Here is a 57,671-nt window from a genome sequence, read left to right on the forward strand (position 1 = left end):
ATGGAAAATCGCCGATATGCATACACAGCTGGAAGCGGCACGAATGCTGACATGGAACGCGGCGGAGCTGCGAGATTCTGGGCAGCGCTTTAGTTTGCAATCTGCCACCGCAAAACTATTTGCGGCGGAATGCGCAGGTTTTGTGACGGATGCCGCGCTGCAACTGCATGGGGGGTATGGTTATATTCGCGATCTACCCCTAGAGCGCTATGTACGAGATGCTCGTATTTTGCGTATCTTTGAAGGGACGTCAGAAATTCAAAAAATCATTATTTCGCGCGCCGTTCTCGACGCTTAATTTTGATGAGTTCGACCCGATAGGTAAGACAGGACTTATCGGGGTTTTTCCAGCTATGAGTATCTAAGCAATAACAGGAGCACTACCCTGACAACAGGATCATGGACTTAAAAACACAACAACAATCAGGTTTAAGAATGTATTTCAATTATTAATGACGGGTAGATAAAACAATAACATACCTGCATCACGTCAAATGTCTGTGCTCACAACATAGAGAATTCATTGCTGACGACTAATTGGTCCATTCTTTAAGCCAGCCTTGCTTAAAGAGGAATTACCATGACAGTTTCCAACGATATCATCGGGCAAAAGCAGTCTCGCCAAGATAATGTTCCGCTTATCGAAGCACGTTCCATTGACTATATTCCTGAATCTGAGCGACACGGGACGTTGTCGAGCCAATTCACGCTGTGGTTTGGGGCTAACTTGCAAATCACCGCAATCGTCACCGGTGCCCTAGCGGTTGTGTTGGGGGGGGATGTATTTTGGTCGTTGATTGGCTTGTTTATCGGTCAATTATTGGGGGGCGCGGTTATGGCGCTCCATGCAGTACAAGGTCCGAAACTGGGTCTGCCGCAAATGATCTCCAGCCGCGTGCAATTTGGGGTTTATGGTGCCGTCATCCCGATTTTATTGGTCTGTATGATGTACGTCGGATTTTCTGCCAGTGGGACAGTATTAGCTGGGCAGGCGGTGGGGCAATTACTGAACGTCAGTGATTGGATGGGGATCGTGATTTTCGGGATTGTGATCATCGGTATCACTATCTGCGGTTACCGCATCATCCATATTCTCGGTAAAGTGGCGAGTGTCGTTGGCGTTATCGCCTTCTTCTATCTATTCTTCCGTCTGTTCTATATGAATGATGTTTCGGTGTTATTAGAGAATCGTCATTTCAGCTGGACGAATTTCCTATTAGCTATGTCGCTGTCGGCTTCTTGGCAGATTGCATTTGGTCCTTATGTGGCGGATTACTCCCGTTATTTACCGACCAAAACTCCAACCATCAAAGCATTTTTAGCCGTAGGTTCAGGGACAGTGATTGGGACTCAAGCCTCGATGATCCTAGGGGTGTTTGCGGCAGCGCTTGCTGGCAATCAATTTGCGGGTCATGAAGTTTCCTACATTGTTGGTTTAGGCAGCACGGGCTTAATTGCAGCGCTGCTGTATATCAGTATTTTCTTTGGCAAAGTGACGATTACGGCTCTGAATGCTTACGGTAGCTTTATGTCGATGGCAGCGATTTGGTGTGGTTTCCGTGGTAAGCATCAGATTTCCCGTGGTCAGCGTCTGTTCTTTATTATCCTTATGGTGAGCTTTTCGACGGCGTTAGGTCTGGCAGGGCAACATTCATTCTTAAAACTGTTCTCGGCTTTCTTGCTGTTTTTATTAGCGTTCTTTACGCCATGGAGTGCGATTAACTTAGTGGATTACTACTGGGTGACGAAAGGTCGCTACGATGTCCCGCAATTATCCAATCCGAATGGCCGTTATGGTCGCTGGAACAAAGTGGGGATCATCACCTATGTGGTTGGCGTATTGATCCAAATGCCATTTATTGCCACCGGTTTCTACACCGGACCTCTGGTTGATAGCTTGGGCGGCGTGGATATTTCGTGGATCGTCGGTTTAGTTGCCACCAGTATCATCTACTATGTCGCGGTAAAAATTTGGCCAATGTCAGTGGCGCCAAGCCTGATATTGCCAGAAACCAAATAAGGTTTATTTCTTAGGTAACATCTTAATTTTCCAACGATAAAAATAGTCAGTGATGGCGTCCTAGCAGTGAAAATATTCACTGCTATGGGCTCCCTCAACTCAAAAATAGCCGTAACAAAGTACGCGATAGGAGTAGTTATGAAAATTTTAGTCGCAGTAAAACGGGTGATTGACCATAACGTTAAAGTGCGGGTTAAAGCCGATGGCTCGGGAGTGGAGCTGGCGAATGTCAAAATGGCGATGAACCCCTTTGATGAGATTGCGGTAGAAGAGGCGGTACGTTTAAAAGAAGCGGGCAAAGCCACTGAAGTGGTGGCGGTCTCCATCGGCGAAGCCACGGCGCAAGATACACTGCGCAGTGCGATGGCGATTGGCGCTGATCGAGCCATTTTGATTCAAAAACCCGCTGAGATAGCGCTAGAGCCGTTGGATATTGCCCGCCTTTTACAGCAGGTGGTGAGTCAGGAGCAACCGGATTTAATTTTACTCGGCAAGCAAGCCATTGATGATGATTGCAACCAAACTGGGCAGATGCTTGCGGCACTATTGGGTTGCGCGCAAGCCACCTTTGCTTCGCACATTATAGTCGAGGGGGAGAAGCTGCAAGTCACTCGCGAAATCGATGGTGGCTTAGAAACCTTATCTATGGGATTGCCTGCGATTGTGACCACAGACTTGCGCTTAAATGAGCCTCGCTATGCCACATTACCTAACATCATGAAGGCAAAGAAAAAACCATTAGACATCATCGATATTTCTACACTGAATTTTAGCCCATTAGGGCAAGTAAAAATCGTCAACGTGACTGAGCCGAAAAAGCGTTCTGGGCAGTGCACCATGTTGAATGATGCCGCCACGTTAGTGACTGAACTGCAAGCTAAAGAAGTGATTTAACAGGGAGCCTGAACATGAGCCAATTATCCGTTTTAGTCGTTGTTGAGCACGATAACCAAACCATTAAATCTTCAACCTATAACAGCATAACGGCGGCACGCGAAATCATTGCACAGGGCGGAAGCCTGCATGTGCTGGTGGCGGGAAGCCAAGTGGCTGCGGTAGCACAATCCGCGGCATCCATTCTCGGCGTCGAAAAGGTCATAACCATCGATGCAGAACCGCTCAAAAATGCGCTGGCAGAATCAATGACAAGCGCGGTGGTTGCCGTGGCGCAGGGCTATAGCCACATTATCTTCCCAGCGACCACATTTGGTAAAAATATTGCCCCTCGCGTCGCTGCCACGCTGGGTGTTTCTCAGATATCGGATATTATCCAAGTGGTAGATGCACAAACATTTGTTCGCCCAATTTATGCTGGAAATGCATTGGCAACGGTGCAAAACAATGGCAATCAAGTGGTGATCACCGTACGTAGCTCGGCATTTTCAGGGACGACTGCGACCCAATCACCGGTGGTGATAGAACCCGTTTCTGTTACGCAGTTAACTCAACTTTCGGAGCTGACTAGCCAGTCATTAACCCAGATGAGCCGTGCGGAATTAAGCTCTGCCAAAGTGGTGATTTCGGGGGGACGCGGTTTAAGTTCCGGTGAGAATTTTGCTTTATTGGAAACCATTGCCGACAAATTAGGGGCTGCGGTGGGAGCTTCCCGTGCGGCAGTGGATGCGGGGTATGTGCCAAATGATTACCAAGTAGGACAAACGGGCAAGATCGTCGCGCCAGATCTGTATATTGCGGTTGGGATCTCCGGTGCCATTCAACATATTGCGGGCATGAAAGAGAGCAAAGTGATCGTCGCGATTAATAGCGATCCTGAAGCACCTATTTTCCAAGTGGCTGACTACGGCATTGTGGGGGATCTGTTTGAGATCTTACCTGAATTCGATAAAGCGCTGGCGTAGGAGAGAGCAAAATGACTATCGACAATAGTGCGAATGTTTCGACGTCTTGTGCGCGAGAATCCATGGAGTTTGATGTCCTGATTGTCGGTGGTGGGCCCGCAGGATTATCGGCGGCAATTCGCATTAAACAACTCTCGTTACAAACAGACCGGGAGCTCAGCGTTTGCTTAATTGATAAAGGCGCCGAAGTCGGGGCGCATATTTTATCGGGGGCGGTGATCGACCCCCGAGGACTGAATGAGTTATTACCCGACTGGCAGCAAACCGTTTCTGCTTCGCTCACCTCCGTCAGTGAAGATCGTTTTTTATGGCTCAAAGAAAATAAAACCAGCAAGTTGCCATTATCTTTGTTACCTACTTGCCTGAAAAACCAAGGTAATGTGATTGGTAGCCTTGGGCAAGTCAGCGCAGCACTTGCAGCGGAAGCGGAGCAACTCGGTGTCGATATTTTCCCAGGGTTTGCGGCTACCGAAATCCTTTTTGATGATGCAGGACAGGTTATTGGCGTCACCACTGGCGACATGGGGCTAGACAAACAGGGCAACCCAACGGCTTTGTATCAAGCAGGTATGAATCTGTTAGCCAAAATGACTTTCTTTGCGGAAGGATGCCGAGGGCAACTGGGTAAACAGTTAATTGCCCGCTTCGATTTAGCGGCAAACCGCGGTAAACAGACTTATGGACTGGGTCTCAAAGAAATTTGGCAAATTCCCAAAGAGCAACATCAAGCGGGGCTAGTGGTACATTCAATCGGTTGGCCGCTGGATAACCAAACCTATGGGGGCGGATTTGCTTACCACTATGGAGAAAACTTGGTCGCGGTGGGGCTGGTGGTAGGGCTAAATTATGAGAATCCTTATTTATCCCCATTCGATGAATTCCAGCGCTTGAAAACCCATCCTGCCTTCAGTGCTTTTTTGCAAGGGGGGGAGCGTGTGAGTTATGGGGCGCGTACCATGGTGGCGGGGGGCTTACCCGCATTACCAGAGTTAAGCTTCCCTGGCGGTGCATTAATTGGGGATGATGCGGGCTTTTTGAATGCAGCACGTATTAAAGGCAGCCACTGTGCGGTGAAAAGCGGCATGTTAGCGGCAGAGGCTTTATTTGAATCGTTCGCCGAAGATGTCGTCGATTATGTGGAATTTACCCGTCAATTTCAGCAAAAATTCGAACAAAGCTGGTTGTATGACGAGCTTTATCAGACCCGTAATTTCAAGCCGTATATGAAAAAAGGATTAGTTATGGGGTCGTTGATGTTCGGAGCAGAGCAATGGTTATTAAAGGGGCGTAGCCCTTGGACACTGAAGCTCAAACTGGATGACCACCAAGGGCTTAAACCTGCCAGTGAATTTCAGCCGATCCACTACCCAAAACCGGATGGCAAGTTGTCATTTGATAAACCTTCATCGGTGTTTTTATCCAATACAAACCATGCGGAAGAGCAGCCTTGTCACTTACGTTTAAAAGATAATGAAATTCCTATTCGCGTGAATTTATCCACTTATGCTTCACCGGAAACGCGATATTGCCCTGCGGGGGTGTACGAAATAGTGAGTGAGCAGATGCAGGAGAAACTGCAAATAAATGCACAGAACTGCCTGCATTGCAAAGCGTGTGATATTAAAGATCCTCTGCAAAATATTACGTGGACAGCACCTCAAGGGGGAGAAGGACCTATTTATCAAGGTATGTAGTTTATTGTGACGATATCGTTTGTTGTGATGTTGATGTGTTGATACCTGACGTAATGTCTGTGATGTGGAGATTATCGAACGGTATTTTAGTTGTTTATCAGTCGTTTTGGGGCCAGAGTGCCCCATTTTTTATGCTTGTTATATTTTATGACGGCTTAGCGCTGAAGATTAATTCTCAATGCGGGAATGTAATTTCAATTTATAGCGTGAGCCTGCGCTGATCATATTGACGTAGCTGATCAACGTGTTACCCGTCCATGTGCGGCGACTTAGCTGCAAACAAGGAGCATGTTCTTTGATGGATAAAGCCTGAGCGATAGGCTTATTGGCTAAAATTGCTTCAATGGTGTGCTCCATTTCACTAACAGGGAAATGGCGCTGTAAATAGCCGCTTGGGGTTTCACTATTGCCAAAATGCTGCTGAACAAATTCAGGGGCAATCCCATGATTTACATAGCGTTCTTCTAGCATCAGCGGAATGTCATTTTCAAAATGTAGCATTTTGCAGTAGCCAATATCGCTGCCTTCTGTGACACCAAGTTGTAGGGCAATTTCTGCGGTGGCAGGGATGATTTTTAGCTGTAACTGGTGACCAGCATATTTATTCCCACTAACTGAAATTTCATCAAAAATATCAAAGGCTTTAGTGACGGGAAGCTCATGCTTTTGAGTGGCGACAAAAGTCCCTTTTCCTGCAATCCGATTTAAGATGCCTTTTTGACTGAGTTCAGAAATCGCTTTATTTACCGTCATACGGCTAACATTAAACTGGGCACATAACTCAAGTTCAGTGGGGATCTGAGTTTCAGGTTTGAAAATCCCTAAATCAATACTCCGCAGAATGTAAGATTGAATTTGCTTGTAGGCCGGTTTTGATGTCATCGCGTTTATTCAAATTTGTGGTTAACGGTAGGGATAAAATAACGGTTTCTTGGGATGTAATGTATTCAAAATAACTCATCTGCGCCAGTCTAGCAGTAATTATTTCCTTTACTAGAGCCTGGTTGCATTTTAAGAGTAAAACAGGCATTTATCAGCTTTTAACTGATATAGCTTTGAATCTGTAATTATCTGAATTGTTCTATTATAGGGTAAGTTTAACTAGGGCAATATACCTTTATTTATTATCATAATGTTAAATTAACTATAACAAATAGGCATCATTGATGGGTGTTCAATATTTTCACGTTAAGCTAATTCAGTGCGATTATAAACAGGTTTCACCTGAGGGCATGGTGAGGCTAATAACTTCGGATAAGGTGTTTTTTTTCAATGCTGAAGATTTTGAAAACAGCCAAATATTTTTGGAACGATTGAATAAAGACGATACGTTGATTATTTCTGCTGAACAACTGAATGATGGGAGCTATTGGCTTAATTGGGTGTATCACCCAGAACATGGACGTTTGGAACCCGATAGAAACCTTAAATTCGACAAAGGGTTAGTAAAACAGTACCTGCTATCTTTTGGGCTTGCTGCACTTTTTATTCCCGCGTTTTTTTGCGTGTTTAATGATGAAGAGAGTACATGGTTAATTGTTTTAGGGTCATTATTAGGCATGGCGGCTTTTGTGGGTGCCGTTCTGTTGTCGATGTGTATTTCACAAACCTTCACTATTTTTAGCCGAAAACGAAAAACCATCTTACGCGCATTAGATTTAGTCATAGTGGGCAAGTTTCAGGTAATTTCTGGCGAAAATCTGATTCAGATTGAGGGAATTAAAAACCCGAAACCCAAACCGCTCAAAATAGATTCTCGAAAGCAAAAGCCTATCCCTGAAACCTCATTACAGGTGACAAAAGGCAAAGTAAATATTAAGAGTATCAAGACGATTGAATATTATTATCGCGGGGGAACATACACCCGCAATGAAATAGAGCTTCAAGTGAATAAAAGCCATTTGAACCTCAAGTTAGATGGCTCAAAACCTTTCTTTAATAACCACAGCTTTTTTCTCGCTCAAGGGGATGAGGTAGAAGTCTATCACTCCAAAGTTGAAGATGGTTTTCCCGAGAGCGTCGTATTTGGCCTATATAACCACCAAGATAATTTAGCTTATACGCTGTCTGCTCGAGGTATGGCGCAAGAACGTGGTCTGTATCTGGCGTTGTGGGGGATCACGGGCATTATCTTGGCGCTATTCTTGGCGATTTTTGGCGCGACAGCAATTAGCGATGTTGTCGACAGGGGAAATCACTGGGATTATTGGGATTGGCTGTATTTACTCGATAATGACCTGATATTCATTGGTTTTGCCAGCTCGATAACCCTGGGTATATGTTTCTTAATTGCCCTTGGTATGGCGGCGTATTATCGGTTTTCGAAACGGGGTAATGGCTATTACCAAACCCAAGCTGTCCTGAGCGCATTACGACGCCAACAAGGTAAAGATACTTATGTCATGGAGGTTCGTTAATGAATCCATTTCTAAGTTGGCGTTTTCTGGTGACGGGTGCCGTTTTCTTGGTGTGTTTAGGATCAACACTGATACTGGTATTTGGTGGAAATGATACGTCATGGCAGTGGAAAGAGAACAGCCAAGAGAGCAATGCTTATATTGCGGATTATGATTACGCCAAAACGTATCCTGCGAAAGACGGCACACTGATTATTGCGCAGAAAAATGGTCGTTCATCCTACTATTACAACCGGTCAGATTTGTTCTCGCCTGAACAGGAAGATAGTTATCAGGTGTTATTTGCCAATAAAGATGGCGTGCGTTTTATCACGCAATTTAGCGACAGTTTTTATAACGCGGTGTGTGAAGAGTCTCAGTGCCTTTTAATGGTGCGCGATGGGTATCGAATTGTGAACTTAGCGGGTAATTCGATTACGCCTCTAACGCCTTGGAAAGATGGGTATGGTGAATACATTTATGCGGCAATTACCGGGAAAATGTACCAAAGTGGTCAGGGGGAACCTTATGTCCTGATCGACAACCAAAAGATCTTCACCAGCGCGGATAAAGGGCTTACGTGGCAATATTTAATGGATCCTCGCGAGCTTGTGAAGCGTTTTTATCCTGAAGAAATTGCGGATAATTCGACATTTTCTTATGCGGTTCATGATGGCAATGTGATTGTGTGGTACAGCTACGGTAACGAAATGGGGTCTCTTGAAGTGGTGGTGAACATCGTACAGAAAAACGTGGTGAGCCATCGATGGTTGCCTATACGTATTAATGAGGCGGTTCAGAATCAGAATGGGGATATTTATTTGGCGGCTCAGGAGCCTTCCCGCCGATTGTTTTCCCTTTATCAGTATCAAGGTGGCAATTTTAAGCTGATCAAAGAAGCGGGTTATAACCATCTGCAAGATATGGTTATCTGGGGTGATGGCTTGCTGGTGATGGAATCAGCGAGAAGCGGACAGAAATGTTTGATCCTTGATTTTGCCAGCAATCAATTGCACCGCCGTTCAGAGTTAGAGTGGTATCAAAAATTATATATTCCTGAATTACGTGGATTCATCGAATTATCAAGTAATTACACTGACTCACCAGAGTTAACCGCGGGCGAGAAGGTGCATTATCGTCTCGCGTATTAATTTCAAAGTATTAGTTTCAAAATAGAATAGGGGCGATATGCCCCTATTTGCTAACTACTCGGTTATCTATGGGCGTTTTCGTGGTAGTAAAATCACGGCTGTTGCTGCTATCACTGCCACTACCGAAAAGGCGATAAAGTTCCAGCTGGTCGCTATCCCTAAACTGGCGATATACGCGCCAAACATAGGCCCTGTCATCGCACCAATTCGAGAGAAACTTAATGCCCAGCCGGTCGCTGAAGCGCGGGCTTTTGATGGGTAATAATTGGCGATGTAGCCTGTTAAAATCAGCGCTGCGGAAATACTGCCGACCCCAGCAAATGCTACAAGTAAATAGTTAATATAGATATTTTGTTTGAAAACCATGCAGCCAATGCCTATTGCGCCGAGCAAGAAGAAAAAGGCAACCGAACCGCGAACGCCGCGTTTATCTGCAATTTTTCCTAAAAATAAGCCCCCCAATGCGGATGCTAAGCTAAATACCACAAGGAAAGTTAGGCTGGAACCTAAGTTATAGCCTTCTTTGCGCATAATCGACGGTAGCCACGTATTTAAGCCATACACCAGCAACATGCCGCAAAATAGCGCTATCCAGAAACATGCGGTTGCGCGCAAATGTGTCCACGCAAAAACTACGGAGACTATCTCTTTTAAACGTTGAGGTTGCTGTTTTTGCTGTGCGGGTGGAGCTTGATATTCAACCTCTAATTTCTGCGCCAGAGATTGTGCTTCGGTGTGGCGCCCTTTGTGGGTCAGAAATTCAAGGGATTCAGGCAAGATGCGTGCCATTGGCCAAATTAACAAAAGCGGTAATGCGCCAAAGCCAATCACACTGCGCCATCCAAATTGTTCTAGCAACCACATGGCGACCAGTGCTGCGCTGAGGATCCCCAATGAGTAACCGGAATACATAATGCCATAGTTAAAAGAACGTTTTTCAGCAGGAGAATATTCGATGGTTAACGCAGCTGCGACGGGAATAACACCCCCGAGTCCAATGCCACCAATAAAACGCATTAGCCCAAACATCCAAGGTGTTGGGGCAAGGGCAGCGGCAAGCATCGTCAATGAAAAGAGTGTGACGCAGGCTAAAAGCATACGGCGGCGTCCGTAAAGTTCACTCAGCGTACCGATAATAAATGCCCCAAAAAACATTCCGACTAAAGCGTAGCTACTGAGAGCGCCAAGTTCTAAAGGGGTGAGGTTCCACTGTTTATATTCTGCGAGAGTGGGAAGAACAGCGCCCATCACGCCAACATCATAGCCTTCAAATAGAATGCTCATCCAGCAGATAAATAACACTTTCGAGGTGGTTTTTGTGGTGCCAAAAGATTTAATCGCGACTGTCTCTGTTGTCATACATCACTCTCTTATGGGGTGCTTTGTTGGGTTGAATGCAGAGTTGCAGGTATTTTTATTATTTAAATTGCCGCTTATACACTCATCTTTTCTGCAATAAATAACAATTGAAAGTGTTAATGAAAAGTTAAAATTATGCACTAAGTGGATAGAGTTAGCAGTAAATATGAAATAGTGATGACGCCTGGGAATTTATCCACAAAATAAAACTCTAATGTGGTATTGCAGTTGTGTTATTACTCAAAAAAAGGCGTTATATGAACTTAAAAGCAGTGTGTCTCGTAGGGTTTGCGATCGCAGCATTGCCAATGTTGGCGTCAGCAGAATCAACTTCAGCATTAAAATCCCCAGAAAAGAATGTGTTATGCGATAAATATGTGTGCGTTAGCGCCAAAGAGGGCGTTTCTGTTGCGCTAACGAAAAAATACCTAGGTGATAAACGAGCGAAAGCGATTGAGCAAGGTGGCGATTTTGATAAAACAGCCGTGACGTTTGCCAATGGAATTTTCTGCGATATTAACGAGCAAAAATGCTATGTGGACCGTTACTTTGAAGCGGATGGTAAGCGAAGCGCAGAGTCCAAAGAATACACTCAAAAACTGTTTGGAAAACAATAGTTATATTTAGATTGTTAAAATCCTTACTAAAAGTAAAGCCTTTGTATAAGGCTTTACTTAATTAAAATAAATTCAACTTTAAATGACTTTTTAACGTTAAAAAATTAAGTTTAAGATTACTATCTATTATTTAATTATAAAATAACCTCAATTTATTAACGTTTATTTAATAGTGATTAAAATAAATAATATTGTGACCATAGTCATAGTGCGGAGTAGGATTTAAAGCTTTTTGTGATGCGGATACAAATAATAGACAATTGCTATTGTATTTATCTAAGAATTGTTATATACCATACTCAAGGTTGTACTAATTCCTTGCTAATGGGAGCCATAGTATGTTTCTTCTAAGTGAGTTGTTAATGTCGAGGCGCTTCTTCTATTTGAAGAAATGGTTCAATATTGATATTTCTTTAGCCTTTTTCTTTCCGCACAAATAACCTTTCTTTTTTCTCTCTCTTAAGATCTATTCGCTTATTTTTATAAGTTCGAATTTCTGTTTTTATTATTTAATGAAAAATTAAAGGTATTATCATGGCTAAAAGAATCGTAGAACCGTTCCGTATTAAAATGGTAGAAAATATCCGTATTCCATCAAGAGAAGAACGCGAAGCGGCATTAAAAGAGGCGGGTTATAACCCATTCTTGTTACCGAGTAGTGCTGTATATATTGACCTGTTAACGGACTCTGGTACTAACGCAATGAGCGACCACCAATGGGCAGCGATGATCACAGGTGATGAAGCGTATGCGGGTTCTCGTAACTATTATGATTTAAAAGATAAAGTTAAAGAGATGTTTGACTACGACTATGTTATTCCTGCTCACCAAGGTCGTGGTGCTGAGAACATGTTATTCCCTGTTTTACTGAAAGTGAAACAAGAACAAGGCGGCGCGAAAAAGCCGGTATTTATTTCTAACTTCCACTTTGATACTACTGCTGCTCACGTTGAATTAAATGGCTGTAAAGCGATTAACATTGTTACCGAAAAAGCCTATGACTCAGAAACTTATGATGATTGGAAAGGTAATTTCGATATTCAAAAATTAAAAGATAATATTGCAAAACATGGTGCTGAAAACGTGGTAGCAATTGTTTCTACCATTACCTGTAACAGTGCGGGTGGTCAGCCAGTTGCGATGGATAACTTGAAAGAAGTTTATGAAATCGCAAAACAGCATAATATCTTTGTGGTAATGGACTCTGCACGTTTCTGTGAAAACGCATATTTCATCAAAGAGCGTGATCCAAAATATAAAAATTCCACAATTAAAGAAATCATTCTGGATATGTATAAATATGCTGATGCGCTCACTATGTCAGCGAAAAAAGACCCACTGTTAAACATTGGTGGTCTGGTCTGTATTAAGAATGACGAGAAAATCTTTACGTTGGCAAGACAGCGCTGCGTACCAATGGAAGGCTTCGTGACCTACGGTGGTTTAGCGGGTCGTGATATGGCGGCAATGGTACAAGGCTTAGAAGAAGGGGCTGGGGAAGATTACCTGCATTATCGTATCGGTCAAGTGAAATATCTGGGTGACCGTTTACGTGAAGGCGGTATTCCAATTCAGTATCCTACTGGTGGACACGCTGTATTCGTGGACTGTAAAAAACTGGTTCCACAGATCCCAGGTGACCAATTCCCTGCGCAAGCTGTGATTAACGCGCTGTATTTAGAGTCAGGTGTTCGTGCTGTTGAAATTGGTTCATTCCTATTAGGTCGTGATCCTGAAACGGGCAAACAAAAACATGCTGATATGGAATTCATGCGTTTAACTATCGCACGACGTGTTTATACCAACGACCATATGGATTACATTGCAGATGCTCTGATTGGCTTGAAAGATAAATTCGCAACGCTGAAAGGTTTAGATTTCGAATATGAGCCACCAGTATTAAGACACTTCACTGCAAGATTAAAACCTATCAAATAATAGGTAGTTCTGTAATAGGCAGCTCTGCGGGTTCCCGTGCAATGCGGGAACCTTATCCCTTATTTTTAAGGTGACCAACATGAACAATTCGGCAGCCAAGAAAGAACCCTCCATAATGGTAGGGGGTTTTGTGCTAGGCGGAGCCATGATCGGGGCAGGTATGTTTAGCTTGCCAACAATTATGGCTGGGGCTTGGTTTATTAACTCGATTGTAATATTACTGATTGTTTGTTTCTTTATGTTTCACTCAGGGATCTATATTTTAGAATGTATATCCAAATATGGAGCCGGCACTAACTATTTTTATATCTCTAAAGAATTATTACCTAAATGGGCCTGCTATATTGCCAATGCAGCATTAATATTTGTTTTATATATATTGATATATGCTTATATTTCTGCAGCCGGATCCGTTATCAAAGAAGCGTCGGCAATATATGGATTTGATGTTAACTTAAGAGTGATATTTGTTGTCTTCACTTTACTGTTGGGCGCAAGTATTTGGTGGAGTGGTATTGCTGCAAGTCGATTAACATCATTATTTTTATTTATTAAAATTGTTTTATTTATTCTCGCTTTTTCAGGGTTATTCTTAATTGTAAAAACTGATTTATTATTAACATCTCCAGTGGGAGATAGTCAGTTATCTTTACTACCATTTGTCTTTATTATTATTCCTTATGCCATTACTTCGTTTGGTTATCACGGTAACGTCTGTAGTTTGTATAAGCTGTATCATGAAAATGAACGTAAAGTGGTTAAAAGTTGTGTGATTGGTTGTGTACTGGCTTTAATACTCTATTTCCTTTGGATATTAGGCACCATGGGAAATTTACCTCGAACAGAATTCCTCACCATAATTAATAAAGGCGGAAACCTCGATGCGTTTATTGAGTCACTGTATGCAGTATTAAGTAGCCCACATATTGCGACGTTCTTATTATGGTTCTCGATTAGTGCTGTATTTTGTTCATTCTTAGGGGTTGCGATTGGTTTATTCGACTACATTCTGGCGTCACTAAACTTTAATGATAACTCTTCAGGCAGAATGAAAGCAGCACTGTTATGTTTTATACCTCCTCTAGTTTTATGCATGTTATTCCCAAATGGCTTCTTAATTGCGATTGCTTATGCGGGGATGGCGGCGTGTATCTGGGCAATTATTTGCCCGGCAGTCATGGCATTAAAAGTGAGAGAGCGTTTCCCTAACTCGACCTTTAAAGTGTGGGGAGGCAAAGGGCTAATCTATGCAGTTATAGCCTTTGGTGTTGTTGGTATTATTTGTCAGTTGTTAGCGCAGTTTAATGTATTACCGATATACCGTTAATTTTTCAAATTAAGATGCAGTAATCACTGCCAAAGGTACAGCGAGGGTTTGCTGTACCTTTTTTATGGAAAACTAATAACGAGCAAATACGGATTGGCTACCATCCTTTTTAAAACTCATCACTGAATAGGCTTGTTTAAATCCGCTTGGTTGCTCCATTCCTAAACTGCCTGCAGGCATGCCTCCGACAGCAATACCCGCAACGTCATCGGGTAGTGTATTGATTTTCGCTAAGCTATCGAGAGGAACGTGACCAACAACCAGCTTGCCATTAATTTTGGCGGTATGGCAGCTGCGTAATGAGTTAGGTAAATTGGCTTCTTGATTCATTTTATCGATCTCTTGATAGGTGACATCGTGAATTTTTACGTCATAACCTGCGGCTTTTACTGCTTCACCCCAAAGATGGCAGCAACCGCAACTTTCTTCTTTGTACAGGTCAACAACTTGGCTTGCTGCAACAGAGGAAAATGACGCCGCAAATAGTGCAGTGAATAACAATTTTTTCATATCAGTATTACTCCAAAAATAAGACATTGTTATTTAAATAAAAAATAAGGGTGCGAAATTTAAGCAGGTTTGTATTTCTCTTATTTGAATTCTTATGGAACCCCTGAACCATAAAGCTTCCCGTAGGGGGAAGCTCAAGAGCTAAAACAGATTTTTGCTTATATTTACAGAACCTGATGATGGCGTTTTCTTACAGAAACAGAGCAATACTTTGGGAGGTCAATCACAAACTGGAAGATAGGGTAATTGTATGAAAATAGAACTTACATGGATAAAAAACAGGCATTATGTCTCTAAAATCAATCATTAAGCCAATTTTTAATCGGATTATTTTGAGCTTTTTTTGATGTCTAAAAGTTAGAAAGCAATTGAAAATAATTAAATTTTTCTCTTTTACCGCCGATAAATTAAACAAAGATCATTTTATTTTATCAAAAGAGAAATTCCATGCAGAAACTTCGAAATTATTCAATACGTGCTGTGATGCTCGTACTACTTGGCATTTTATGCCTAAACCTTGGGGGCATAAGCCTGTATAGCGGTTGGTCCTTATCGCGCATTTCTGATGGTATCCATGTTGACCGACAACTGGTGAAACAGATGACGGTACTCAGTCAGGGCAATGACCAATATTTTCGTTTTGTCACTCGCTTAACCCGTGTGATGGAAACCAAAAATGAGGGCAAAGAAGGGGATTACGCCTTAGTCAAAGACGCGCTTGTGAACATGGAGCGTTATCTTGAGGAGATGAAGTCAATTTCCCCAGGCCCGATGGATAAAGCCATTTCCGATCAAGTGATTAATAGCTGGCAAGCGCTGCTAGATGAAGGTGTGAAACCACAATTAGCCATTTCCATGGGGGATGATAAGGCGGCTTATTTGGCACATGCCCATAATGTCACGCCAGCATTGAGCCGCACATTCGGCGCGGCTATCACCCAGTTTAACCAAACTGCGGATGTGATGATTGAGCACACGCGAGAAGCAGTTGATGAACATATGAATATGACGCGGATAGTGATTATTATTGCGACCATTTTTGGTTTGCTGATTTTGATCTTCACTGACCGCTATCTCGCTAAGATGATGCAACGACCGCTGGAGCTGATACGTCAATACTTCGATAAGATTGCGAAAGGGGATTTAAGCCAGCCAATCGAGCCATTTGGTCGTAACTGTGTGGGTAAACTTTTTCCTCTGTTAGAAGAGATGCAGAACAGTTTACGTGATGCGGTGTTGACGATCCGCAATGGTAGCGAAAGTATTTATCGTGGTGCGACAGAAATATCTAACGGCAATAGTGACCTTTCCTCACGAACGGAAGAGCAAGCCGCAGCGTTGGAAGAAACCGCAGCGAGTATGGAGCAAATTACAGCTGCAGTACAACTGAATGTGGAAAATACCCATCAAGCTAACCAATTAGCCGCTGAGGCCTTTGTAGTGGCTAATCAAGGGGATGCGATTGTTGATTCCGTGGTGAGCACGATGGATGAGATCTCCCAGAGCGCCAAAAAAATCTCTGACATCATCAGCATGATGAATGACATCAGCTTCCAGACCAATATTTTGGCACTGAATGCCTCCATTGAAGCGGCGCGAGCAGGGGTTCATGGTCGTGGATTTATGGTGGTTGCTGCCGAAGTTCGTAAGCTTGCTAGCCACAGTGCCGATGCGGCAATGGAAATTGAAAAGCTGATTGCGGAATCAAGTTCGTGTGTGGAAAAAGGCACGCATTTAGTTCATGAAATGGGCTCGACAATGAGCAATATTCTGCAAGGGATCAACGAGGTGACGGCGATTATGAAACAAATCACGACAGCTTCGGAGGAGCAGAGTAAAGGTATCGCACAGGTGGGGGTTGCCATCACTCAAATGGACAGTGTGACACAGCAAAATGCGTCTTTAGTTGAGCAAGTGGCAACAGCAGCAAGTTCATTAGAACATCAAACTGAAGAGCTGCAGGAATCAGTCAGTAAATTTCAGTTAACAAATAATGAGCGTAATTTTACCGAAGTGACGGTTGCCTAATATTGGCAACCATTGCATCGGTTTGAGAAGCCAAAACTCAGTATGAATTTGCGTTTGTACTGGGTTTTTTTATTTATAGAGGAGTTTTACATGATTAAGCCAACTCTCCGCTTTCTTCCCTGCTAAATACCGCTCAGAGGCGGTTGTTATTACGTAACCCAGTCGACTGTAGCTGTCTTTCAAGGTTGTTACATGTATTGGCGTGGGAACAAAATTAAACAGTAGAGGGGCACTTAATTGAGGATTGGCATGAAACCCGATAATTGTTCCTGGTTTCTCTGAGGTTAGAAAACGAATCGACGTATACTGTTTATTGGCGCAGAGTTTCGGGGTGTACACCATGTCTTTGACGTGCAAAGAAAGGTAGCACTCAACTAAATCAAACCCTGTTGATTGATAGCAAAGGGTATCAATCATCCCCCCGGCAACGCGGGGGTTAATTTCAATGAGTTTTATTTCACTGTGACTAAGCTTGAATTCAACGTGAGCAACGGTGTGGGATAAGCCGATTTGAGTGAGCCACGCTATGATCGTTTTCGTGATGTTTTCGATATCAAGAGTGTCATCGGGAAAGTCATGACCAATTTCGACAGCATATTGCCCTGATGTGGTGTATTTTTTGGTGACACCGAGTATTGTCCACTCGTTATCTTTAGAGTCCCAGTAAGCTTCTGCACTGTATTCATCCCCTTCAATGAACTCTTCAACAAGATAATGAGGGGAGAGCTGATATCCTCGACGGTTAACCCGAAATTCAGATAACGCCTGCACAGCAGTGAGTGCATCTTCCTCTGAATAACATATTGTTACTTGGTTGCTACCACTGTCATCGCAGGGTTTTATCACTACAGGGAACTGCATATTGTTCAGGTCAAACTTGTCATGGATATTGCCAACTTTGTAGCGACAATTGGCATTATGTTGGTGTAAATACTGCCGAGTCAGATGCTTGTAACGACAGGCTGTTAGGGCAATTAAACTTGGCGAAGGTAAATTGAAGGCGTGGGATGCTGCGGCAGCATTGATTAATCGATAGTCATCGAAAGCGACGATACCGTACAGGTTATAGTCCAGGGCATGGCTTAAAATCGCTGCCATGGAGTCTGTATTTAGTTCCACAACTTCATCAATATAGAGCATTGGGTTATCAGCCAGTTGAGCATAATAATGACGTTCTTTGGTGAATAAAACCGTGTGATAACCTCTCTCTTTTGCCAATTTGATGGCGCTGACGCCAGTACCGGAGATATTACATTCGAGAAATAGGATGGTTTTCATCAGTGCTCCTTAAATGGATAAAATATTCAGCGGTGAATAGAACAATGAGGATTAAAAGTAGGCTAGTAGGGATATAGGTGTGCATTTGAGTGTGATTAGCAATAATACCAATATAAGCACCAAGGGACTCAGCTAATCCCCAACAGAATATACAAATAGATAACGAGAGTTTTTTACGGGTGAACGGGCATTTTTCAATCGCTAAACTGTTGTTATAGGGACTCCAAATTAATTCGCTAAAGGTAAATAGGATTATCAGCAAATAAAGTGTGATTAATGCGCTGAAGTTTAAAAATAAAAGCAGGCTCGCAATCAGAAGAAGGCTGAATTTGTAGATAATAGATTGATAGGATTTTTTCTGTTTATCAATATATTGGGTCACTTTGATTTGCAAAAAAATGATCATAGAGGCATTCAAAGCGAATAGATAAGAAACCGTAATATAGTCTCTAGCATTTTGATAATTTAGCTCAAATAAGTAAGCCAAATTGCGGAATACAAGCCCCAGCATAAAGAAAGGAATGGCGCTATAACAGAGAAAAATCCCCCATTCTAAAAAGCTGGCAGAGGCTTTCGTTTGTTGGCTTTGTGTTGGTTGAGTATGTTTTGTATTCGTTAAGGTTAATGAGTACAGGGCAGCAATGAACATAATGGCGGCAGGAAGAAAGATCACTCCGGAATAAAAACTATGATAAAACCATTCGCCCACAGCACCACCGACTGCCGACGAAATATTCACAATGACATTTAAGATTGAAAAACTTTTCACTCTTTCTGAGTGATTATTATTTTCAGCAATAAATAAACTGGTACTGACATTCGCAATAGAAAACCCCGCACCAATCAATGCGGCAGATAACAGAATTGGGTAAAAATTTGAAATGAAATAGAGTGAAATAATAGATATTGAGGAAATTAGATAGCTTAAAAATAGCGTTTTTTTATAATTAAGAAAATCAATAATAAAGTGGGTGAAGAGAGAAAAGGCACGGCTAATGAAAAGGAAGACAAAAATAATAATTGCGGTTTCACTCTCACTGATATTTTTATAGTGAATAAGATAGAGGGAGAAAAAAGGTAGAAAACTGTAAAAAGAGGTACCCGATAAAAATCGAGTGGTCATAATTTTATTTATCATATTGTATGCTTTCTATTTTTTTTAATAATAGCTCAAGTTGGTAGAGCATTGTCTCTGAAATATTGCTGCTAGTGACAAAACGCACAATATCAGCTGTCCAAGCGGTGGCTAACACCCCATGGCTTTTTAACTTTTGAACAACGTGCTCAGCATCTGGCACTTTTATCATAACGATATTAGTTTCGACTGGATAAGCGAGTTGAAAATAACGTGAAAGAATAGACGCGAGATGAACTGCATTTTGGTGATCGGTGTGTAACCGAGAGTCATAATGTTCCAGCTTATTTAAGGCAATAGCTGCCAGTAATCCTGATTGATGTAGCGCTCCACCATACCATTTTCGGTATCGTTTAGCGTTTTCTATATGATGCTGACTTCCTACTAACACTGAACCAAATGGCGCTCCAATGCCTTTTGATAGGCAGATATTGAGAAGATCGATATCTTTGGTATATTCTTGCGGAGGAATATTAAGGGAGATGCAGCTATTTAATACTCGGGCACCATCTAAAAACAGAGACATGTTTTTTTCAATACATAGCTGCTTGAGTTTCTTGATTTCTGCTAATGGGAATACGATTCCACCGTAGGTACTGATGCTACTTTCTATCGCAATGATTTTGGGAGTAGAGTATAAATTTGACCAACGAGCTTTATGATTAATTGCTTGAATAACATCTTGTTCAGTTAAAATACCACTTTGTGTTTTAACATTATTAATAATTAAGCCGTTTAATGCTGAGGTTTGGGATGATTCAAAAAAACAAATGTGGTAGCCGACTTCAGTAATGACTTCATCACCTATAGTGGATAAAACTTTTAAACCAATCTGATTGCTCATTGTGCCTGATGGCATAAATAGCGCATTTTCTTTATTAAATAATTCTGAGATATAGGATTCTAGTTTTTTGACATAAATATCTTCATTATAACAATCATCGCTAATATAATTAAAATTGATATTATTTAGGTCCTCTTTATTTATCCTTGTTAGCGTATCACTTCTTAAATCGATAGTTACCATTTAAGTCCTTTTAGTTTTCATTGATGAGAACAAGAAGATTTTTGAATTTATAAACCTAGATAGAAAATGGCAAGATATAAAAATGAGGATTTTATTAATTGTGATAATGCTCATGAATAAAGGCTAGGATTAAAACAAGATGAATTTATTTATAAAATATATGATTTGCGAATTAGAAAGAAGGGTGATTATTAAAAATAGGGGGATCGTGTTCAGATCGACAGGGACAAAAAAAGCCCTTTCTAAAATCAGAAAGGGCTTCTAAAAACACTGCATTAACCGACTAGGATTAGTTCATGCCGTATTTTTTCAGTTTCTTACGCAGAGTTCCGCGGTTGATACCCATCATCAGGGCTGCACGGGTCTGGTTTCCACGGGTATATTGCATAACCATGTCCAACAAAGGCTGTTCTACCTCAGCCAATACCAGCTCATATAAATCGTTAACATCTTGATTATTTAATTGAGCAAAATAGTTCTTCAGTGCTTGCTTAACTGAGTCACGTAACGGTTTTTGAGTTACTTGATCTTGTGAATTTACAGTAGCAACGGTTAGTACGTCAGAATTTACGCGTTGTTCGAACATAGTTCTGTCAGCTCTTATCTTTTATTTACGCAAAAATTTTCAAAAAATGCTTCCAACACCTCCAGCTGTTCGCTGGCATCCTCAATGGCGTTGAAGGAGCGCCGAAACTGGTCATCAGGTGCATGTTCTTGTAAGTACCAAGAAACATGTTTGCGCGCTATACGGGCTCCCTTGCCTTGACCATAAAAGTCGTGCAGTTCCCGTACATGCCCTAACATAATGCTTTTCACGTCAGCCATTGGCATCGGTGGCAATATTTCACCTGTGTCCAGATAATGTTGGATTTCCCGAAAGATCCAAGGTCTTCCCTGAGCTGCTCGTCCTACCATCAAGGCATCCGCCCCTGTGTAGTCTAAAACAGCCCTGGCTTTTAGCGGGTCAGTAATGTCGCCATTGGCAATAACCGGAATGGAAACAGTCTGCTTAACTGCCCGAATGTTGTCATATTCAGCTTCGCCGTTGAACAGACAGGCTCTGGTTCTGCCATGAATGGTCAGGGCTTGAATACCACAATCTTCGGCCAATTGGGCAATCTCTATGCAGTTACGCTCTTCAGGTGACCAGCCTGTGCGGATTTTCAGTGTGACTGGCACATCCACAGCGTTTACAACGGTCTCTAGGATTGATTTTACAATCTCCGGATAACGCAGTAAGGCTGAGCCTGCTAGCTTACGATTCACTTTCTTAGCTGGGCAGCCCATATTGATATCAATGATTTGAGCGCCGCTCTCAACGTTAATTTGAGCTGCAGCAGCCATTTCATCGGGATCATTGCCAGCTATTTGAACGGAACGTACCCCGAGTTCATCGCGGTGAACCATCCTGAGTCTCGATTTATCTGTCTTCCAAACTTGTGGGTTAGAAGAAAGCATCTCCGATACCGTCATTCCAGCACCCATCGCATAACACAGGGACCTAAACGGTTTATCTGTGATGCCTGCCATGGGGGCAGCAATAAGACAGTTTCTCAACTGATATTGTCCGATTCGCATAACTAAATGGGGGTCATACTGTGACTGCAAGGGCGCGTATATTACGCATTTTTTACGAGATATGAAAGGACAAACTTTGAGCAAACGGTTATTTATCACTAACTTTTTTATCTTGCTTTTTATAAAATAATAAAATTAGTGTTATTTAACAAGTTGTTAGGTGTTTTTTAACAACAGGCGCTAAAAATAACGATTACTTTGAATATCCAAGACTCACTTCTCGAGCAGAACAGATTATCATCAGCTATTGAGCAATATTTGAGCTGTAAGATAATCCATTCTGCAATTAATTTCAAAGAAATTATTCTTTGATTTTTACCACAAACCCATTAAAAATGCTTGACACCAGTGATACGGCACCACTCATCTTTCTCTGCAACAGGGTCAATATTGAAGTCGGCACGATAAGCATCAGCAACACTTTCAGCTTGGCTGGCTAATACGCCAGATAAGCCTAAATGGCCACCGGCGCGCGGTAGCACACTGATCATCGGTGCAAGCTCACGTAAAGGGCCTGCAAGGATGTTAGCGACCACAACATCGGCTTGAAGGTCTTGAGGTTGGTCTTTGGGTAAATAGAGCGACAGACGCTCTGAGACGCCATTACGCTCCGCATTATCGCGGCTCGCAAGAATCGCTTGTGGATCGATATCGATCCCGATCGCACGCGCTGCACCGAGCTTTAATGCTGCGATAGCTAAGATCCCTGATCCGCAACCGAAATCGATAACGGTTTTGCCTTCAAGATCCAATCCATCCAGCCATTCAAGGCATAATGACGTCGTCGGGTGGGTTCCCGTACCGAATGCTAAGCCAGGATCCAACATTACGTTAACCGCGGTTGGATCTGGCACATCGCGCCAGCTAGGGCAGATCCATAAACGTTGACCGAAACGCATTGGGTGGAAGTTATCCATCCATTCGCGCTCCCAATCTTTATCTTCAATTTGTTCGATTTTATGAACGAAGCCGGCGCCGAGTAATGGGCTGTTTTCTAACTGAGTGACCACCCATTTCATATCAGTTTCAGCGTCATATAGACCGATAACATCGGTATCGCCCCACAGGCGAGTTTCTCCAGGAAGTGGCTCGAAAACAGGTGTGTCGTGGCTGTCTTGGAAGGTGACGGACACGGAGCCTGTTTCCATGAGTTCATCGCCAAGGGCTTCTGCGTCTTTTGCGTTTGAGTTTAGTCTGATTTGTATCCAAGGCATTGTTTTTTCTCTTTTAAAATGCTCGTCATTCTTCACGCCATGGCGTTGTTGGCTGCGCTCACTAACCCTAGTCACATACTTGTGTATGCTCCTAGGGATTAGCTCGTTTGCCGTCTAGCTATGACGCGAATTATTTAGCGCATTGCATTTGTTCATTTACATTAGGTAAAGTCAAAATCAATGAGTGCTAGTTACCTGTTCATTTGGTGCCGATTGTACTGGATTTTTGCCAAAAAGATTACCAATCAAAAAGGCAATCAGGCTCAGGAACAGTGATGGCACAATGGCGTGGAAGCCCATAATTTCAATCTTAAATGAGGCGAAAATAGCGTAGCAAACACCGCCAACAATCATGCCGCTCAGGGCGCCAGTGCCGTTGGCTTTTTCCCAATATAATCCGAGAACCAATGGCCACAGGAATACCGCTTCTAATCCACCAAAAGCTAATAAATTCAGCCAGATAATCATTTGTGGTGGATTCCACGCAGCAATCAATAATAGCGCCCCTAAAATTAACGTTGAGAAGCTGGAAATGCGCGCCAGTTTTTTCTCATTTTTAATTTGCTCAGGTGCGGCGTTAAGGTAGATATCTTTCACGATCGTCGCTGAAGATTGCAGTAACTGGGCGTTAATGGTGGACATAATTGCGGCCATTGGTGCTGCCAGGAAAATCCCCGCGGCAAATGGTGGAAGAACCTGAACCATCAAGGTCGGGATCACTTGGTCTGGAATGGTTAAATCCGGTAGTATGGCACGCCCCAAGGCACCCGCGAAGTGCATACCAAACATCAAGATGGCCATCACGATGGTGCCCAGAATAATACCTTTATGAACGGCTTTGCTGTCTTTGTAGGAGATACAGCGCACCGCAGTGTGCGGTAATCCGATAACCCCAAAACAGACTAGCACCCAGAATGAGGCCATAAATGGTCCGCTGAGGATATCGTTGGCTCCTTCTGGGGAGACCAGTTTCGGGTCGATAGCATGCATTTTTTCCACGGCAGCAGGTAAACCTCCCGCATGGTAGATAATGGCAACCAGCAAAATAACGGTGCCAAGCAACATGACCAGCCCTTGCAACGCATCGTTGAGGACACTGGCTCGGAAACCACCAATCGCGGTATACAGCGCGATAGAGATACCAAAAATCATCAATCCATAGGTATAAGGAATGCCGGCTGCGGTTTCGAGTAGTCGTGCGCCACCGATAAATTGCACCGTCATTGCCCCAAAGAACGCGACTAATAAACTTACGCTAGCAAACCAAACGAGAAAACGACTTTGGTAACGGGCGTAGAGCATGTCGTTAAGGGTAACTGCATTATAGCGGCGAGCTAAGATAGCAAATTTTTTGCCAAGTACGCCCAAAGAGAGCCAGATCGCAGGTAGTTGGATCATGGCGAGGAGTACCCAGCCTAACCCATATTTGTAGGCGGCACCGGGACCTCCGATGAAGGAGCTAGCGCTGATGTAGGTTGCGGTGATGGTCATGGCTAAGACAAAGCCGCCCATCGAGCGATTACCTAGAAAATACTCGTTAAGAAATTCGCCTTTCGTGCGTTTTTTATAAGCGTAGAGCGAAAGGAGAAAAACGAGGAGCAGATAGCCGATTAAGGGCAGGAGAACTTCAGTCTGCATCTTTCTCCTCCAGCGAGATATCTTTGAATACGAGTTTAACCATCATGATGCATAGCAAAATAAAGATGATAGGGAGAATCAGACATGACCATTCAAACCATAACGGTAATCCGGTAACACCAAGTGTGTTACTGGGTAGATAAGCACAAAGTACCCAACCTATCATGTAGGCAATAGTCAGATATAGCGCCCAACGAGCTTCCCTGTTTGATTGAAGAAAACGTTTGTCCATCCGCTTTTCCTCCTCATGTTGACAAAAATAATCGGGGATTGTACGACAATCTGAAGGGGGAGTGTGAAAAATAGCGTAATAAAACCGATAATCCTGCCATTTATAGGCAAAAAAATACCGGAAATTGACTTTCCGGTATTTATTTTTAATGACGAAAATATCGATTATTCAGGGGATTATTCTTGAATACCGAGTTTTTTCTCCAAATAGTGGATATTGGTTCCACCTTTGGCAAAGTTTTCATCATTCATGATCATCTGTTGTAATTCGATGTTGGTTTTAATCCCATCGATGATCAGTTCGTTTAACGCGTTTTTCATACGAGCAATCGCGATTTCACGAGTTTCACCGTAAGTGATTAATTTACCGATCATTGAGTCATAGAACGGAGGTACAGAGTAGCCTGCGTAAATATGAGATTCCCAACGAACACCGAAGCCACCCGGAGAGTGGAAACGAGTGATTTTACCTGGGCTAGGCAGGAATGTATGCGGGTCTTCTGCGTTGATACGACATTCAATCGCATGACCGTGAACATTGATCTGATCCTGAGTCACAGATAACGGTAAACCAGAAGCGACACGCAGTTGTTCTTTGATTAAGTCAACACCGGTGATCATTTCGGTCACTGGGTGCTCAACCTGAATACGGGTGTTCATTTCGATGAAATAGAATTCGCCGTTTTCAAATAAGAACTCAAAAGTACCAGCGCCACGATAGCCGATTTCGATACAGGCTTTTGCACAGCGTTCACCGATATTACGGCGAATTTCTGGGGTGATCCCCGGTGCTGGTGCTTCTTCAACCACTTTTTGGTGGCGGCGCTGCATTGAACAGTCACGTTCAGCTAAATAAACAGCATGACCTTGACCATCTGCCATCACTTGGATTTCAACGTGACGTGGGTTTTCAAGGAATTTTTCCATGTAAACCATGTCGTTGTTGAATGCGGCTTTTGCTTCTGCACGGGTCAGGTTAATGGAAGATTCGAGATCTTTCTCATTACGAACCACACGCATACCACGACCACCACCACCACCAGATGCTTTGATGATAACTGGGAAGCCGATGCGTTTAGCAATTGCTTTGTTCTTTTCAGTGTCGTTACCCAATGGACCATCAGAACCTGGTACACATGGAACGCCTGCTTTTTTCATCGCGCTAATCGCAGAAACTTTGTCGCCCATTAGGCGGATAGTTTCAGCTTTTGGGCCGATAAAAATGAAACCTGATTGTTCTACTTGTTCTGCAAAGTCAGCGTTTTCAGACAGGAAACCGTATCCTGGGTGAATCGCCTGTGCGCCTGAAATTTCAGCCGCAGCAATGATAGCAGGGATATTCAAGTAGCTTTTTGCTGAGGCAGCCGGACCAATACAAATAGTTTCGTCTGCCAGCAATACGTGTTTTAAATCTCTATCTGCCGTGGAGTGAACCGCAACAGTTTTGATGCCGAGTTCTTTACATGCACGCAGAATTCGCAGTGCAATTTCCCCACGGTTAGCGATAACAATTTTTTCCAGCATGGAAACGCCTCGTTATTCGATGACAACTAATGGCTCGTCAAATTCTATTGCATCACCGTTTTGCAACAAAATAGCTTTAACAACACCAGCTTTATCTGCTTCGATTTGGTTCATCATTTTCATCGCTTCAACGATGCAAAGAGGATCGCCAACTTTGACAGTTTGACCAACTTCAACGAATGGTTTTGCTTCTGGGCTTGGTGAGCGGTAGAAAGTACCAACCATTGGTGAGCGAACTTGGTGACCAGAAACTGCCGCAGGTGCTGCTGGAGCCGCTGCTTCTTGTGCTGGAGCAACCGCGTTAGCTAATGCAGGTTGTTGAGCAACTGGTGCTGAGTAGAACTGTTGAGGTGCAGCCATCATTTGAGGTGCTGGTGATACACGACTGATACGTACTGACTCTTCACCTTCAGAAATTTCCAGTTCAGAAATGCCAGATTCTTCAACAAGTTCGATCAGCTTTTTAATTTTACGAATATCCATGGATATGATTCCGTACTCTTATATTTGAATTGAATTAATTAGTCGCACACGATTAACCGCGGCTTGTAATGCAAAACTGTAACCATCTGCGCCAAGACCACAAATAACTCCATTGGACATATCGGAGAAATAGGAGTGATGACGAAAGGGTTCTCTAGCATAAATATTAGACAGATGGATCTCGATAAATGGGATACAAACTGCTAATAGCGCATCACGCAGAGCAACACTTGTATGCGTGAATGCGGCCGGGTTGATTAGGATATAATCAACATTACCTTGTGCTGCATGAATTCTATCGATAAGTTCATGCTCTGCATTTGACTGAAAATGGCTCAGTTTCACCCCTAATTTTTCTGCTTCTTGCATCAGGTTCGATACAATTTCAGAAAGCGGTCGAGCCCCATATTTCTCAGGTTCTCTGGAACCCAGCATATTTAAGTTCGGGCCGTTAAGGAGCAAAATATGAGTATCTTCTGTCATTGTGTTGCTAACTCCGACGATATGTCAATAATCCGACAACATAACGCGATGTCGACGGTTTGTCATCTTTTATCATAAAAATAAATAGATTTTCCACTGACAAGGAAGAGCATTATAATTATTTCGTTGCATATAGCAGCAAAATACTGGTCTTATCAGAGAAATTACCCGAATTTATTTTATAAATTGTGCCGTAATCCACATTGTGGCGACACAATCACGCGTGTTGATGATTTAATTTTGAAGGTTTACTAGGGTACGCCCAGTGACTTCGTTTTTTAAGAGTTTTTTTGCGTGTTCGACACACTCTTCTAATGAAATCTCGCAGCTAACTTGATCATAAAACGCATCAGGTAAGAGTTGCGCTAAGCGTTCCCACACTTTTTGGCGTTTTGCCGCAGGGTAGTAAACGGAATCGACCCCTTGCAGACGGATATTACGCAAAATAAATGGCATAACAGTTGTTGGCAGTGAGAACCCGCCAGCCAGCCCGCATGCAGCCACAGCTCCATTATAGTTCACTTGCGCCAAGATATTGGCCAGCACGTCACCACCAACCGTATCGATAGCGCCTGCCCAACGCTGTTTATCAAGCGGTTTGGCTGGATGAGTAAATTCACTGCGAGGTAGTACGCTTTTCGCACCAATTTTCAGTAAATAGTCGTGATTTTCTGCGCGACCTGAAATCACCACAACTTGATAGCCCAATATAGAAAGTAATTGGATTGCGACACTCCCAACACCACCACTGGCGCCGCTCACTACAATTTCTCCACTTTCAGGAGTGATCCCTGCATCTTCAAGGGCATTCACGCACAACATGGCGGTAAATCCAGCGGTGCCGATGATCATGGCATGTTTCAGTGATAATGCTTCAGGAAGAGGCGTTAAATAATCGGCGGGAACTTTCGCTTGTGTGGCGAGTCCACCCCAGTGTGTTTCGCCAACTCCCCATCCTGTTAATAATACGTGTTGGCCAATATGAAAACGGGGATCTTCACTGTGATGAACGATGCCAGAAAAGTCAATTCCGGGTACCATTGGATATTGACGGACAACGCCTGCTTTTCCATTAATAGCTAGCGCATCTTTATAGTTAATTGTCGACCAGTGAATATCGACGATGACATCGCCTGCGGGTAATGACTCAGTAGGTACATTGAGGATTTCTGGGACGATTTTATCGTCTTGTTGCTGTAAAACGAGCGCTTTCATGATCCACCCCTAATTTTATGATTAAATAAGTGTTTTTTTTAATTTACACACAGGTAAAATCGTTTTCATTGACGCCAGAATGGTATTCAAGCTATTACTTATGTAATTAATTTGTAAAAATGCATTTTTTTCTAGCATAACTAGGCTTTTATCATGCAAAATGTCCTACTCTGACTAATACATCAGCGTGTCGACATGGTTATGGCTTAATTTAAAGTTGATAATAGAATCAGCGAAATTTAAGTTCACTTATTTTGTTGTTAAAAAGCTAGATGTATAGCAATAATTAAAATATAAAAAATTTATTTGAACTTGTAGACGTAATCGCTTGTCACACTGGGAAGAACGTAAAGATGGAGTATATAACAACCAGAGGGCTGTCCATTTTTCGTGCGCGAATGATGAAAAATTTCAAAGGCGTTTGAATTAAGGGTGATTTTCGGGGTTTTTATCTGCTTCGTTTTGTTATAGAAGCATGTACGATTTTAGTATGTGAAAATAGATGAATTAACCATATTTATGAAGTGATTGATTTACGCCTTGAGGCAGCTTCAAGTGGTTGGTAGAGTAGACGGGTTTTTATTCGTCCCCAGCTTGCAGGATAATCCTTTCGTTATGTTTAAAAAATTTCGTGGCATGTTTTCTAATGACCTGTCGATTGACTTGGGTACGGCCAATACCCTCATTTATGTCAAAGGACAAGGCGTCAAATTAAATGAACCCTCTGTAGTTGCAATTCGTCAGGATCGCGCGGGCTCGCCAAAAAGCGTTGCTGCGGTTGGTGGTGAAGCGAAACAGATGCTGGGGCGTACACCGGGTAACATTTCCGCAATTCGACCAATGAAAGATGGTGTGATTGCAGACTTTTTCTTAACTGAAAAAATGTTACAACACTTTATCAAGCAAGTTCATAGCAACAGCTTCCTGCGTCCAAGCCCTCGTGTTTTAGTCTGTGTGCCTGTTGGTGCAACTCAAGTTGAGCGTAAAGCTATCCGTGAATCTGCATTAAGTGCAGGTGCCCGCGAAGTTTTCCTAATTGAAGAGCCAATGGCAGCGGCAATCGGTGCTGGTTTACCTGTTTCTGAAGCGACAGGTTCCATGGTTGTCGATATCGGTGGTGGTACCACTGAAGTCGCTGTTATCTCTCTGAACGGTGTAGTTTACTCTTCTTCTGTTCGCATTGGTGGTGACCGTTTTGACGAGTCAATCATCAACTATGTGCGTCGTAATTATGGTTCCTTAATTGGTGAAGCAACAGCTGAGCGTATCAAGCATGGTATCGGTTCTGCTTTCCCAACTGATGAAGTTTATGAAATTGAAGTTCGCGGTCGTAACTTGGCTGAAGGTGTACCTCGCGGATTCAAAATGAACTCCAACGAAATTTTAGAAGCATTACAAGAGCCACTGACCGGTATCGTGAGTGCGGTAATGTTAGCGTTAGAACAGTGCCCACCAGAATTAGCATCTGATATTTCAGAGCGCGGTATGGTATTAACGGGTGGTGGTGCTCTTCTGCGTAATTTAGATCGTTTATTAATGGAAGAGACTGGCATTCCGGTCATCGTTGCTGAAGATCCTTTAACCTGCGTTGCTCGTGGCGGCGGTAAAGCGTTAGAGATGATTGACATGCACGGCGGTGACCTGTTTAGCGAAGACTAAATCACGCCATAAGCGACTGGAGTTTTTTAGCTCCAGTCGCTTTGACTATTTTTTTATTCTCCGACCATTAGCGAAACTTAGCCATACATGAAGCCAATTTTTAGGCGAGGTCCTTCCCTACAGTTACGCATTTTTATTGCAGTGATAATTGCATTGGTGCTGGTGGTGATTGACCATCGATTTGAGCCTTTCAATAAAATCCGTAATTATTTAGACACGGCGGTTAGCCCATTCTATTTTTTAGCTAACGGACCACGTCAATTCCTTGATAATATCTCTGACACCCTTTCAACGCGGGATCAGCTCCAGTTTGAGAATAAAGCTCTACGCCAAGAGCTATTATTAAAAAAAGCGGATAACTTGCTGCTTGAGCAACTCAAACAAGAAAATGCCCGTTTACGCGAACTGTTAGGTTCCCCATTACGCCAAGATGAACATATGATGGTGACGCAAGTCATTTCAGGTGCGAACACGCCTTATCGCGACCAAGTCGTGATAGATAAAGGCAGTAATGACGGCGTTTATGAAGGCCAGCCAGTTATCAGCGATAAAGGCGTGGTAGGTCAGGTTGTTGGTACCAGTAATTTTAATAGCCGCGTTTTATTAATTTGCGATACTGCCCATGCATTGCCTGTGCAAGTCTTACGTAATGATATCCGTGTTATTGCTGCGGGCTCAGGATGTGCGGATGACCTGCAATTAGAGCCACTTCCTGGAAATACAGATATTCGTGTTGGTGATGTGTTAGTGACTTCGGGCTTAGGTGGACGATTCCCTGAAGGGTATCCTGTTGCTGTTGTTTCAGCGGTGAAGCATGATACTCAACGTGCCTATACTATCATCTCTGCAAGACCAAGTGCTGAGTTACAACGTCTACGTTATTTACTCCTGCTGTGGGGCAATGAAAGTGATCCGAAAACCCCATTACAGCCATCCGATGTTTACCGGGCTGCAAATGAGCGTTTAATGAAAGTGTTGCCGCAGGTGTTACCAACACCAAGCGAGATTCAAGGACCACCATTACCACCGTCCATGCAACCTACACAGCCTCAACCTCAGCCATAAGATAGAGTGAGGGAAACGGTATGATGAAAGGGTGGAGAGGAAATCATAATGGATGAGTATCGCGGTAATGGGCGCATCATTATCTGGCTATCTTTCTTTATTGCACTGATTTTGCAGGTAATGCCGTGGCCTGAACAATTGGCATTTTACCGACCATCATGGTTACTGCTGATTTTAATATACTGGGTAATGGCATTACCGCATCGCGTCAGTGTGGGTACCAGCTTTATTTTAGGAATTATTGTCGATTCTATTCAAGGATCAGCTCTGGGCGTACATGCGCTCTCCTTCAGCATCATTTGTTATCTCGTGGCATACAAGCATCAGCTTTTACGTAACATGGCACTGTGGCAGCAAGCTTTGATTATTGTTGCATTAACGGTGGTGCAAGACCTTGCTGTTTTCTGGGCAGAATTCCTTTCCTCACAAGTCTTATTCCACCCACAAGTATTCTGGAATAGTTTGGTGAATGGTATTCTGTGGCCATGGTTATTTTTACTGTTACGAAAAATTCGCCGCCAATTTTCAGTATGTTAAGATTGTGGCCGTTGATGATAACTGGAATGACAATTTATGAGCTTAATTTATCTTGCATCAGGTTCACCGAGACGACGTGAATTAGTCCAACTGCTAGGTTATTCCTTTGAAATCTTGCGTCCCGAAGTGGAAGAAAAATGGCAAGAAGGGGAATCGCCTCAGGCGTATGTCCAGCGCTTAGCGCGAGATAAATCCCGAGCGGGTGTAGCAATTGCTCCTGCGGATCATCCAGTTTTGGGTGCAGATACTATTGTGGTTCTTGACGGTAAAATATTAGAAAAACCGCGAGACGCGGTCCATGCTCAGCAAATCCTCAGTGACCTTTCTGGTAAAACACATCAGGTAATGACCGCCATTGCTGTGTCGAACAAGCATGAGACTCTAACCTCATTGATTACGACAGATGTGACATTCCGCGAGTTATCTTTGCTGGAAATACAGGATTATATACAATCTGGCGAGCCAATGGATAAAGCGGGCGCTTACGGTATCCAAGGTCTCGGTGGACGTTTTATTCGATGCATTAATGGCAGCTATCATGCAGTGGTGGGCTTACCATTGGTCGAAACAGAAGAATTAATACAACGATTTTTAGCGTTAGGTGATGGGAAGGGGAATTCATGACTACGGAACTATTAGTAAACGTAACACCATCTGAAACGCGCGTAGCTTATATTGATGGTGGGATCTTACAAGAAATACATGTCGAACGAGAGGCGAAAAGAGGGCTAGTAGGGAATATCTACAAAGGTCGTGTGAGCCGAGTTTTACCTGGTATGCAGGCGGCCTTTGTTGATATTGGTCTGGATAAAGCAGCCTTTTTACACGCCTCGGACATTATGCCTCACACCGAATGCATTGCGGGTGACGAGCAGAAAAACTTTCATGTTAGAGATATCGCTGAGCTAGTGAAGCAAGGGCAAGATTTAATTGTCCAAGTGGTTAAAGACCCACTTGGCACCAAAGGCGCAAGACTCACCACAGACATTACGTTGCCTTCTCGTTACTTGGTTTTCATGCCGGGAGCTTCCCATGTTGGTGTATCTCAGCGTATTGATAGTGAAGAAGAAAGAGAGCGTTTAAAAGAGTGTGTCGCACAATATTGCGATGAAAACGGCGGGTTTATCATTCGTACCGCCGCAGAAGGTGTGGCTGAAGAGGATGTTAAACAGGATGCTGCATTTTTAAAACGCTTATGGGCGAAAGTGATTGAACGCAAAAAACGTAATGTCACGCGTACTAAAATTTACGGTGAGCTTTCACTGGCATACCGTATCATTCGCGACTTTGCTGGCGCATCCCTCGACCGTATTCGCGTGGATTCTCGTTTAACCTACACGCAGTTGGAAGAGTTTATTGCGGAATATGTGCCGGAAATGACAGCGAAGCTTGAGCTATACCAAGGCAATCAACCTATCTTTGACTTGTTCGATGTGGAAAATGAAATTCAACGCGCGATGGACAGAAAGGTTGAATTGAAATCGGGCGGGTATCTGATCATTGACCAAACGGAAGCGATGACTACCATCGATATCAATACGGGCGCATTCGTGGGTCACCGTAATTTAGAAGAAACTATCTTTAATACCAACGTTGAAGCGACTCAAGCCATTGCGCGCCAATTACGATTAAGAAATCTCGGTGGTATTATTATCATCGACTTTATCGATATGTCTGATGTTGAACATCGTCGCCGTGTGTTAGCCTCACTAGAACAAGCTTTAAGTAAAGATAAGGTAAAAACCACCATTAATGGATTCTCTCAGCTAGGATTAGTTGAGATGACACGTAAAAGAACCCGTGAAAGCTTGGAGCATGTGCTGTGCGATACCTGCCCAACTTGCCAAGGCCGTGGTACAGTGAAATCGGTTGAAACCGTATGTTATGAAATTTTGCGTGAAATTGTGAGAGTTCACCGCACAATCGATGCTGATAGATTCTTAGTGTACGCATCAAAAGCGGTGGTGGATGTGTTGACCGGGGATGAATCTCACGCATTAGCGGAAGTTGAAATCTTTGTAGGGAAACAAGTTAAAGTGCAGATTGAGCCGTTATATAGCCAAGAACGCTTTGATGTCGTCATGATGTAGCATTCTGCTTGAAGGAGAAACTGGTGAAACGACTGCCACGTATCGTACTCGTGACAACCGCTGCCGTATTGTTGCTGTGTGCGTTGGTACTCACCAGTTTGCGTTTTCTATTACCCAATATTGATAATTATCGCCAAGAAATTATCACTTACGTTGAAAATCACAGTGATATCTCACTGGATATTGGTCAGATTGAAGGGGCTTGGCGCTATTATGGTCCCGAGCTTATCATTTCCGATGTTGTTGCCAAAAACCCAATAACCGATATACAAGTCAACAAAATCACTATCGAATTAGATATTTGGAATTCGCTATTATCTTTGCGTTGGCGTTTTCGTGATTTGACGTTTTATCAACTGAATGTGGATTATAAAGTCCCGCTGAGTTTTGATGGACCGGAAGATGAAACCACTAACTATGATGGCGTGGATGACCTGTTTTTACGGCAGTTTGACCATTTTATTTTAAAAGATAGCCAATTGACATTTTTGACGCCATCAGACCAAAAGATGACGTTACTATTGCCTGAACTTTCATGGCTTAACCAAGATGCCCGCCACCGCGCCCAAGGTTTCGTTAGCCTTGAAACGCTAAATAAGCAAAATAGTTATCTGCAAGTGAAGCTGGATGTGTCGGATAAAAACGGCGTACTCAGTGACGGCATATTCTATTTGCAGGCTGATAACATTGATATGCAGCCTTGGCTCAGCAAGTGGTTACGGGATAATACGGGGCTGCGGGACGCCAACTTCAGTTTATCATCGTGGATCACCCTCAAGAATAATCGTATAGATAATGGTCTGATCCAGCTACGTCAAGGTGAAGCGAACTGGGGGGAAGAGCCTCTCACACAAAATCTTCAAGTGAATGATTTATTGGTGCGTATGAAGCGCCAAGGTAACGGTTGGCTGTTTAATATTCCTGAGCTAGATACCCTGAAAACCAATGAATATATCTGGCCGCAAGGGAGCGTCTCCGTTCTGTATTTGCCTTCATCGGCAAAATATCAAAATAAAGATCACTGGCGCATTCGCGCAAAAAATATTGAGCTAGAACGTCTAAGTGAAGTCTTGCCGACATTCTCGTTTGTTACGCCAGAATTAGTGCAAGATTGGCAGCATCGTCAACCGACGGGATTAGTCTCGGAATTTGCTCTCGACCTAACGCAAGACACTGAAGACCATACGCAAATCAGTATGGACTGGCAGGATGTTAGCTGGAAAAAATGGAAAGAGCTTCCTTCTGTAAACCATTTCTCAGGGGTACTTATTGGCGGTGCTCAACAAGGGATCCTCTCATTTTCGCTGAAAGATAGTATCGTGGATTATCGCGATGAATTTAAAGCACCTTTTGAGATTAGTAACGCCAGCGGCAAATTAAATTGGACCAATAACAGCAGCGAATTCAAATTGTGGAGTTCCGGTGTGAATTTGCAAGCTAAGGCCGTCAAAGCCAATGGCGACTTTAGCTATGCGAAAGCGAAGCAGCATGATATTGCCGATTTGGCTATTTTAGCGGGGATCAGCACCGATGATGCAGGGGAAGCTTGGCGCTATTTCCCTCAAAAGCTGATGGGACAGGAGCTAGCGGATTATCTGACCAAAGCGATCATTGCTGGACATGTAGACAATGCGACGTTGGTGTATAAAGGCGACCCCGCACATTATCCTTACTATAAAAATGACGGGCAGTTCCAAGTGTATGTGCCGCTGCGTGATGGCACATTCGAATACGATGACCAATGGCCTGCATTACTGGATTTAAACCTCGATTTAGATTTTAGCCGCGCAAGTTTAGCGATGCATACGGACTCGGTGAAATTAGGGGATGCAACGGCAGAAAATCTCGATGCAGTAATTCATGATTACTTCGATGAAATGTTATATATCGATGCGGGAGTGAGTGGCACGGGCAAACAGATCCAACAATACTTCACCCATACACCACTCAAACATTCCCTTGGCGATACGCTGGATGAGCTACAAATTGATGGCACCGTAACCGGTAAGCTTAATCTCGCTATTCCATTATCGGCTGGAAAAGATGTTGTCGCGAAAGGGCAAGTCAATCTTAATAAAAATAATGTGTTTGTACGCCCAATCGATAGCACATTGCATGGATTGACTGGCAGCTTCAAATTTACCAATGGGGATTTAGTCAGTGATAACATCACGGGGCAATGGTTAGAACAGCCAGTTTCTTTGGATTTCACGACATTAACGCGCCCGAAAGATTATTTGGTGGATATTAACCTTGGCGGAAATTGGGAGCTAAATAAAGTTCCCATGCTGCCAAGTGATATCAAAGGGAAAGTCTCTGGCGTGAGTGATTGGAAAAGCCAAATTCATATCACGTTACCAGAATCATCCAAGCAAGCGACAGGCTTACAGATTGAGGTAGCCGCAGGATTAAATAAGCTAAAAAGCCAGTTACCTGCACTGAATACTGAACTACTGCAACAGCTTGGTAAGATGAATATTCAAGCAAAAGGCACGACGGAACAATTAACGGTAGGTGGTGATATTGGTCAGCGTCTTGGTTTTAATTCTCAGTGGTCGCTCACCAGCTCGCCATTGAAACTACAAAAAGCTCACATTGCCCCATGGAATAATCAGGTTCCTGCATTACCAAACGGCTCGACCATTTTAGTGGATTTACCTGCGGTAGAAGATGTCAATTGGGAGAAATTAGCGAGTGGCTTTTTATCTTCTTCTGCCAGCGAACATGTGGGGCAAATTGGCTACCCAGATACCCTTGAGGTTAAAGCGCCATCCGTTTATTTGGCAGGTCAGCGTTGGAAAGATTTGAGCTTCTCTTATGATTTATACCGTGATGAACAGCAAATTAATGTAGAAAGTGCAAACCTAAAAGGGCAGCTACAGATTTGGAAACAGCAGCCATGGGCGCTGGATATTGAATACCTGTATTACAATCCTGAAGGTTCGCTAGCGTCAAACGAAAAGACCCCTTCATCGGAAGTATTCGACTTTAGTCAGTGGCCTAAAGTGAACATCCATTGTGCCGAGTGTTGGGTGAGTGGGCAAAAACTGGGAGAAATCTCGGCGCAAGTCACGCCAGTGGGGCAGCACACTTTAAAATTAACCGCAGGTTCACTGAAAAACAGTGCCAGTGAGTTAAAGCTTGATGCCTTATGGCGCAGTAATGATGGCAATAAAACTGAGATTGCAGGCTCGCTAACTGGCGAGGCTTTCGATGAAACTGCCGCTTATTTTGGTGTCTTGGTGCCGATTATCGACTCTCCATATTCGATTGAATTTGACCTGAACTGGGCGCAGGTTCCTTGGGAGCCTGAGGTTGCGACACTGAATGGGAAAATGTCAGCAAAATTAGGGAAAGGTGCGATTGCCCATATGGGGGGCGGGCGTGCTGGGCAGTTACTACGTCTAGTCAGTTTTGATGCATTATTGCGCAAACTTCAATTAGATTTCCGGGATACGTTCAGTAATGACTTTAACTTTGATTCGATTAAAGGCAATGCGGTCATCAATCAAGGTATTCTAACCTCGAAGGATCTTTATATTGATGGATTAGTCGCGGATATTGCCTTGAATGGGGATATTGACCTTGTTAAGCGCCAAATTAATGCGGAAGCGGTCATTACCCCTGAAATTTCTGCTACAGTAGGTGTAGCTACCGCATTCGTGATTAACCCGTTTGCGGGCGCGGCAGTATTTGCGGCATCGAAGGTCCTTGGTCCGTTGTGGAGTAAAATTTCGGTTATTCGCTATCGCGTAAGCGGTAGTCTGGATGAACCTAAAATTGATGAAGTACTACGTCAGCTTAAGGAGACTCAAGAGTAATGAAAACGGGTAATGTTGCACTTTTGCAGTTATGTAGTGGTAAGAATACAAAACACAACTTGGCACAGATAGAGCAGCAAATTAAACAGTTGCCTGATACCGTGCAGTTAGTTCTTACTCCTGAAAATGCATTACTATTTGCTGATGCTGCAACCTATCGTAAACAGGCTGAAACAGAAGGTAATGGCCCATTACAAGACGCTATCCGTGGGATGGCTATCCGTTACAATGTGTGGATCCTGATTGGGTCAATGCCATTGATAAGCCGTGAAGATCCTGAACGTATTACCAGTAGTAGCTTACTGTTTGATGCGAAAGGGAATATCACTGCGCGTTACGATAAAATTCATATGTTTGATGTGAACATCGAAGATGAACAAGGCGAGTATAACGAATCGGTTATTTATCAACGTGGTGAGCACCTGACTGTGGTTGATACACCAGTAGGTCGCTTAGGTTTAACCATTTGTTATGATTTACGTTTCCCTGGCTTATTCCAAGCATTACGTGAACAAGGTGCGGAGATTATTTCCGTCCCTGCGGCGTTTACTCGTTATACTGGACAAGCTCACTGGGAGCCACTGTTAAGAGCCCGTGCGATTGAAAACCAGTGCTATGTTTTAGCGCCAGCGCAAGTTGGGGTGCATGGTACGCGTCGTACATGGGGACATACTCTCGCCGTAGATGGCTGGGGTAAGGTGATGAAAAAGAATGTGGATGCTGTTTCCGCGTTGGTCGTGAATGTCCAGCCAGACAGCTTAAAAGTGATGCGTGAACAGATCCGAGTGGTGAAACATAACCGCTTTAGACCACAATTAACATCATTGATTAAAAAATAAACTAAATAAGAGTAACGAATATGAGTTTAGCTTCTGTCAGCGAACATTTGCTGGCTGCCAACGGTCTTGGTCAAGATAATCTGTATGATATTTTAGGGCTGCTATCTGAGCGCCGTGTTGATTATGGGGATCTCTTTTTTCAGTCTAGCTACCATGAATCATGGGTTTTAGAAGATCGAATCATTAAAGATGGCTCCTACAATATTGACCAAGGTGTTGGGGTTCGAGCGATTACGGGTGAAAAAACGGGTTTTGCCTATGCAGACCAAATTTCATTGCTGGCACTAACCCAAAGCACCACTGCAGCCCGTAGTATCGTGACTAAACAAGGCTCTGGAAAGTCACAGATTTTAACCAATGTAGACTACAAAAAACTCTATTCTGAAGTGGATCCTTTGCGTAGCTTACCGCGTGAGCAGAAAATTGAATTGCTGCATCGCGTTGACCAAGTGGCGCGCGCTGAAGATCCTCGCGTAATTGAAGTGAATGCCAGCTTAACTGGCGTGTATGAGCAAGTGTTAGTCGCTGCCACCGATGGCACATTAGCAACGGATATTCGCCCTCTGGTGCGTTTATCGGTGAGTGTGCTGGTGGAACATGATGGCAAACGTGAACGCGGAGCAAGCGGCAGCGGCGGTCGTTATGGTTATGAATATTTCCTCGAAATCCATCAAGGGCAAGTACTCGCGGAGCAGTATGCCCGTGAAGCGGTACGCATGGCGTTAGTGAATTTATCTGCAGTTGCCGCTCCTGCAGGCATGATGCCTGTAGTATTAGGTGCAGGCTGGCCAGGTGTTCTACTCCATGAAGCGGTAGGTCATGGTCTAGAAGGTGACTTTAACCGTCGTGGCACCTCTGTTTTCTCAGGAAAAATGGGAGAGCAAGTCGCATCTTCCCTGTGTACCGTGGTGGATGATGGAACCATCGCAGGGCGTCGCGGTTCATTAGCGATTGATGATGAGGGGGTTCCTGGTCAATACAATGTGTTGATTGAGAATGGAATTCTACGTAACTATATTCAAGATAAACATAACGCGCGTTTAATGGGAGTGGCGCCAACTGGGAATGCGCGTCGTGAATCTTACGCTCATTTACCAATGCCTCGCATGACAAATACCTATATGTTAGCGGGTGAATCAACACCGGAAGAGATTATTGCCAGTGTTGAAAAAGGGTTGTATGCGCCGAATTTCGGTGGTGGTCAGGTGGATATCACATCGGGTAAATTTGTGTTTTCAACCTCTGAAGCTTACTTAATTGAAAATGGTAAAATTACTTCACCAGTGAAGGGGGCGACCTTGATTGGTTCTGGTGTTGAAGCTATGCAGCAGATCTCCATGGTAGGTAATGACCTGGCGTTGGATAAAGGCGTAGGTGTTTGTGGTAAAGAAGGGCAAAGCGTGCCAGTGGGTGTGGGGCAACCGACACTGAAACTCGATAAAATGACCGTGGGTGGCACCGCGTAATCACACGTTAAGATAGTCTTTTATTTTTCGCCCTAGTCACGAATGTGACTGGGGCGATTATTTATCCGCACAGCAAAAATAATTGAGGCGTTATGAATAAGCGTATTATTTCTTTAGTGTTAATGGCAATTTTGATTGCGGTTAGCCTGTACTTTAAAGGTGGAGAGCAGGGCGCACCGGAACCATCTTCTGGTACATCATCAACCACACAAACTATATCAAGTACACAAAGCATACCGCCTTCCCGCGAAGCGATAACTCCGCGTGAAACGCCAAAAACGATTGATCAGCTGACCGCTCAGAACAATGTGGTCAGTTTTATGGAAAAATATCAAAAACTCCCCGCATTTTACATGACAAAAAAACAGGCAAGAGAAGCGGGTTGGGATGCTAAAAAAGGGAATTTATGTGAAGTTTTGCCCGGTAGAGCCATCGGTGGCGACCGCTTTTCTAACCGTGAAAAAGGCCTGCCTATTGCCGATGGGCGACAGTGGTTTGAAGCTGATATAAATTATCGTTGCGGGCATCGTGGTGCAGACCGTCTACTCTATTCCTCTGATGGAATGATCTTCGTTAGTACAGACCATTATAAAACGTTCCAACAAGTTAAATGATTGGGGGATAGCGATGAGCAAGACCGTCGTTTTTGATTTTCGTGAAATAGATAGCCTTGAGGAATTTTATCGGCAATTTCAGCAACAGTTCTCGCTTCCTAAATGGTTTGGCCATAATCTCGATGGGTTATGGGATGTGATTACTGGGGAAATAGAGTTACCCGTTACGCTGATTTTTAGCCATTTAAAGGCGGTTCAGCGTACGCAATTTTCATCGGTGATTGAATTGATGAATGAAGCAGAAGAAGAGCTAGATGAAGCGTTTATTTTTCTCATAGATATCACGAATAATGAGAATGATGCTTCACAAACCCCATGCTAGATTTGCGAAATGATTCTGCGTTTAGCCATTTTTTGTGGCGATTAATATTGAGGACGATTAAGTGGACGGTAAAAAAGTTATCATTGTTCATGGTTATACAGCATCACCGAATGATAATTGGTTTAACTGGTTAAAAGATGAATTAGAAGCGGTAGGGGCGACGGTTGATGTACCTGCATTACCAGAATCAAATTCTCCTGACCCGCAAAAATGGCAGCAATGTTTACTTGATGCCAATATTCAGTTTGATGAAAATACTATTTTAGTTGGGCACAGTTTAGGGTGCATTACGGTATTACGCTTTCTGGAAAATAATGCGCCAGAAGGGGCTAAAATTGGCGGCTATGTGCTAGTTTCTGGGTTTGATCGCTCGCTGGATTCGTTGTCTGAGTTGGCTGACCATACTCAGTTTTCATTGGATTATAATAAGCTGATTGGCATAACGGATAAGCGAGCTTCGATTATCTCTTCCAATGATTGGGTCGTGGATCCTGATGCTTCAATTGAGTTAGCAAAAGCATTAAAAACCTCTGTCACGATGGTGGAAAGTGCTGGGCATTTTCTTGATAGAGAAGGTTATACTCGACTTCCTGCATTACTCAATCTTCTACGATTTTGGTATTAAAAAATCCCCCTATGTTTTTACCACATAGGGGGATCTGAATATTTTGAATTTATTTACTTTAGATAACTCGGCACAGAGGATTCAAATAGTTGAATCAGCTCAGGATCCATATATAGGTAGTCGTCGGGAATATCTAGTACATGGATGGGCTTATGTTCAAGTAAACGAGAAAAATCGGCTATGAGCCGATTTTTATGTTTCAGCTCCATCACAAAAATAACATCCGCCCAGCGAATGAGATTGACATTGATGGGGCGTTTGGCATTGCGGCTAGTTCCCGCTGAACGAGTTACCCAACGCGGGTGATTGCGCCAGATCTGTTCAGCGGTAGGGCTACGCCATTGATTTCGACTGCAGATGAATAAAAGGTTCATTTGTCATTTTGCATATCTTCAAGGCTACGTCGCGCTAGTAACGCGTTACTCACTTGAGGATAATCAATGCCTAGTTGTGTGGCACGAGCCAATTTTTCACTTCGAAGGTACAAATGCTTCCAGTTTTTTTCTGGAGTAAAACATTGGGTTTCTTGTGAATTTAAATTGTCGCGTGATTTGTTAATACGATCTTTGGCTCGACGCCAAGCTCTATTTCGGGTGTTATCCATATTTGCCTCATTAATTTATCGTGGTTCAGCAGCCGCGATAATACGGGTCAAAATATGACGTTGAAGATGATAGTGCGATTTGGTATCGCAAGCAACAATGGGGTGGGTTTTTAAGAATACTCCCCTAAACCACTGTGGGTATAGGGGAATAGATGATTAGTTGCTATCAGAAAGTTCTTTCAGATATTGGAAAATCTGGCGGAATGCTTTTGGTGGTTTATTTCCATCACGCTCTTTCTTCGCATTACGGACTAATGCTCGCAGTTGCTGGCGATCAGTTTGTGGGAATAGCGCAACGACTTCTTCAATGACTTCATCGCCATCGGCTAATAAACGGTTACGCAGATCTTCCAGCTTGTGCAAAATAACAACTTGCTGGTTATGGCGGTTTTTCAGCTTATCAAGGGCTTCAGTGATCGGTTCAACTTCACGAGAACGTAGTAGTTTACCGATAAGTTGTAATTGACGACGACGACCTTCACGTTTAATTTTTTGCGCTAATTCAATAGCCTCAAGTAATTGAGTGTCTAATGGGATGCGCTCAAGCTCGCTTTTACTTAAATCAACAAGTTCCGCCCCCAGTTTTTTGAGGATCTCGGCATCGCGTTTAATTTCGCTTTTGCTGACCCAAATAATCTCATCGTCCTCATCATCTTGGGGCGCTGGGATATCATCCAGCCAATCTTCAGGCTGTTTGGCCATAGGGATTTTCCTTTTTACTAAACGCCGCCGTGTAATTACGAGTAATTAGCATGATTTACGGCGTTGTGAGTGTTAACATTTATAGATTAACTCTATTGTAACTGGGAAAACCCCCTTATGACTACCTGACATTGATATGTCGAGGTAGAAAATCACTTTTCCCCTCTTTATTGGACAAAATGCATGAGTGTTACTGAACAAGTTGCCGAACAACGTAAACAATTAGAACAAGCCGTCGCCCACGCATTGGAATTCGCCAAAAGCCGTTGTGATGGCGCTGAAGTTGCAGTCAATAAAAGCACCGGCATTAGCGTGAGCACGCGCCAAGGTGATGTGGAGAATGTGGAATTTAACAGTGATGGGGCGCTCGGGATCACGGTTTACCATAAACAACGCAAAGGCAGTGCATCTTCAACGGATTTAAGCGACGAAGCCATTGAGCGTACAGTTCAAGCCGCGATTGATATTGCGTCTTATACTTCTGAAGACCCGTGTGCAGGCCCTGCTGACAAATCATTACTGGCATTTGATGCGCCGGATTTAAACCTATTCCAAGCTACAGAGCTTTCCCCTGAGGAAGCCATCAAGCTGGCATCAATTGCGGAAATGACCGCATTAAATGCAGATTCACGCATTGTGAATACGGAAGGCGGTAGCTTCAATGGACACTATGGTATCCGTGTCTTTGGTAACTCTCTAGGTCTATTAAAGAGCTACAGTTCTAGCCGTTATTCGATGTCGAGCTGCGTAATCGCCGAGCAAAATGGTGAAATGGAGCGCGATTATGCGTATACCATCGCACGCAGCATGCAGGCATTAAAATCCCCTGAGTGGGTAGGTCAAGAGTGTGTTCGTCGTACATTATCTCGCTTATCGCCACGTAAATTGCCAACCATGAAAGCTCCCGTTATTTTTGCCTCAGAAGTGGCGACGGGGTTATTTGGTCATTTAGTCGGTGCTATCAGTGGCAGCAGCATTTATCGTAAATCATCATTCTTAATGGATAGCCTTGGCAAACAAATTTTACCAAGCTGGTTAACTATTAATGAGCAGCCGCATTTGATGGGTGGTTTAGCCTCATCCCCATTTGACAGTGAAGGTGTACGTACTACTGAACGCAATATTGTGGAAAATGGCGTTCTGCAAACCTGGCTGATGACCAGTTATTCTGCGCGTAAACTGGGGCTGCAAAGCACAGGTCATGCGGGTGGGATTCATAACTGGCGCATTGAAGGACAAGGCTTATCGTTTGATGCTTTGTTGAAGCAAATGGGGACCGGCTTAGTAGTCACTGAGCTGATGGGACAGGGTGTGAGTGGAATTACGGGGGACTATTCCCGTGGGGCATCCGGTTTTTGGGTAGAAAATGGCGAAATTCAGTATCCTGTGAGCGAAATTACCATTGCAGGTAATTTGAAGGATATGTGGATGAACATGGTGACTATCGCCGATGATATCGAAACGCGCAGCAATATTCAGTGTGGTTCTGTGCTGATCCCTGAAATGAGTATTGCAGGGCAGTAAGTTCTAGTTGAATAATAAGCGCTAAATAGCAAAAAGGCACTCAATGAGTGCCTGAATACCGCCTGAAGACTAACGACAGTTTCTTGATGGAAACTTTTTTCGGCTAGTCTTCTTTCTCTTGTTGAGCATCGCAACTAGCGATGGAACTCGCCAGCCGCTTCAGGTTGATAAACAATCTCTAACACACGAACACGGGTTTCTACGCCGTTTGGCAGCGCCCAGCTAATTTCGTCGTTAACATGTAAACCTAATAAAGCTGCACCGATTGGCGCCATCACGGACAGTTGTTCTGCACTATCTTTGAGAGAGGCAGGGTAAACCAATGTGCGTGTGCGCTCTTCGTTACTGATTAAATCTAAGAAACGAATAGTGCTGTTCATTGTGACCACATCCGCAGGGATCTCTTGTGGAGATACGATATCTGCGCGGTCTAATTCGTCGTTTAGTGCTTCAGCAACAGGCGTACCCGCATAAGCGGCTTGCTCCATCAGGGCATCTAAGCGTTCTGCATCTAAATCATTGATAATAATTGTTGGCTTTGTCATACCACACTCCAATAGGGACGTACAAAGCAAACACCCCCCACCCAGAAGGCAGGGGGTGTTTGCTAGAAAATAGATTATGTAAAATATTAGGCGCTATAGGCGTTAAAGGGAAGAGATCGGGATCACGAACTCGGTGCCTATGCGTGTAAAACCATGTATATCGCTCTGTTCGCTAAGATGTAATGACGCAATGAGTTGGACTACTCTTCGTCAAATCCACTTTCAAACAGTTTAATGATTGCGGATAACGCCAAATCTTCATCGGGTCCGCTAACCTCGATATCAATTTTACTACCTTGTTCCGAGTCTAACATCAACATCGCAATAACGCTATCCGCCTCGGCCTCAATTTGGCTGTCATTTTTTAAAATGACTCTAGAGTTAAATTGTTTAACTAAATCATAGAGAAGCATTGCTGGTCTGGCATGCATACCAAGGCGGTTTTTTAGCGTAATCGTTGCTTTGACGGTCATTGCTTGCGTTTTTCCAACGTTCTGTGGCGTGACTGGACGTTTTTCCCTCGGGAGCGGAAATAATCAGCCAGCTGTTCTGCCACATACACCGAACGGTGTTTCCCTCCCGTACAGCCGATGGCGACGGTGAGGTAGCTGCGGTTATTGGTTTCTAACATCGGTAACCATAACTCTAAGTAACTACGAGTCTGGTAAATAAAGTTATGAACCTCGGTGTGTCTGTCCAAGAAGGCCGCAACGGGACGATCTAAACCGGTCATTGGGCGCAGTTTAGGATCCCAGTGTGGGTTTGGTAAAAAGCGCACATCGAAAACGTAGTCAGCATCAATTGGAATACCGTGTTTGAAACCGAAGGACTCAAACACCATGGTCAGCTCACGCTCGCGTTTGCCCATTAAGCGGGTTCTGAGCATTTCCGCTAATTCGTGCACTGACATTTCTGAGGTATCAATGACCAAGTCAGCGCGGGAGCGTAGCGGTTCTAATAGCTCGTTTTCTTCGTCGATGGCACTTTCTAAGGATAAATTTTTACTTGAAAGTGGGTGTAATCGACGAGTATCACTGTAACGACGAATTAATGTGTTGCGATCTGCATCCAGAAATAGCAGTTGTGGCGAGAAGGTTGATGGCAGTTTATCAATCGCTTCTTCAAACACTTCTGGATTGTCGGGCATATTACGCACGTCAATGCTCACGGCCGCAGAAATATTGCGATCGGCAAGTGAATTAGCCAATTCCGGCAGTAAGACTACCGGCAGGTTATCCACACAATAGAAACCCATATCTTCCAGCGCGCGTAGGGCAACGGATTTTCCCGAACCGGAACGGCCGCTGACAATCATCAGCACCATGAGCTAACTCCCTTCTGTCTCTTAAGGATTTATATCTTAATGATCGATTTCTCACTGATCACACATTTCTAATTGATCAAACACGTCTGACTATTTTGCATTTTGCGGTGTTTTACGATGCCGAATGAAAGAAATCATAACAATATCATTAGGCTGGCATCAACACATATCAGTTATTACTTACTCAATGATGATCTGGTATAACTCTTCGTCACTTTGCGCACTACGCAGACGCTTACAGAACGCTTTATCCGCTAATTTTTTAGCGATAAGAGACAACGTATGTAAGTGAGTTTTACATTGATCCGATGGAACAAGTAATGCAAAAAGCAGATCAACAGGTTGGTTATCAATCGCATCAAACGCAATGGGCTCTTCTAAATGCAAAAATACGCCAGCGGCGCGTGCACTTTCGCCTTCATTGAGTTTGCCATGAGGGATTGCAATTCCACCACCAATACCCGTGGTGCCAACTTTTTCTCTGGTTAGTAACGCTTCAAATACCGTATTTTCCGGTAATCCCAACTCGGCGGCCGCTAACTCACTAATAATTTCTAATGCTCTCTTCTTACTGGTGCAAACTAAATTATTACGTGTGCAACTGGCGGATAAAACATCGCTTAATTGGATTTCTATATCACTATTCATTTTATTATTCACTTAGGACTACAAAACCAGATGATGTATGCCACCATCTGGTTCAGAACATTAATCAGTCAACGACTGGCTAAATGTATTAGTGTTGTCTCAGTTTTTCTTTATGTTTGGTTAATTGGCGTGACAGCTTATCAAGGAGTAAATCAAGTGCCGCGTACATATCGTCGTCTTCCGCTGATGCGTGAATTTCTGCGCCGTTGAGTTGCAGGGTGGCTTCAGCAATTTGCTGAACTTTTTCCACTTTCAGAACAACTTGGATACTGTTAATACGATCAAACAATTGCTCTAATTTCTTGAGTTTTTTCTCAACCGTTTCGCGCAATGCCGGTGTAACTTCAATATTGTGTCCAGTAATCTGAAATTCCATACAATCTTCCTTATATTATTGGGTTAAACCAACTGTTTACGTTGATTTGATGGCGGAATAGATAATGACTCACGATACTTAGCAACAGTTCGACGAGCAACTTGTATACCTTGCTCTGCCAGCATACTCGTCAATTTACTGTCACTCAATGGTTTTGCTGGGTTTTCCGCAGCAACCAGCTTCTTCACCAGCGCACGAATCGCAGTGGAGGAGGCTTCTCCTCCGGTGTCCGTGCTGACGTGACTGGAGAAAAAATACTTCAACTCAAAAATGCCTCGTGGACTATGCAGAAATTTTTGAGTTGTCACACGGGAGATAGTCGATTCATGCATGTCCACCTGATAGGCAATGTCTGCCAAAATCATTGGTTTCATATACTCTTCGCCTAACTCAAAAAATTCTTGTTGTTGCTCAACAATACAGGTCGCCACTTTAAGTAATGTTTCATGGCGGCTCTCTAAGCTTTTAATCAGCCATTTCGCATCCTGCAAGTGACTGCGAATATATTGCGTGTCACTTTCGCTGGCTGAATCATTTGCCATTGAAGCATAATGATTATTGATGCTTAACTTAGGGATGCTATCTGTATTTAACTCAACTTGCCAGTGCCCACCGACTTTTTTCACCAGCACATCGGGAATAACATATTCCGATTCACCCGTATTGATTGACTGCCCTGGCTTGGGATTCAGCGTAAGGATCAGGTCAATTGCTGTTTTCAGCGCATCTTCTTTTAAGCGGGTCAGTTTGCTCAGTTGCCGAAAATCACGATTTGCCAGTAAATCAATATGATTGCTAATAATCAGTCTAGCTTCTTGCAGACCAATTGTCTCTTTTGGGTATAAAGAGAGCTGGATCAACAAACACTCTTTGAGATCCTGAGCTGCCACGCCTAATGGGTCAAAATGCTGGATACGTTTTAAAACGGCAACGACTTCTTCTAAGGTGATATCGGGGTCATCAATCCCTTCGTGGATCTCACTGATTGAGCTTGTGAGATAGCCTGAATCATCAATTGAATCGATAATCGAAGTCGCAATCGCGCGATCGGTATCGGTAAACGGGGTGAGATCCGCTTGCCAGATTAGATAATCTTGCAGTGTTTGGGTAGTTTCCCCTTGGTAAACAGGAAGTTCATCTAAGCTGTAGTCGTTGCTAGTGCCCGACGGGGTACCTGCTGTATAGATTTCATCCCAATCAGCATCTAGTGGAAGCTCATCGGGCATATCCGCGTTTTCAAGGGCATCTTTGGTATCGATTTCGCTGCTGTCAGTGTCGTTGCCTAGGTTATCTAAGTTCTCTTGCTCAGAGGATGACTCTTCTTGTTCAAGCAGAGGGTTGGTTTCAAGTGCGAGTTGAATTTCTTGTTGAAGCTCAAGTGTGGATAACTGCAACAGGCGGATGGCCTGTTGCAATTGAGGTGTCATTGCAAGTTGTTGACTGATTCTGAGCTGCAAACTTTGCTTCATGAATGTGCTTTATTCTCCATTACCACCTACACAACCAATGTCATGACAACCAACAAGGCAATACTACAAACGACAGTCTACAAGCGATAGTCTACAAACTACAGTCTAAAGCCTTCACCCAAATAAACACGTTTCACTTGCTCGTTTTCAAGGATCATCTCTGGTGAGCCGTGAGCAATCAAGTGCCCTTGGCTGACAATGTAAGCACGCTCGCAAACATCGAGAGTTTCGCGGACGTTATGGTCGGTGATTAACACACCAAGCCCATAGTCACGCAAGTGTTGGATGATTTTTTTGATATCCAAAACGGAAATCGGATCAACCCCTGCAAACGGCTCATCTAACAGGATAAATTTTGGATTAGCAGCGAGGGCGCGTGCAATTTCCACTCGACGACGCTCACCACCGGACAGTGACTGACCTACGCTATCACGCAGGTGAGTAATACTGAACTCCTCCATCAGCTCTTCAGCACGCTCTTTGCGCTGTTCTGAGGTTAAGTCAGGGCGAATTTCTAACACGGCCATCAGGTTATCATACACACTGAGGCGGCGGAAAATAGATGCTTCTTGAGGAAGATAGCCAATGCCACGACGAGCGCGCTCATGCAGAGGAAGTAAGCTAATATCCTCACCATCAATTAAAATTTTACCAGCATCCCGCTGAACAATGCCGACTACCATATAAAAAGTGGTCGTTTTACCCGCACCGTTAGGGCCTAAGAGACCGACGATTTCCCCTGATTTCACTTCCAGGCTGACGTCAGTGACTACGCTGCGTTTTTTATAGGATTTCGCCAGATTCTCTGCGGTTAGTGTTGCCATAACAATTATTTACTCTTACTTGTTGATGAACCCTGCGCTGCTGGGCCTTTCTCTTGTAACTGGGCTGGTAATAAGACAGTTGTTACGCGCTTGCCTTTATCGCTGAACGCTTCCATTTTTTGCGTTGGAACGACGTAAGTGATCTTATCGCCTTTGATATTACTATCGAGCTGCTCAAGGTAGGCATCACCCGTTAATGTCACCAGCTGCTGATCAACTTCATAACGTGCTTTGGATGCGTGACCTTTAATTGGTTTGCCATCATCTTGTAACTGGAAGAAAGTCACTGGCGTACCAAATGCTTCAATGACGATTTTATCGGAATCGCTGCTTGGGCGAGTCACAACAACTTTGTTGGCACGAATATCAATGGAACCTTGCTTGATAACAACGTCATCAGTAAATGTGGTGATATTTTTTTCTAAATCAAGAGATTGCTTAACCGAATTAATGGTCATCGGTTGTTGGGTATCTGTTTTCAGTGCCATTGCCGGTAGGCTAAGAGCCAAAATTGCACTTGCAATAGCCCCTTGAATAAAACTTTTCTTAGTTACTTGATTCATTGTGTTGCTCTTTTGGTTGTAACTCATAGTGAGTTTTAACATCTTCAATTAATTCAGCGGTTCTTGTACGAAGGTTCCCCTTCATTTTTAAGCCCGTTGAATTTAGCCCGTGTCCGATAATGGTAACTTTATCGTCAGATGAAACATCTTGTGTGACTAGATTGACCACCGCATTATCTGTGGTAATGCGCTGGATTTGAGGCTCAGGAGTCAAACTGTCAACTTGAACATCGCTATATAGGTAGAGCACACGCTCTTTGGTTAATCTTGCCTTAATGGATTTCACCGTCCAAGTCGGCGTACCCGCATCGTTATAAGTGGTTAATACCGGATTGGTAAACCACGTGATTTTCCCATCGGTATAATTATCAACTTTGCTCGCGGCGAGTTTATAGGCTAAATCACCCGCTGGATTATAGACGAAAGTTACTGAATCATCAGTTTGATAATTAGGTTTCCCGTCATTGATTTCGGTTGTTAATGGTTTGGAGTCATCGTAAACCGAAAAGTTCCAACCAATTAGCCCCAATACAATGAGGGATAAAACAGTGATTAACCACTTTTTTGCGTTGCTCATGAATGATATCTGTTCTTTAAATCGACAAGCCTTTAGCTTCTTCCAGTTTATTTTGGGATAACAGAATAAGGTCGCAGAGTTCACGTACTGCCCCTTTTCCGCCACCAATATGTGTTACATAGTCTGCTTTAGGTAATAACAAAGGGTGTGCATCAGCAACCGCAACGGATAACCCAACTTTTGCCATCACGGGCCAGTCAATGAGGTCATCACCAATGTAAGCTGTTTGCTCTTCTGTTAGTTGTAGTTTATCTAGCAGTTCGCGATACGCCAAAAGCTTATCGCTTTGTCCTTGGTAAAGATATGTAATACCTAACGTTTGGGCTCTGTCTTCCAGCAATTTAGCTTTGCGTCCGGTGATAATAGCGACTTCGATACCTGAGGTTAATAGGCAGCGAATGCCATACCCATCGCGGACATTAAAGGCTTTTAATTCTTCGCCATTATTCCCCATATAAATTAAACCGTCGGACATCACGCCATCGACATCACAGATAAGCAGTTTAATTTTGGTCGCTTTTTCTATCACAGAATTTGCTACAGACCCATAGCAAGTATTCTGATAATTAGGGTTCATCCTATTTCCTTTATGTATACTTTCGACTTATACCACACCCGCTTGCAGTAGGTCGTGCATATGGAGAACACCCACTAATTGGTCGCCATCTGCCACTAATAACGACGTGACATGGCGAGATTGCATCAGGTTCAGCGCTTCAACAGCTAGCATACCTGGCGCGACTCGAATACCGCCCGGCGTCATTAAATCGGCAATTTTGGCATTATTAAGGTCGATGCCCATATCAAAAATACGGCGCAAATCCCCATCCGTGAATATCCCTTGAATATTCATATCGTCATCACAAATGACGGTCATACCCAGCTTTTTACGGGTAATTTCCACAAGGGCTTCGCGTAATGTGGCACTTTTTGGAATATGAGGGACATCGTCACCGGTACTCATTAAATCACGAACTAAGAGTAAAAGTTTGCGCCCAAGTGCGCCCCCTGGATGAGATAGTGCAAAATCATCTGCTGTAAAGCCGCGGGCGGTTAATAATGCAATGGCTAACGCATCACCCATCACTAATGTTGCCGTGGTACTTGTTGTCGGTGCCAAACCTAGCGGGCAGGCTTCTTGTGGTACTTTTATGCATAAGTGGATATCTGCATATTTGCCCATGTTACTGTCTGGATTATTGGTCATGCAGATCAGTGGGACTTTGATACGCTTTAACACTGGCAGTAGGGCTAAGATCTCTCCTGATTCACCAGAGTTCGAAATCGCTAATACAACGTCTTTATTGGAGATCATCCCTAAATCGCCATGGCTAGCTTCCCCAGGATGCACGAAAAATGAAGGCGTTCCTGTGCTGGCAAGCGTCGCCGCAATTTTCCGTCCAATATGCCCTGATTTCCCCATCCCCATAACGACCACTTTTCCCTGACAAGCAAAGATTTGCTGACAAGCAAGATCAAAGTCATGATTAATATATTGTTCTAGGTTTTTCAGACCTTCGCGTTCGATATGGAGAACTTCTTTACCTACTTTCTGAAAATCGATATTTGACATGTCTAATTCCATGTGTGTTTTCGGGTGAATCAAAAGTGTCGGTTGGATCCAAAGTTTCGGTTAGATCAAAAAAGAGAAATCGGATTGTATAACGAATACTTAGTATCAGTAAGTATTTTGTCTCTAAGCTTTTATGAATGTCATGGTTATGAGTCTTTATTAGCGATTTGAGCTCAAAAGAGCCTTTTAGGGATTAACCGCACCGATGCCCAAAAAAAATTTTTTTAATTCTCTTACCCTTATGGTTGGATATATAAATTTCTAAGAGCTATCTTCTATTAATTAGGTAAAATATTAGTTAATACTATTTGGTTTATGTTTCTGTAAAACCCTGAATTTATTTAGGCAGAATCATAGTTTGACCTATAACGAGCTATTAAACGATGCAAGCACAGACAGAGAACTTAATCGAAGTCAAAAACATGTCATTTACGCGGGGCAATAGGAAAATATTCGAAAATATTAACCTAACTGTGCCTCGTGGTAAAATTACTGCGATTATGGGGCCTTCAGGGATTGGTAAAACCACATTGCTCAGACTGATTGGTGGGCAACTGCGCCCAGAGGAAGGGGAAATCTGGTTTGATGGGGATAATATTCCTGCGCTGTCTCGTTCTAAGTTATACCAATCGCGTAAAAAAATGAGCATGTTATTCCAATCCGGTGCCTTGTTTACCGATATGGACGTTTTCAATAATGTGGCTTTCCCTTTGCGTGAGCACACGAATTTACCGGAATCATTGATTCATACGACGGTGATGATGAAATTAGAAGCGGTGGGGTTACGCGGAGCCGCAAAATTAATGCCATCAGAACTTTCAGGTGGAATGGCTCGCCGTGCGGCGCTGGCAAGAGCTATCGCTCTGGATCCTGACCTGATTATGTTTGATGAGCCGTTTGTGGGGCAAGACCCGATTACGATGGGAGTTTTGGTCAAACTGATTGATGAACTCAACCAAGCGTTAGGGGTAACCTGCGTGGTGGTTTCCCATGACGTTCCTGAAGTGCTAAGTATTGCCGATAAAGCGTATATTGTGGCGCAGCAACATGTTATTGCGAAAGGAACTGGGGAAGAGTTACGCGAGAACCAAGATCCGCGCGTCAGACAGTTTATGGATGGAATTGCTGATGGTCCTGTGCCATTCCGCTTTCCTGCCAATGACTATTCGGCTGATTTATTAGGGTAAATGAACATGATAATTAAGGCGATTGCTGCCTTCGGACGTCGATGGATTGAAACATTTGCGGCTTTTGGTCGAGCAGGCTATTTATTATTTGGTGCACTATTTGGCAAACCTGAGTTTGGCAAGCAGTGGCCGCTGTTAGTTAAACAGCTTTATTCGGTAGGGGTTCAGTCTCTGCTCATTGTGGCGGTGTCTGGTCTATTTATCGGGATGGTGCTCGGTTTACAAGGTTATTTGGTACTGACGACGTTCAGTGCAGAAGCCAGTCTTGGCATGATGGTAGCGCTTTCGCTATTACGCGAACTGGGACCGGTGGTCACCGCGCTGTTGTTTGCGGGGCGAGCTGGATCGGCATTAACCGCAGAAATTGGTTTGATGAAAGCTACTGAGCAGATTTCGAGTTTAGAAATGATGGCGGTGGATCCTCTGCGTCGTGTTGTCGCCCCAAGATTTTGGGCTGGGTTCATTAGCATGCCGTTGTTATCACTGATTTTTGTCGCCGTAGGTATTATTGGCGGAGCCATTGTTGGTGTGGATTGGAAAGGGATTGACCCCGGTTTCTTCTGGTCGTCCATGCAGTCCTCCGTCGAGTGGCGACTCGATTTAGTGAACTGTTTTATCAAGAGTTTAGTCTTTGCAATCACGGTAACGTGGATTGCACTATTTAATGGTTATGATGCGATTCCAACCTCGGAAGGAATTAGCCGTGCAACGACGAAAACTGTTGTGCATGCATCATTATCGGTTCTAGGGTTAGATTTCGTACTGACAGCACTGATGTTTGGGAACTAAGTCATGCAAAGTAAAAAAAGTGAAATATGGGTGGGTTGTTTTATGTTGCTGGCGATCGCCGCAATTGTGTTCCTCTGCTTAAAAGTGGCGGATTTACAATCGATTGGTAGTCAGTCAACTTACCGAGTTTCCGCCTCTTTTGAAAACGTGGGTGGCTTAAAAGTTGGCTCTCCAATCAAAGTCGGTGGCGTTGTCGTGGGACGGGTTGCGAATATTTCTTTAGATAAAAAGAACTATATTCCTGACGTTCAAATCGATTTACTCAGCGAATATGACAATATTCCTGATTCCAGCTCGCTATCAATTCGTACTTCAGGCCTGCTTGGTGAACAGTATATCGCCATGAATATCGGTCCTTATGATGAAGATATGGGGATTGCGATGTTAAAAGATGGCAGTCGTTTAGAAGACACCAAACCGGCAATGGTACTGGAAGATTTAATTGGTCAATTCTTGTATAAGAGTGGTGATAGCCAAGGTTCTGCAGCTGCGCCAGAGGCTCATGTTGCGGCACCGTCAGAGCCTGTTGCTCACTAAGTTGTAATTCCCTGTGAACTTAAAAGGAATGAATTATGTTTAAACGTTTAATAATGATAGCTATGTTAGTGGTTGCGCCATTTGCGATGGCGATTGACCAAACTAATCCTTATAAGCTTATGGAAGAAGCCGCAGCGAAAACTTTCGATCGCTTAAAAGCACAGCAGCCTCAAATCAAACAAAACCCAGATTACTTACGTACCATCGTGCGTGAAGAGTTACTGCCATATGTGCAAATTAAATATGCGGGCGCGTTGGTATTAGGGACTTATTATAAAGATGCTACCCCAGCGCAGCGCGATGCGTATTTTAAAGCATTTGAGTCTTATCTTGAGCAAGTTTACGGTCAAGCACTGGCAATGTATCACGGTCAAACGTATACCATCGCTCCTGAGCAGCCGATTGGCGACAAAAATATTGTCGCTATCCGTGTGACCATCAATGATACTAATGGTCGCCCTCCAGTACGTTTGGATTTCCAATGGCGTAAAAACAGTAAAACAGGTTACTGGCAGGCGTATGACATGATTGCAGAAGGCGTGAGTATGATTACCACCAAGCAAAATGAGTGGGGTGATATTCTGCGTAAGCAAGGTATTGATGGATTGACTGCTCAATTACAACGTAGTGCTCAGGTGCCGATTACGTTAGAAGAGAACAATTAAGATGAGTAGTCTGTTATCTTGGACGAAAAATAACAAAACATTGGCTTTTCCCGGTATTTTAAATCGCGATTCTCTGGTTGAATTTTGGGACAAGCGCCAAACACTATTGACCCAAGTTGAGCAAGTTGATGTTTCTGCTTTAACTCATGTGGATTCTACCGGACTGGCAATGCTAGTACGCTTAAAAGGTGAGTATCAGTCCCAACAAAGCCATTTAGGTATTGTTGGTGTGAGTGATAATTTGAATACCTTGATGGAATTGTACGGGGTAAAATCCCTGCTGATGGATTAAGTCAAGTTATGTAAAAAATAGCGCTTCTGAGTGTTTTTATACACCAGAAGCGTTTTCTTTAGTTTAAGTGTTAAGCTGAATCCTTTAGGATAGATGGCTATATTTATTATCATAATTAATTACAAAATTGAGTCATTATGGATACCAACGAAATTAAACAAGTCTTAATGGAAAAGCTGTCACTGGATGAAGTGATAGTGAATGGCGATGGCAGTCATTTTCAAGTTATCGCTGTTGGCAGCCTTTTTGACGGCATGAGCCGTGTTAAACAGCAGCAAGCAGTCTATGCGCCGTTAATGGAATATATTGCGGACAATCGAATTCATGCGCTTTCAATCAAAGCTTATACCCCAGCGCAGTGGGAGCGTGATCGTAAGCTGAGCGGCCTATAAGTTTGAAAATGTAAGCGAACAGTTTGTAAAAATCTGACACACGAGAATACCAGAATGGATAAATTTTTAGTTAAAGGGCCAACCCGCTTAGAGGGTGAAGTCTCTATTTCAGGCGCTAAAAACGCCGCACTGCCAATCCTGTTCGCTGCTTTACTGGCTGAAGAGCCAGTTGAATTACAGAATGTCCCTAAACTGAAAGACATCGACACCACAATTAAGTTACTCAGCCAACTTGGCGTCAAAATCGAGCGTAATGGTTCGATTTTTGTTTATGCTAGCAATGTGACTGAATATTGTGCACCGTATGATCTAGTAAAAACCATGCGTGCCTCTATTTGGGCATTAGCGCCGCTGGTTGCACGCTTTGGTCATGGTGAAGTTTCTCTACCGGGTGGTTGTGCCATTGGCGCTCGTCCAGTGGATTTACATATTAGCGGGTTAGAGAAGTTAGGTGCCAATATTGTCCTTGAAGATGGTTATGTTAAGGCAACGGTGAATGGTCGCCTGAAAGGCGCTGACATCGTGATGGACAAAGTAAGCGTTGGTGCCACTATCAGTATCATGACAGCTGCTGCGCTTGCTGAAGGAACCACTTCCATCGAGAACGCCGCTCGTGAGCCTGAAATTGAAGATACTGCTAATTTCTTAAATGCATTAGGTGCGAAAATCACTGGTGCAGGAACTGACCGTATTGTCATTGAAGGAGTGGCTCGTTTAGGTGGTGGTGTGTATCGCGTTCTGCCAGATCGTATTGAAACAGGTACATTCTTAATTGCTGCAGCGGTTTCTCGCGGTAAAGTAGTTTGCCGTAATGCACGTCCAGACACTCTGGATGCGGTGCTAGCGAAATTACGCGAAGCTGGGGCTGATGTTCAAACGGGTGAAGATTGGATTAGTCTAGATATGCATGGTAAACGTCCAAAAGCGGTTACATTGCGTACAGCTCCACATCCTGGTTTCCCTACTGATATGCAAGCGCAATTTAGCCTATTAAACTTGGTGGCTGAAGGTACCGGTGTTATCACAGAAACCATTTTCGAAAACCGTTTTATGCATATTCCTGAGTTAATTCGTATGGGTGCGCACGCGGATATCGAGAGTAATACCGTTGTGTGCCATGGTGTTGAAAAGCTCACTGGTGCGCAAGTGATGGCAACAGATTTACGTGCGTCAGCAAGTTTAGTGATTGCAGGTTGTATCGCGGGTGGAACAACGACAGTTGACCGTATTTATCATATCGATCGTGGATATGAAAATATTGAAGCGAAATTAAATGCGTTAGGCGCTAATATTCAACGCGTTAAATCTGAAGACTAATTCCAGATTGCGTTGATATC

At 43.5% G+C, this 57,671-nt stretch carries 59 protein-coding genes (1 of these 59 only partly in view); 30 read left to right on the forward strand and 29 right to left on the reverse strand.

The features are described 5' to 3' along the window. The 5 genes from GKR61_RS09580 to GKR61_RS09600 form a co-directional block, all read left to right on the forward strand. On the forward strand, positions 1-298 hold the 3' portion of the coding sequence (locus GKR61_RS09580; protein ID WP_154639748.1) for an acyl-CoA dehydrogenase family protein. The gene continues 839 nt to the left of window position 1, outside the view; the window shows 298 of its 1,137 coding nt (coding positions 840-1,137); the start codon falls outside the window, past its left edge; the stop codon is at positions 296-298. Positions 299-580: 282 nt separating this feature from the next. Then, complete coding sequence (locus GKR61_RS09585; protein ID WP_036956031.1) at positions 581-2,020, forward strand: purine-cytosine permease family protein; 1,440 nt, start codon at positions 581-583, stop codon at positions 2,018-2,020. Between the two features lie 138 nt (positions 2,021-2,158). Continuing rightward, positions 2,159-2,914 (forward strand): electron transfer flavoprotein subunit beta/FixA family protein, encoded by a 756-nt coding sequence (locus GKR61_RS09590; protein WP_154599764.1) that lies wholly within the window; start codon positions 2,159-2,161, stop codon positions 2,912-2,914. 14 nt (positions 2,915-2,928) lie between these two features. Beyond that, positions 2,929-3,879 carry an electron transfer flavoprotein subunit alpha/FixB family protein gene (locus GKR61_RS09595; RefSeq protein ID WP_036956036.1) on the forward strand — a complete coding sequence of 317 codons (951 nt, stop codon included), beginning with the start codon at positions 2,929-2,931 and terminating at the stop codon, positions 3,877-3,879. Between the two features lie 11 nt (positions 3,880-3,890). Continuing rightward, on the forward strand, positions 3,891-5,573 hold the full coding sequence (locus GKR61_RS09600) for an electron transfer flavoprotein-ubiquinone oxidoreductase (RefSeq protein WP_036956038.1): 1,683 nt from the start codon (positions 3,891-3,893) through the stop codon (positions 5,571-5,573). 168 nt (positions 5,574-5,741) lie between these two features. Here GKR61_RS09600 and GKR61_RS09605 read toward each other — a convergent pair whose 3' ends face one another. Beyond that, a complete protein-coding gene (locus tag GKR61_RS09605; RefSeq protein ID WP_036956041.1) occupies positions 5,742-6,455 on the reverse strand; it encodes a UTRA domain-containing protein in 714 nt (237 codons plus the stop codon). A 431-nt stretch (positions 6,456-6,886) separates the two neighbouring features. Between GKR61_RS09605 and GKR61_RS09610 the strand changes: the two genes are divergently transcribed. Both GKR61_RS09610 and GKR61_RS09615 read left to right on the forward strand, forming a co-directional pair. Beyond that, entirely contained in the window at positions 6,887-7,990 is a 1,104-nt protein-coding gene (locus GKR61_RS09610; protein WP_230083150.1) for a hypothetical protein, read from the forward strand. After that, the gene (locus GKR61_RS09615; protein WP_036956046.1) at positions 7,990-9,120 is read left to right on the forward strand and encodes a hypothetical protein; all 1,131 of its coding nucleotides are present in this window, start codon (positions 7,990-7,992) and stop codon (positions 9,118-9,120) included. Before GKR61_RS09610 ends, GKR61_RS09615 begins: the two co-directional genes overlap by 1 nt. Before the next feature lie 66 nt (positions 9,121-9,186). On the opposite strand, the gene GKR61_RS09620 is transcribed toward GKR61_RS09615, so the two are convergent. After that, entirely contained in the window at positions 9,187-10,479 is a 1,293-nt protein-coding gene (locus tag GKR61_RS09620; protein WP_036956049.1) for an MFS transporter, read from the reverse strand. A 257-nt stretch (positions 10,480-10,736) separates the two neighbouring features. On the opposite strand from GKR61_RS09620, the gene GKR61_RS09625 reads away from it, so the two are divergent. The 3 genes from GKR61_RS09625 to GKR61_RS09635 all read left to right on the forward strand — a co-directional run bounded on the left by GKR61_RS09625 (position 10,737) and on the right by GKR61_RS09635 (position 14,361). Further along, a complete protein-coding gene (locus tag GKR61_RS09625) occupies positions 10,737-11,096 on the forward strand; it encodes a YcgJ family protein (RefSeq protein ID WP_036956051.1) in 360 nt (119 codons plus the stop codon). Between the two features lie 534 nt (positions 11,097-11,630). After that, on the forward strand, positions 11,631-13,034 hold the full coding sequence (locus GKR61_RS09630; protein ID WP_036956054.1) for a tryptophanase: 1,404 nt from the start codon (positions 11,631-11,633) through the stop codon (positions 13,032-13,034). Positions 13,035-13,113: 79 nt separating this feature from the next. After that, a complete protein-coding gene (locus GKR61_RS09635; RefSeq protein WP_036956056.1) occupies positions 13,114-14,361 on the forward strand; it encodes an aromatic amino acid transporter in 1,248 nt (415 codons plus the stop codon). A gap of 72 nt (positions 14,362-14,433) precedes the next feature. On the opposite strand, the gene GKR61_RS09640 is transcribed toward GKR61_RS09635, so the two are convergent. Beyond that, positions 14,434-14,871 (reverse strand): DUF411 domain-containing protein, encoded by a 438-nt coding sequence (locus tag GKR61_RS09640; protein WP_154639749.1) that lies wholly within the window; start codon positions 14,869-14,871, stop codon positions 14,434-14,436. Positions 14,872-15,318: 447 nt separating this feature from the next. Between GKR61_RS09640 and GKR61_RS09645 the strand changes: the two genes are divergently transcribed. After that, positions 15,319-16,899 (forward strand): methyl-accepting chemotaxis protein, encoded by a 1,581-nt coding sequence (locus GKR61_RS09645; protein ID WP_036956060.1) that lies wholly within the window; start codon positions 15,319-15,321, stop codon positions 16,897-16,899. 69 nt (positions 16,900-16,968) lie between these two features. Here GKR61_RS09645 and GKR61_RS09650 read toward each other — a convergent pair whose 3' ends face one another. From GKR61_RS09650 to acuI, 12 genes are all read right to left on the reverse strand, one after another. Next, positions 16,969-18,177 (reverse strand): ATP-grasp domain-containing protein, encoded by a 1,209-nt coding sequence (locus tag GKR61_RS09650; RefSeq protein ID WP_154599766.1) that lies wholly within the window; start codon positions 18,175-18,177, stop codon positions 16,969-16,971. Then, complete coding sequence (locus GKR61_RS09655; RefSeq protein ID WP_230083151.1) at positions 18,149-19,315, reverse strand: MFS transporter; 1,167 nt, start codon at positions 19,313-19,315, stop codon at positions 18,149-18,151. Before GKR61_RS09655 ends, GKR61_RS09650 begins: the two co-directional genes overlap by 29 nt. Beyond that, entirely contained in the window at positions 19,305-20,339 is a 1,035-nt protein-coding gene (locus GKR61_RS09660) for a threonine aldolase family protein (RefSeq protein WP_036956065.1), read from the reverse strand. The genes GKR61_RS09655 and GKR61_RS09660 overlap by 11 nt, the downstream gene beginning before the upstream one ends. Before the next feature lie 289 nt (positions 20,340-20,628). Next, positions 20,629-20,925: a DNA-binding transcriptional regulator Fis gene (fis, locus tag GKR61_RS09665; protein ID WP_004258438.1), complete on the reverse strand. Its 297-nt coding sequence runs from the start codon at positions 20,923-20,925 to the stop codon at positions 20,629-20,631. Between the two features lie 14 nt (positions 20,926-20,939). Then, positions 20,940-21,917, reverse strand: a complete 978-nt coding sequence (gene dusB / locus GKR61_RS09670; protein WP_036956067.1) for a tRNA dihydrouridine synthase DusB — start codon at positions 21,915-21,917, stop codon at positions 20,940-20,942. Between the two features lie 329 nt (positions 21,918-22,246). After that, complete coding sequence (gene prmA, locus GKR61_RS09675) at positions 22,247-23,131, reverse strand: 50S ribosomal protein L11 methyltransferase (RefSeq protein WP_036956069.1); 885 nt, start codon at positions 23,129-23,131, stop codon at positions 22,247-22,249. A 177-nt stretch (positions 23,132-23,308) separates the two neighbouring features. Continuing rightward, the gene (panF, locus tag GKR61_RS09680; RefSeq protein ID WP_036956072.1) at positions 23,309-24,769 is read right to left on the reverse strand and encodes a sodium/pantothenate symporter; all 1,461 of its coding nucleotides are present in this window, start codon (positions 24,767-24,769) and stop codon (positions 23,309-23,311) included. Then, positions 24,759-25,001: a DUF997 family protein gene (locus GKR61_RS09685; protein ID WP_108478429.1), complete on the reverse strand. Its 243-nt coding sequence runs from the start codon at positions 24,999-25,001 to the stop codon at positions 24,759-24,761. The genes panF and GKR61_RS09685 overlap by 11 nt, the downstream gene beginning before the upstream one ends. 176 nt (positions 25,002-25,177) lie before the next feature. Further along, positions 25,178-26,524: an acetyl-CoA carboxylase biotin carboxylase subunit gene (gene accC / locus GKR61_RS09690; RefSeq protein WP_036956076.1), complete on the reverse strand. Its 1,347-nt coding sequence runs from the start codon at positions 26,522-26,524 to the stop codon at positions 25,178-25,180. Positions 26,525-26,536: 12 nt separating this feature from the next. Then, the gene (gene accB / locus GKR61_RS17595; RefSeq protein ID WP_154609985.1) at positions 26,537-27,007 is read right to left on the reverse strand and encodes an acetyl-CoA carboxylase biotin carboxyl carrier protein; all 471 of its coding nucleotides are present in this window, start codon (positions 27,005-27,007) and stop codon (positions 26,537-26,539) included. An 18-nt stretch (positions 27,008-27,025) separates the two neighbouring features. Next, complete coding sequence (gene aroQ / locus GKR61_RS17600; protein WP_036956081.1) at positions 27,026-27,490, reverse strand: type II 3-dehydroquinate dehydratase; 465 nt, start codon at positions 27,488-27,490, stop codon at positions 27,026-27,028. Between the two features lie 234 nt (positions 27,491-27,724). After that, complete coding sequence (gene acuI / locus GKR61_RS09700) at positions 27,725-28,705, reverse strand: acrylyl-CoA reductase (NADPH) (protein WP_036956084.1); 981 nt, start codon at positions 28,703-28,705, stop codon at positions 27,725-27,727. Between the two features lie 615 nt (positions 28,706-29,320). Here acuI and GKR61_RS09705 point away from each other — a divergent pair. The 11 genes from GKR61_RS09705 to GKR61_RS09755 all read left to right on the forward strand — a co-directional run bounded on the left by GKR61_RS09705 (position 29,321) and on the right by GKR61_RS09755 (position 41,743). Further along, positions 29,321-30,364, forward strand: coding sequence for a rod shape-determining protein (locus GKR61_RS09705; protein ID WP_006662897.1), 1,044 nt, complete (start codon positions 29,321-29,323; stop codon positions 30,362-30,364). An 87-nt stretch (positions 30,365-30,451) separates the two neighbouring features. Then, positions 30,452-31,429: a rod shape-determining protein MreC gene (gene mreC, locus GKR61_RS09710; protein WP_036956086.1), complete on the forward strand. Its 978-nt coding sequence runs from the start codon at positions 30,452-30,454 to the stop codon at positions 31,427-31,429. Positions 31,430-31,477: 48 nt separating this feature from the next. After that, positions 31,478-31,966, forward strand: coding sequence for a rod shape-determining protein MreD (gene mreD / locus GKR61_RS09715; RefSeq protein WP_036956087.1), 489 nt, complete (start codon positions 31,478-31,480; stop codon positions 31,964-31,966). A 36-nt stretch (positions 31,967-32,002) separates the two neighbouring features. Then, complete coding sequence (locus GKR61_RS09720; protein WP_036956088.1) at positions 32,003-32,590, forward strand: Maf family protein; 588 nt, start codon at positions 32,003-32,005, stop codon at positions 32,588-32,590. Beyond that, positions 32,587-34,056 carry a ribonuclease G gene (gene rng / locus GKR61_RS09725; protein ID WP_036956090.1) on the forward strand — a complete coding sequence of 490 codons (1,470 nt, stop codon included), beginning with the start codon at positions 32,587-32,589 and terminating at the stop codon, positions 34,054-34,056. The genes GKR61_RS09720 and rng overlap by 4 nt, the downstream gene beginning before the upstream one ends. Before the next feature lie 23 nt (positions 34,057-34,079). Continuing rightward, positions 34,080-37,877: an AsmA2 domain-containing protein YhdP gene (yhdP, locus tag GKR61_RS09730; protein ID WP_071992176.1), complete on the forward strand. Its 3,798-nt coding sequence runs from the start codon at positions 34,080-34,082 to the stop codon at positions 37,875-37,877. After that, entirely contained in the window at positions 37,877-38,716 is an 840-nt protein-coding gene (gene nit1, locus GKR61_RS09735) for a deaminated glutathione amidase (RefSeq protein WP_108478432.1), read from the forward strand. The genes yhdP and nit1 overlap by 1 nt, the downstream gene beginning before the upstream one ends. Before the next feature lie 20 nt (positions 38,717-38,736). Next, positions 38,737-40,182 carry a metalloprotease TldD gene (gene tldD, locus GKR61_RS09740; RefSeq protein WP_154639750.1) on the forward strand — a complete coding sequence of 482 codons (1,446 nt, stop codon included), beginning with the start codon at positions 38,737-38,739 and terminating at the stop codon, positions 40,180-40,182. Between the two features lie 92 nt (positions 40,183-40,274). Further along, complete coding sequence (locus GKR61_RS09745) at positions 40,275-40,796, forward strand: ribonuclease domain-containing protein (protein WP_036956095.1); 522 nt, start codon at positions 40,275-40,277, stop codon at positions 40,794-40,796. A 13-nt stretch (positions 40,797-40,809) separates the two neighbouring features. Next, on the forward strand, positions 40,810-41,118 hold the full coding sequence (locus GKR61_RS09750; protein WP_036956096.1) for a barstar family protein: 309 nt from the start codon (positions 40,810-40,812) through the stop codon (positions 41,116-41,118). Between the two features lie 61 nt (positions 41,119-41,179). Further along, the gene (locus GKR61_RS09755) at positions 41,180-41,743 is read left to right on the forward strand and encodes an RBBP9/YdeN family alpha/beta hydrolase (protein WP_036956097.1); all 564 of its coding nucleotides are present in this window, start codon (positions 41,180-41,182) and stop codon (positions 41,741-41,743) included. Positions 41,744-41,796: 53 nt separating this feature from the next. Here the strand turns inward: GKR61_RS09755 and GKR61_RS09760 are convergent, their stop codons facing one another. From GKR61_RS09760 to yjgA, 3 genes are all read right to left on the reverse strand, one after another. Beyond that, positions 41,797-42,117 (reverse strand): low molecular weight protein tyrosine phosphatase family protein, encoded by a 321-nt coding sequence (locus GKR61_RS09760; protein WP_036956099.1) that lies wholly within the window; start codon positions 42,115-42,117, stop codon positions 41,797-41,799. After that, a complete protein-coding gene (locus GKR61_RS17965) occupies positions 42,114-42,347 on the reverse strand; it encodes a hypothetical protein (RefSeq protein ID WP_036956101.1) in 234 nt (77 codons plus the stop codon). The genes GKR61_RS09760 and GKR61_RS17965 overlap by 4 nt, the downstream gene beginning before the upstream one ends. A gap of 156 nt (positions 42,348-42,503) precedes the next feature. Beyond that, positions 42,504-43,049 (reverse strand): ribosome biogenesis factor YjgA, encoded by a 546-nt coding sequence (gene yjgA, locus GKR61_RS09770; RefSeq protein ID WP_036956102.1) that lies wholly within the window; start codon positions 43,047-43,049, stop codon positions 42,504-42,506. 183 nt (positions 43,050-43,232) lie between these two features. Between yjgA and pmbA the strand changes: the two genes are divergently transcribed. Further along, positions 43,233-44,573, forward strand: coding sequence for a metalloprotease PmbA (gene pmbA / locus GKR61_RS09775; protein WP_154599769.1), 1,341 nt, complete (start codon positions 43,233-43,235; stop codon positions 44,571-44,573). Positions 44,574-44,707: 134 nt separating this feature from the next. Here pmbA and rnk read toward each other — a convergent pair whose 3' ends face one another. The 11 genes from rnk to kdsD form a co-directional block, all read right to left on the reverse strand. Next, positions 44,708-45,118, reverse strand: coding sequence for a nucleoside diphosphate kinase regulator (rnk, locus tag GKR61_RS09780; protein WP_036956104.1), 411 nt, complete (start codon positions 45,116-45,118; stop codon positions 44,708-44,710). Positions 45,119-45,318: 200 nt separating this feature from the next. Next, positions 45,319-45,591, reverse strand: coding sequence for a PTS phosphocarrier protein NPr (gene npr / locus GKR61_RS09785; protein ID WP_036956105.1), 273 nt, complete (start codon positions 45,589-45,591; stop codon positions 45,319-45,321). Then, positions 45,588-46,442, reverse strand: a complete 855-nt coding sequence (rapZ, locus tag GKR61_RS09790) for an RNase adapter RapZ (protein WP_036956106.1) — start codon at positions 46,440-46,442, stop codon at positions 45,588-45,590. Before rapZ ends, npr begins: the two co-directional genes overlap by 4 nt. A gap of 180 nt (positions 46,443-46,622) precedes the next feature. After that, positions 46,623-47,090: a PTS IIA-like nitrogen regulatory protein PtsN gene (gene ptsN, locus GKR61_RS09795; protein ID WP_132496594.1), complete on the reverse strand. Its 468-nt coding sequence runs from the start codon at positions 47,088-47,090 to the stop codon at positions 46,623-46,625. A gap of 88 nt (positions 47,091-47,178) precedes the next feature. Further along, entirely contained in the window at positions 47,179-47,466 is a 288-nt protein-coding gene (gene hpf / locus GKR61_RS09800) for a ribosome hibernation promoting factor (RefSeq protein ID WP_036956108.1), read from the reverse strand. 23 nt (positions 47,467-47,489) lie between these two features. Beyond that, the gene (gene rpoN, locus GKR61_RS09805) at positions 47,490-48,935 is read right to left on the reverse strand and encodes an RNA polymerase factor sigma-54 (protein ID WP_154639751.1); all 1,446 of its coding nucleotides are present in this window, start codon (positions 48,933-48,935) and stop codon (positions 47,490-47,492) included. Positions 48,936-49,033: 98 nt separating this feature from the next. Then, positions 49,034-49,759 carry an LPS export ABC transporter ATP-binding protein gene (gene lptB, locus GKR61_RS09810; protein ID WP_036956110.1) on the reverse strand — a complete coding sequence of 242 codons (726 nt, stop codon included), beginning with the start codon at positions 49,757-49,759 and terminating at the stop codon, positions 49,034-49,036. A 5-nt stretch (positions 49,760-49,764) separates the two neighbouring features. Beyond that, positions 49,765-50,322: a lipopolysaccharide ABC transporter substrate-binding protein LptA gene (gene lptA / locus GKR61_RS09815; RefSeq protein ID WP_036956111.1), complete on the reverse strand. Its 558-nt coding sequence runs from the start codon at positions 50,320-50,322 to the stop codon at positions 49,765-49,767. Further along, positions 50,306-50,899 (reverse strand): LPS export ABC transporter periplasmic protein LptC, encoded by a 594-nt coding sequence (lptC, locus tag GKR61_RS09820; protein ID WP_036956112.1) that lies wholly within the window; start codon positions 50,897-50,899, stop codon positions 50,306-50,308. Before lptC ends, lptA begins: the two co-directional genes overlap by 17 nt. 16 nt (positions 50,900-50,915) lie before the next feature. Continuing rightward, positions 50,916-51,476 carry a 3-deoxy-manno-octulosonate-8-phosphatase KdsC gene (gene kdsC, locus GKR61_RS09825; RefSeq protein WP_036956113.1) on the reverse strand — a complete coding sequence of 187 codons (561 nt, stop codon included), beginning with the start codon at positions 51,474-51,476 and terminating at the stop codon, positions 50,916-50,918. 27 nt (positions 51,477-51,503) lie between these two features. After that, entirely contained in the window at positions 51,504-52,472 is a 969-nt protein-coding gene (kdsD, locus tag GKR61_RS09830) for an arabinose-5-phosphate isomerase KdsD (protein ID WP_036956114.1), read from the reverse strand. Between the two features lie 383 nt (positions 52,473-52,855). On the opposite strand from kdsD, the gene mlaF reads away from it, so the two are divergent. The 7 genes from mlaF (at position 52,856) to murA (ending at position 57,651) form a co-directional block, all read left to right on the forward strand. Further along, a complete protein-coding gene (gene mlaF / locus GKR61_RS09835) occupies positions 52,856-53,659 on the forward strand; it encodes a phospholipid ABC transporter ATP-binding protein MlaF (protein ID WP_006659099.1) in 804 nt (267 codons plus the stop codon). A gap of 6 nt (positions 53,660-53,665) precedes the next feature. After that, entirely contained in the window at positions 53,666-54,448 is a 783-nt protein-coding gene (gene mlaE, locus GKR61_RS09840; protein WP_036956115.1) for a lipid asymmetry maintenance ABC transporter permease subunit MlaE, read from the forward strand. A 3-nt stretch (positions 54,449-54,451) separates the two neighbouring features. After that, positions 54,452-54,985, forward strand: a complete 534-nt coding sequence (mlaD, locus tag GKR61_RS09845) for an outer membrane lipid asymmetry maintenance protein MlaD (protein ID WP_108478434.1) — start codon at positions 54,452-54,454, stop codon at positions 54,983-54,985. A gap of 35 nt (positions 54,986-55,020) precedes the next feature. After that, positions 55,021-55,650 carry a phospholipid-binding protein MlaC gene (gene mlaC / locus GKR61_RS09850; RefSeq protein WP_036956117.1) on the forward strand — a complete coding sequence of 210 codons (630 nt, stop codon included), beginning with the start codon at positions 55,021-55,023 and terminating at the stop codon, positions 55,648-55,650. A gap of 1 nt (position 55,651) precedes the next feature. Further along, complete coding sequence (mlaB, locus tag GKR61_RS09855) at positions 55,652-55,942, forward strand: lipid asymmetry maintenance protein MlaB (protein WP_154639752.1); 291 nt, start codon at positions 55,652-55,654, stop codon at positions 55,940-55,942. 137 nt (positions 55,943-56,079) lie between these two features. Then, the gene (ibaG, locus tag GKR61_RS09860) at positions 56,080-56,334 is read left to right on the forward strand and encodes a BolA family iron metabolism protein IbaG (RefSeq protein WP_036956119.1); all 255 of its coding nucleotides are present in this window, start codon (positions 56,080-56,082) and stop codon (positions 56,332-56,334) included. Between the two features lie 54 nt (positions 56,335-56,388). Beyond that, entirely contained in the window at positions 56,389-57,651 is a 1,263-nt protein-coding gene (gene murA, locus GKR61_RS09865) for a UDP-N-acetylglucosamine 1-carboxyvinyltransferase (protein WP_154639753.1), read from the forward strand. The last annotated feature ends 20 nt before the right edge of the window (positions 57,652-57,671 follow it).

Source organism: Providencia sp. wls1916, from assembly GCF_009706585.1.
GTDB classification, from domain to species: Bacteria; Pseudomonadota; Gammaproteobacteria; order Enterobacterales; family Enterobacteriaceae; genus Providencia; species Providencia lanzhouensis.

Bases quoted from the DNA above. Each gene is read 5' to 3' on its own strand.
- GKR61_RS09585 (WP_036956031.1), top strand. From the start codon at position 581: ATGACAGTTTCCAACGATATCATCGGGCAAAAGCAGTCTCGCCAAGAT.
- GKR61_RS09590 (WP_154599764.1), top strand. From the start codon at position 2,159: ATGAAAATTTTAGTCGCAGTAAAACGGGTGATTGACCATAACGTTAAA.
- GKR61_RS09595 (WP_036956036.1), top strand. From the start codon at position 2,929: ATGAGCCAATTATCCGTTTTAGTCGTTGTTGAGCACGATAACCAAACC.
- GKR61_RS09600 (WP_036956038.1), top strand. From the start codon at position 3,891: ATGACTATCGACAATAGTGCGAATGTTTCGACGTCTTGTGCGCGAGAA.
- GKR61_RS09605 (WP_036956041.1), bottom strand. From the start codon at position 6,455: ATGACATCAAAACCGGCCTACAAGCAAATTCAATCTTACATTCTGCGG.
- GKR61_RS09615 (WP_036956046.1), top strand. From the start codon at position 7,990: ATGAATCCATTTCTAAGTTGGCGTTTTCTGGTGACGGGTGCCGTTTTC.
- GKR61_RS09620 (WP_036956049.1), bottom strand. From the start codon at position 10,479: ATGACAACAGAGACAGTCGCGATTAAATCTTTTGGCACCACAAAAACC.
- GKR61_RS09625 (WP_036956051.1), top strand. From the start codon at position 10,737: ATGAACTTAAAAGCAGTGTGTCTCGTAGGGTTTGCGATCGCAGCATTG.
- GKR61_RS09630 (WP_036956054.1), top strand. From the start codon at position 11,631: ATGGCTAAAAGAATCGTAGAACCGTTCCGTATTAAAATGGTAGAAAAT.
- GKR61_RS09635 (WP_036956056.1), top strand. From the start codon at position 13,114: ATGAACAATTCGGCAGCCAAGAAAGAACCCTCCATAATGGTAGGGGGT.
- GKR61_RS09640 (WP_154639749.1), bottom strand. From the start codon at position 14,871: ATGAAAAAATTGTTATTCACTGCACTATTTGCGGCGTCATTTTCCTCT.
- GKR61_RS09645 (WP_036956060.1), top strand. From the start codon at position 15,319: ATGCAGAAACTTCGAAATTATTCAATACGTGCTGTGATGCTCGTACTA.
- GKR61_RS09650 (WP_154599766.1), bottom strand. From the start codon at position 18,177: ATGAAAACCATCCTATTTCTCGAATGTAATATCTCCGGTACTGGCGTC.
- GKR61_RS09655 (WP_230083151.1), bottom strand. From the start codon at position 19,315: ATGATAAATAAAATTATGACCACTCGATTTTTATCGGGTACCTCTTTT.
- GKR61_RS09660 (WP_036956065.1), bottom strand. From the start codon at position 20,339: ATGGTAACTATCGATTTAAGAAGTGATACGCTAACAAGGATAAATAAA.
- fis (WP_004258438.1), bottom strand. From the start codon at position 20,925: ATGTTCGAACAACGCGTAAATTCTGACGTACTAACCGTTGCTACTGTA.
- dusB (WP_036956067.1), bottom strand. From the start codon at position 21,917: ATGCGAATCGGACAATATCAGTTGAGAAACTGTCTTATTGCTGCCCCC.
- prmA (WP_036956069.1), bottom strand. From the start codon at position 23,131: ATGCCTTGGATACAAATCAGACTAAACTCAAACGCAAAAGACGCAGAA.
- panF (WP_036956072.1), bottom strand. From the start codon at position 24,769: ATGCAGACTGAAGTTCTCCTGCCCTTAATCGGCTATCTGCTCCTCGTT.
- GKR61_RS09685 (WP_108478429.1), bottom strand. From the start codon at position 25,001: ATGGACAAACGTTTTCTTCAATCAAACAGGGAAGCTCGTTGGGCGCTA.
- accC (WP_036956076.1), bottom strand. From the start codon at position 26,524: ATGCTGGAAAAAATTGTTATCGCTAACCGTGGGGAAATTGCACTGCGA.
- accB (WP_154609985.1), bottom strand. From the start codon at position 27,007: ATGGATATTCGTAAAATTAAAAAGCTGATCGAACTTGTTGAAGAATCT.
- aroQ (WP_036956081.1), bottom strand. From the start codon at position 27,490: ATGACAGAAGATACTCATATTTTGCTCCTTAACGGCCCGAACTTAAAT.
- acuI (WP_036956084.1), bottom strand. From the start codon at position 28,705: ATGAAAGCGCTCGTTTTACAGCAACAAGACGATAAAATCGTCCCAGAA.
- GKR61_RS09705 (WP_006662897.1), top strand. From the start codon at position 29,321: ATGTTTAAAAAATTTCGTGGCATGTTTTCTAATGACCTGTCGATTGAC.
- mreC (WP_036956086.1), top strand. From the start codon at position 30,452: ATGAAGCCAATTTTTAGGCGAGGTCCTTCCCTACAGTTACGCATTTTT.
- mreD (WP_036956087.1), top strand. From the start codon at position 31,478: ATGGATGAGTATCGCGGTAATGGGCGCATCATTATCTGGCTATCTTTC.
- GKR61_RS09720 (WP_036956088.1), top strand. From the start codon at position 32,003: ATGAGCTTAATTTATCTTGCATCAGGTTCACCGAGACGACGTGAATTA.
- rng (WP_036956090.1), top strand. From the start codon at position 32,587: ATGACTACGGAACTATTAGTAAACGTAACACCATCTGAAACGCGCGTA.
- nit1 (WP_108478432.1), top strand. From the start codon at position 37,877: ATGAAAACGGGTAATGTTGCACTTTTGCAGTTATGTAGTGGTAAGAAT.
- tldD (WP_154639750.1), top strand. From the start codon at position 38,737: ATGAGTTTAGCTTCTGTCAGCGAACATTTGCTGGCTGCCAACGGTCTT.
- GKR61_RS09745 (WP_036956095.1), top strand. From the start codon at position 40,275: ATGAATAAGCGTATTATTTCTTTAGTGTTAATGGCAATTTTGATTGCG.
- GKR61_RS09750 (WP_036956096.1), top strand. From the start codon at position 40,810: ATGAGCAAGACCGTCGTTTTTGATTTTCGTGAAATAGATAGCCTTGAG.
- GKR61_RS09760 (WP_036956099.1), bottom strand. From the start codon at position 42,117: ATGAACCTTTTATTCATCTGCAGTCGAAATCAATGGCGTAGCCCTACC.
- GKR61_RS17965 (WP_036956101.1), bottom strand. From the start codon at position 42,347: ATGGATAACACCCGAAATAGAGCTTGGCGTCGAGCCAAAGATCGTATT.
- yjgA (WP_036956102.1), bottom strand. From the start codon at position 43,049: ATGGCCAAACAGCCTGAAGATTGGCTGGATGATATCCCAGCGCCCCAA.
- pmbA (WP_154599769.1), top strand. From the start codon at position 43,233: ATGAGTGTTACTGAACAAGTTGCCGAACAACGTAAACAATTAGAACAA.
- rnk (WP_036956104.1), bottom strand. From the start codon at position 45,118: ATGACAAAGCCAACAATTATTATCAATGATTTAGATGCAGAACGCTTA.
- npr (WP_036956105.1), bottom strand. From the start codon at position 45,591: ATGACCGTCAAAGCAACGATTACGCTAAAAAACCGCCTTGGTATGCAT.
- rapZ (WP_036956106.1), bottom strand. From the start codon at position 46,442: ATGGTGCTGATGATTGTCAGCGGCCGTTCCGGTTCGGGAAAATCCGTT.
- ptsN (WP_132496594.1), bottom strand. From the start codon at position 47,090: ATGAATAGTGATATAGAAATCCAATTAAGCGATGTTTTATCCGCCAGT.
- hpf (WP_036956108.1), bottom strand. From the start codon at position 47,466: ATGGAATTTCAGATTACTGGACACAATATTGAAGTTACACCGGCATTG.
- rpoN (WP_154639751.1), bottom strand. From the start codon at position 48,935: ATGAAGCAAAGTTTGCAGCTCAGAATCAGTCAACAACTTGCAATGACA.
- lptB (WP_036956110.1), bottom strand. From the start codon at position 49,759: ATGGCAACACTAACCGCAGAGAATCTGGCGAAATCCTATAAAAAACGC.
- lptA (WP_036956111.1), bottom strand. From the start codon at position 50,322: ATGAATCAAGTAACTAAGAAAAGTTTTATTCAAGGGGCTATTGCAAGT.
- lptC (WP_036956112.1), bottom strand. From the start codon at position 50,899: ATGAGCAACGCAAAAAAGTGGTTAATCACTGTTTTATCCCTCATTGTA.
- kdsC (WP_036956113.1), bottom strand. From the start codon at position 51,476: ATGAACCCTAATTATCAGAATACTTGCTATGGGTCTGTAGCAAATTCT.
- kdsD (WP_036956114.1), bottom strand. From the start codon at position 52,472: ATGTCAAATATCGATTTTCAGAAAGTAGGTAAAGAAGTTCTCCATATC.
- mlaF (WP_006659099.1), top strand. From the start codon at position 52,856: ATGCAAGCACAGACAGAGAACTTAATCGAAGTCAAAAACATGTCATTT.
- mlaE (WP_036956115.1), top strand. From the start codon at position 53,666: ATGATAATTAAGGCGATTGCTGCCTTCGGACGTCGATGGATTGAAACA.
- mlaD (WP_108478434.1), top strand. From the start codon at position 54,452: ATGCAAAGTAAAAAAAGTGAAATATGGGTGGGTTGTTTTATGTTGCTG.
- mlaC (WP_036956117.1), top strand. From the start codon at position 55,021: ATGTTTAAACGTTTAATAATGATAGCTATGTTAGTGGTTGCGCCATTT.
- mlaB (WP_154639752.1), top strand. From the start codon at position 55,652: ATGAGTAGTCTGTTATCTTGGACGAAAAATAACAAAACATTGGCTTTT.
- ibaG (WP_036956119.1), top strand. From the start codon at position 56,080: ATGGATACCAACGAAATTAAACAAGTCTTAATGGAAAAGCTGTCACTG.
- murA (WP_154639753.1), top strand. From the start codon at position 56,389: ATGGATAAATTTTTAGTTAAAGGGCCAACCCGCTTAGAGGGTGAAGTC.